Annotated in this window: 49 protein-coding genes and 1 riboswitch (2 of these 50 running past the window's edge); of the genes, 29 read left to right on the top strand and 20 right to left on the bottom strand. The window is 39.1% G+C overall.

Features of this window, described 5'->3' with window-relative positions:
* Both SKA34_RS10595 and SKA34_RS10590 read left to right on the top strand, forming a co-directional pair.
* Positions 1–179 carry the 3' portion of a DUF3137 domain-containing protein gene (locus SKA34_RS10595; protein WP_006645520.1) on the top strand. Its footprint begins 778 nt before the window's first position, so 179 of the gene's 957 nt are visible here — the last part of the coding sequence; its start codon lies off the left edge, out of view; the stop codon is at positions 177–179.
* A gap of 34 nt (positions 180–213) precedes the next feature.
* Positions 214–555 (top strand): hypothetical protein, encoded by a 342-nt coding sequence (locus tag SKA34_RS10590; protein ID WP_006645519.1) that lies wholly within the window; start codon positions 214–216, stop codon positions 553–555.
* A gap of 137 nt (positions 556–692) precedes the next feature.
* On the opposite strand, the gene SKA34_RS10585 is transcribed toward SKA34_RS10590, so the two are convergent.
* Positions 693–1,037, bottom strand: coding sequence for a hypothetical protein (locus tag SKA34_RS10585; protein WP_232284268.1), 345 nt, complete (start codon positions 1,035–1,037; stop codon positions 693–695).
* A 50-nt stretch (positions 1,038–1,087) separates the two neighbouring features.
* Between SKA34_RS10585 and SKA34_RS10580 the strand changes: the two genes are divergently transcribed.
* A complete protein-coding gene (locus tag SKA34_RS10580; RefSeq protein ID WP_006645517.1) occupies positions 1,088–2,473 on the top strand; it encodes a PLP-dependent aminotransferase family protein in 1,386 nt (461 codons plus the stop codon).
* Here SKA34_RS10580 and SKA34_RS10575 read toward each other — a convergent pair.
* Both SKA34_RS10575 and SKA34_RS10570 read right to left on the bottom strand, forming a co-directional pair.
* Entirely contained in the window at positions 2,459–2,887 is a 429-nt protein-coding gene (locus SKA34_RS10575; RefSeq protein WP_006645516.1) for a GNAT family N-acetyltransferase, read from the bottom strand. The genes SKA34_RS10580 and SKA34_RS10575 overlap by 15 nt on opposite strands.
* Positions 2,888–3,149: 262 nt before the next feature.
* Positions 3,150–4,220 carry an FAD:protein FMN transferase gene (locus tag SKA34_RS10570; protein ID WP_006645515.1) on the bottom strand — a complete coding sequence of 357 codons (1,071 nt, stop codon included), beginning with the start codon at positions 4,218–4,220 and terminating at the stop codon, positions 3,150–3,152.
* Positions 4,221–4,395: 175 nt separating this feature from the next.
* Here SKA34_RS10570 and SKA34_RS10565 point away from each other — a divergent pair, with 175 nt between their 5' ends.
* Complete coding sequence (locus SKA34_RS10565; protein WP_006645514.1) at positions 4,396–6,141, top strand: DEAD/DEAH box helicase; 1,746 nt, start codon at positions 4,396–4,398, stop codon at positions 6,139–6,141.
* A gap of 103 nt (positions 6,142–6,244) precedes the next feature.
* Here the strand turns inward: SKA34_RS10565 and SKA34_RS10560 are convergent, their stop codons facing one another.
* Together SKA34_RS10560 and SKA34_RS10555 are read right to left on the bottom strand one after the other, a co-directional pair.
* Positions 6,245–7,174: a DMT family transporter gene (locus SKA34_RS10560; protein WP_006645513.1), complete on the bottom strand. Its 930-nt coding sequence runs from the start codon at positions 7,172–7,174 to the stop codon at positions 6,245–6,247.
* A 97-nt stretch (positions 7,175–7,271) separates the two neighbouring features.
* Positions 7,272–7,994, bottom strand: coding sequence for an AraC family transcriptional regulator (locus tag SKA34_RS10555; protein WP_006645512.1), 723 nt, complete (start codon positions 7,992–7,994; stop codon positions 7,272–7,274).
* A 664-nt stretch (positions 7,995–8,658) separates the two neighbouring features.
* Here SKA34_RS10555 and SKA34_RS10550 point away from each other — a divergent pair.
* From SKA34_RS10550 to SKA34_RS22595, 7 genes are all read left to right on the top strand, one after another.
* A complete protein-coding gene (locus SKA34_RS10550) occupies positions 8,659–9,177 on the top strand; it encodes an Hcp family type VI secretion system effector (protein ID WP_006645511.1) in 519 nt (172 codons plus the stop codon).
* A 113-nt stretch (positions 9,178–9,290) separates the two neighbouring features.
* Entirely contained in the window at positions 9,291–11,318 is a 2,028-nt protein-coding gene (locus SKA34_RS10545) for a type VI secretion system Vgr family protein (protein WP_006645510.1), read from the top strand.
* Complete coding sequence (locus SKA34_RS10540) at positions 11,315–11,761, top strand: DUF4123 domain-containing protein (protein ID WP_006645508.1); 447 nt, start codon at positions 11,315–11,317, stop codon at positions 11,759–11,761. The genes SKA34_RS10545 and SKA34_RS10540 overlap by 4 nt, the downstream gene beginning before the upstream one ends.
* A 24-nt stretch (positions 11,762–11,785) precedes the next feature.
* Entirely contained in the window at positions 11,786–12,166 is a 381-nt protein-coding gene (locus SKA34_RS10535) for a hypothetical protein (RefSeq protein ID WP_006645507.1), read from the top strand.
* Positions 12,156–15,275, top strand: coding sequence for a toxin VasX (locus SKA34_RS10530; protein WP_006645506.1), 3,120 nt, complete (start codon positions 12,156–12,158; stop codon positions 15,273–15,275). Before SKA34_RS10535 ends, SKA34_RS10530 begins: the two co-directional genes overlap by 11 nt.
* A gap of 6 nt (positions 15,276–15,281) precedes the next feature.
* Positions 15,282–15,977: a hypothetical protein gene (locus tag SKA34_RS10525; RefSeq protein WP_006645505.1), complete on the top strand. Its 696-nt coding sequence runs from the start codon at positions 15,282–15,284 to the stop codon at positions 15,975–15,977.
* A 382-nt stretch (positions 15,978–16,359) separates the two neighbouring features.
* The gene (locus tag SKA34_RS22595; RefSeq protein WP_232284267.1) at positions 16,360–16,860 is read left to right on the top strand and encodes a hypothetical protein; all 501 of its coding nucleotides are present in this window, start codon (positions 16,360–16,362) and stop codon (positions 16,858–16,860) included.
* 479 nt (positions 16,861–17,339) lie between these two features.
* Here the strand turns inward: SKA34_RS22595 and SKA34_RS10515 are convergent, their stop codons facing one another.
* From SKA34_RS10515 to SKA34_RS10485, 6 genes are all read right to left on the bottom strand, one after another.
* Entirely contained in the window at positions 17,340–17,912 is a 573-nt protein-coding gene (locus tag SKA34_RS10515; RefSeq protein WP_006645503.1) for a protocatechuate 3,4-dioxygenase, read from the bottom strand.
* Positions 17,913–18,134: 222 nt separating this feature from the next.
* Positions 18,135–18,608: an ASCH domain-containing protein gene (locus SKA34_RS10510; RefSeq protein ID WP_039860246.1), complete on the bottom strand. Its 474-nt coding sequence runs from the start codon at positions 18,606–18,608 to the stop codon at positions 18,135–18,137.
* A 297-nt stretch (positions 18,609–18,905) separates the two neighbouring features.
* Positions 18,906–19,481: a class I SAM-dependent methyltransferase gene (locus tag SKA34_RS10505; RefSeq protein WP_006645501.1), complete on the bottom strand. Its 576-nt coding sequence runs from the start codon at positions 19,479–19,481 to the stop codon at positions 18,906–18,908.
* A gap of 105 nt (positions 19,482–19,586) precedes the next feature.
* Positions 19,587–20,222 carry a LysE family translocator gene (locus SKA34_RS10500; RefSeq protein WP_006645500.1) on the bottom strand — a complete coding sequence of 212 codons (636 nt, stop codon included), beginning with the start codon at positions 20,220–20,222 and terminating at the stop codon, positions 19,587–19,589.
* A 309-nt stretch (positions 20,223–20,531) separates the two neighbouring features.
* A complete protein-coding gene (locus SKA34_RS10495; RefSeq protein WP_157044482.1) occupies positions 20,532–21,950 on the bottom strand; it encodes a disulfide bond formation protein B in 1,419 nt (472 codons plus the stop codon).
* Between the two features lie 1,171 nt (positions 21,951–23,121).
* Entirely contained in the window at positions 23,122–25,161 is a 2,040-nt protein-coding gene (locus SKA34_RS10485; RefSeq protein ID WP_006645496.1) for a TonB-dependent hemoglobin/transferrin/lactoferrin family receptor, read from the bottom strand.
* Between the two features lie 378 nt (positions 25,162–25,539).
* On the opposite strand from SKA34_RS10485, the gene rplY reads away from it, so the two are divergent.
* Positions 25,540–25,818 (top strand): 50S ribosomal protein L25, encoded by a 279-nt coding sequence (gene rplY / locus SKA34_RS10480; RefSeq protein ID WP_006645495.1) that lies wholly within the window; start codon positions 25,540–25,542, stop codon positions 25,816–25,818.
* Positions 25,819–25,897: 79 nt separating this feature from the next.
* Here the strand turns inward: rplY and SKA34_RS23070 are convergent, their stop codons facing one another.
* Entirely contained in the window at positions 25,898–26,107 is a 210-nt protein-coding gene (locus SKA34_RS23070; protein ID WP_083784387.1) for a DUF1289 domain-containing protein, read from the bottom strand.
* Positions 26,108–26,419: 312 nt separating this feature from the next.
* Between SKA34_RS23070 and SKA34_RS10475 the strand changes: the two genes are divergently transcribed.
* On the top strand, positions 26,420–26,740 hold the full coding sequence (locus SKA34_RS10475) for a hypothetical protein (RefSeq protein ID WP_006645494.1): 321 nt from the start codon (positions 26,420–26,422) through the stop codon (positions 26,738–26,740).
* Positions 26,741–26,814: 74 nt separating this feature from the next.
* Here the strand turns inward: SKA34_RS10475 and SKA34_RS10470 are convergent, their stop codons facing one another.
* The 3 genes from SKA34_RS10470 to SKA34_RS10460 all read right to left on the bottom strand — a co-directional run bounded on the left by SKA34_RS10470 (position 26,815) and on the right by SKA34_RS10460 (position 30,616).
* Entirely contained in the window at positions 26,815–27,336 is a 522-nt protein-coding gene (locus tag SKA34_RS10470) for a YqhA family protein (RefSeq protein ID WP_006645493.1), read from the bottom strand.
* Between the two features lie 100 nt (positions 27,337–27,436).
* On the bottom strand, positions 27,437–29,821 hold the full coding sequence (locus SKA34_RS10465) for a DNA polymerase II (protein WP_006645492.1): 2,385 nt from the start codon (positions 29,819–29,821) through the stop codon (positions 27,437–27,439).
* A 24-nt stretch (positions 29,822–29,845) separates the two neighbouring features.
* Positions 29,846–30,616 (bottom strand): hypothetical protein, encoded by a 771-nt coding sequence (locus SKA34_RS10460; protein WP_006645491.1) that lies wholly within the window; start codon positions 30,614–30,616, stop codon positions 29,846–29,848.
* 240 nt (positions 30,617–30,856) lie between these two features.
* Here SKA34_RS10460 and SKA34_RS10455 point away from each other — a divergent pair, with 240 nt between their 5' ends.
* Positions 30,857–31,183 carry an HI1450 family dsDNA-mimic protein gene (locus tag SKA34_RS10455; protein ID WP_005368211.1) on the top strand — a complete coding sequence of 109 codons (327 nt, stop codon included), beginning with the start codon at positions 30,857–30,859 and terminating at the stop codon, positions 31,181–31,183.
* A 95-nt stretch (positions 31,184–31,278) separates the two neighbouring features.
* Here SKA34_RS10455 and emrD read toward each other — a convergent pair whose 3' ends face one another.
* From emrD to SKA34_RS10440, 3 genes are all read right to left on the bottom strand, one after another.
* Positions 31,279–32,463, bottom strand: coding sequence for a multidrug efflux MFS transporter EmrD (gene emrD, locus SKA34_RS10450; protein ID WP_006645490.1), 1,185 nt, complete (start codon positions 32,461–32,463; stop codon positions 31,279–31,281).
* A 360-nt stretch (positions 32,464–32,823) separates the two neighbouring features.
* Complete coding sequence (gene ribA, locus SKA34_RS10445; RefSeq protein ID WP_039860243.1) at positions 32,824–33,423, bottom strand: GTP cyclohydrolase II; 600 nt, start codon at positions 33,421–33,423, stop codon at positions 32,824–32,826.
* Positions 33,424–33,695: 272 nt separating this feature from the next.
* Positions 33,696–34,973 carry an alpha/beta fold hydrolase gene (locus tag SKA34_RS10440; protein WP_006645488.1) on the bottom strand — a complete coding sequence of 426 codons (1,278 nt, stop codon included), beginning with the start codon at positions 34,971–34,973 and terminating at the stop codon, positions 33,696–33,698.
* Between the two features lie 263 nt (positions 34,974–35,236).
* On the opposite strand from SKA34_RS10440, the gene SKA34_RS10435 reads away from it, so the two are divergent.
* From SKA34_RS10435 to SKA34_RS10415, 5 genes are all read left to right on the top strand, one after another.
* Positions 35,237–36,634, top strand: a complete 1,398-nt coding sequence (locus tag SKA34_RS10435; protein WP_232284266.1) for an EAL domain-containing protein — start codon at positions 35,237–35,239, stop codon at positions 36,632–36,634.
* A gap of 168 nt (positions 36,635–36,802) precedes the next feature.
* A riboswitch (Fluoride riboswitch) is annotated at positions 36,803–36,870 on the top strand.
* Positions 36,871–37,083: 213 nt separating this feature from the next.
* A complete protein-coding gene (locus SKA34_RS10430; protein ID WP_006645486.1) occupies positions 37,084–37,776 on the top strand; it encodes an iron-sulfur cluster assembly scaffold protein in 693 nt (230 codons plus the stop codon).
* Positions 37,777–37,841: 65 nt separating this feature from the next.
* A complete protein-coding gene (locus tag SKA34_RS10425; RefSeq protein WP_006645485.1) occupies positions 37,842–38,846 on the top strand; it encodes a GGGtGRT protein in 1,005 nt (334 codons plus the stop codon).
* Positions 38,847–39,098: 252 nt separating this feature from the next.
* Positions 39,099–40,004, top strand: a complete 906-nt coding sequence (locus tag SKA34_RS10420; protein WP_006645484.1) for a manganese-dependent inorganic pyrophosphatase — start codon at positions 39,099–39,101, stop codon at positions 40,002–40,004.
* 196 nt (positions 40,005–40,200) lie between these two features.
* Entirely contained in the window at positions 40,201–40,434 is a 234-nt protein-coding gene (locus tag SKA34_RS10415; protein ID WP_006645483.1) for a hypothetical protein, read from the top strand.
* 88 nt (positions 40,435–40,522) lie between these two features.
* Here SKA34_RS10415 and SKA34_RS10410 read toward each other — a convergent pair whose 3' ends face one another.
* A complete protein-coding gene (locus SKA34_RS10410) occupies positions 40,523–41,773 on the bottom strand; it encodes a patatin family protein (protein ID WP_006645482.1) in 1,251 nt (416 codons plus the stop codon).
* A gap of 1,112 nt (positions 41,774–42,885) precedes the next feature.
* Between SKA34_RS10410 and SKA34_RS10405 the strand changes: the two genes are divergently transcribed.
* A complete protein-coding gene (locus tag SKA34_RS10405; RefSeq protein WP_006645481.1) occupies positions 42,886–43,857 on the top strand; it encodes a DUF2860 domain-containing protein in 972 nt (323 codons plus the stop codon).
* Between the two features lie 150 nt (positions 43,858–44,007).
* On the top strand, positions 44,008–45,675 hold the full coding sequence (gene panP / locus SKA34_RS10400; RefSeq protein WP_006645480.1) for a pyridoxal-dependent aspartate 1-decarboxylase PanP: 1,668 nt from the start codon (positions 44,008–44,010) through the stop codon (positions 45,673–45,675).
* Positions 45,676–46,247: 572 nt separating this feature from the next.
* Here panP and torR read toward each other — a convergent pair.
* Positions 46,248–46,961 (bottom strand): two-component system response regulator TorR, encoded by a 714-nt coding sequence (gene torR / locus SKA34_RS10395; RefSeq protein ID WP_005368225.1) that lies wholly within the window; start codon positions 46,959–46,961, stop codon positions 46,248–46,250.
* A 201-nt stretch (positions 46,962–47,162) separates the two neighbouring features.
* Here torR and torC point away from each other — a divergent pair, with 201 nt between their 5' ends.
* From torC to SKA34_RS10355, 8 genes are all read left to right on the top strand, one after another.
* Positions 47,163–48,329, top strand: coding sequence for a pentaheme c-type cytochrome TorC (gene torC / locus SKA34_RS10390; RefSeq protein WP_006645479.1), 1,167 nt, complete (start codon positions 47,163–47,165; stop codon positions 48,327–48,329).
* Positions 48,330–48,421: 92 nt separating this feature from the next.
* Positions 48,422–50,950, top strand: coding sequence for a trimethylamine-N-oxide reductase TorA (gene torA, locus SKA34_RS10385; protein ID WP_006645478.1), 2,529 nt, complete (start codon positions 48,422–48,424; stop codon positions 50,948–50,950).
* Between the two features lie 131 nt (positions 50,951–51,081).
* Positions 51,082–51,729, top strand: a complete 648-nt coding sequence (gene torD / locus SKA34_RS10380; protein ID WP_006645477.1) for a molecular chaperone TorD — start codon at positions 51,082–51,084, stop codon at positions 51,727–51,729.
* A 441-nt stretch (positions 51,730–52,170) separates the two neighbouring features.
* Positions 52,171–53,307 carry a hydrogenase small subunit gene (locus SKA34_RS10375; protein WP_006645476.1) on the top strand — a complete coding sequence of 379 codons (1,137 nt, stop codon included), beginning with the start codon at positions 52,171–52,173 and terminating at the stop codon, positions 53,305–53,307.
* A gap of 3 nt (positions 53,308–53,310) precedes the next feature.
* Positions 53,311–55,014 carry a nickel-dependent hydrogenase large subunit gene (locus SKA34_RS10370; protein ID WP_006645475.1) on the top strand — a complete coding sequence of 568 codons (1,704 nt, stop codon included), beginning with the start codon at positions 53,311–53,313 and terminating at the stop codon, positions 55,012–55,014.
* 11 nt (positions 55,015–55,025) lie between these two features.
* A complete protein-coding gene (gene cybH, locus SKA34_RS10365) occupies positions 55,026–55,769 on the top strand; it encodes a Ni/Fe-hydrogenase, b-type cytochrome subunit (protein WP_006645474.1) in 744 nt (247 codons plus the stop codon).
* A gap of 5 nt (positions 55,770–55,774) precedes the next feature.
* Complete coding sequence (locus SKA34_RS10360; protein ID WP_006645473.1) at positions 55,775–56,320, top strand: HyaD/HybD family hydrogenase maturation endopeptidase; 546 nt, start codon at positions 55,775–55,777, stop codon at positions 56,318–56,320.
* Positions 56,317–57,671, top strand: partial view of a hypothetical protein gene (locus tag SKA34_RS10355; RefSeq protein ID WP_006645472.1) — the 5' portion only. The gene runs 388 nt beyond the window's last position; the window shows 1,355 of its 1,743 coding nt (coding positions 1–1,355); the start codon lies at positions 56,317–56,319; its stop codon lies off the right edge, out of view. The genes SKA34_RS10360 and SKA34_RS10355 overlap by 4 nt, the downstream gene beginning before the upstream one ends.

Genomic DNA, 57,671 nt, shown 5'->3' with positions numbered 1-57,671 from the left:
CATTAATTGATAATAATATTTATATCGCGATAAGTAGTCATAAAAACTACTTTGAGCCCGCATTATTTACATCCTCGGATTCACTGGAATCTGTTCAAGCGATTGCCCGGGACTTAAAGTTTGTCATCGATATTGTCAGCGATTTAGATCTCAACACTCGCATCTGGACGAAGCGCTAATCCATACATTTAAAACTGTAATGGCACACTATTTATGAATAACCTTATTACTTATATTCTTGCTTTTAACGATGATGCCCCTGAGATTATCGATCGACAAAAACATCAGCAAACAGTGAAAGAAAACGAAACGAACATTCATTACACCGAAGAACGTGTGACATTCAGCAATGGCACTGTGATGTTAAAAACCACTGAGTTTGATGAAACGCTAGATGAACTGGACGATAGTGTATGCCCTGAATGTTGGATCAATTACGAAATTATTACCCAGCCAAACAAAGGTTTAATTACACCAAAGAAGAAAATATTTACTAGCCAATGCCAAGAGTCTTTTTGGCTCAAACTTCAAAAAATACGTACTAATCTACACTGACAGAGTTAATACTCTATATTTGAAGCATGAAAACAATCCCCTCATGCTTCTACTGCTGGAAGTGAGTCTTTTATTTAATCATCAGCTTATTACTTCTACTATTAGCTAACTGACCACGCTCCTCTTCCATCTAACTGTTAACTATGATCGCAGCCATTAGGTGGTAACACATTAATCCATAAAGTTTCACCTGATAACGTTACTTTTTTGCTATGACAAAGCGCTATCGCGTAGCGTTTACTTAATACTGAATGCTTATCAACTGTTTCTGTCGATAAAGTGATATGTAAATATTCGCCTGTTGGCCAACTTGTTTTCTGAAATACAGATAGTATCGTCTTGATATTCATCTGGGGAAAAACTAATAATTCCGGCTCATTCAATTTTTGGGACAACTGATAAGTTTTATCACCATTACTAAGTTGATAATTGATCGTATAATTATCAAACGCTTGAGCCATCGCCGCGTTACTCAACAACACAACCAATACAGATACAGTTTTAAAGATAAAAACCAATACAGATGTGATTTATGGCTAAGTATCAGCAACTTGTTAAGTCGATAATAGAAGACATTAGAGATAATACGCTTGTCGCTAATACAAAATTACCCTCATTGCGACAATTGGCAAAACAACATGAAGTCAGCATTTCAACTGCAGTAAATTGCTATCATGAGCTTGAATCTCAAGGCTGGATAATTGCTAAACCAAAGCAAGGCTTTTTTGTTCGTTCAATGGATCTGGGAGTCGCTCAACCTGAATTTAAACAGTTTGATAGTTATCAAACCTCTCCACGTCGAAATAAGACGCCTTACAGGGCAAATAATGGTGTGCTTGGGGTCACCTGTATGCCCATTGATAATGGGACCATTTCTGAATTAGATCGCTGTTTTATTCGTACTCTGAAACGCTATAGCTTAAAAACAAATCGTTATCCTGATCCTATTGGGGAACAAAGATTAAGAAAAGCAGTTTCAAGTCACTTCTGTAAAAAAGGCTTCCCCGTTGATCATAACCATCTTGTGATCACCCAAGGGGCTATGTCGGCAATCAATACAGCATTAAAGATCATTGCGAAACCTGGTGATACCGTTGCGATTAGCTCACCTTGTTTTAGTGGCTATATGGATCTTCTGGTTAATTTACAGCTGAAGGTTATTGAAATTCCATCAAATAAAGACGGGATAGATTTAAAGCAACTGGAACATCATTTACAACAGGGGAATATACAAATAGGGCTGTTTTCAACTACTTTTATGAATCCTCAAGGAATCACGTTAAGTGTTGAACAAAAACAAAAACTAGCAACACTATCAGCTCAATATCAAACACCAATCATTGAAGATGATGTCTATATTGAACTATCACATGATAGAACAATGCCATTACCTGCGAAATATTATGACAAAGATGGCTATATTATTTGGTGTGGTTCCATTTCTAAATCACTGTCTGCCAGTTACCGCTTAGGGTGGTGCTTGTCTGGACGCTATTTCTCTGAATTTAGTAATTATTATTCAGCAAGCTCGCGTGGCGTCTCCCAGCAGATCCAAAATGCCATTACCGAGTACTTTAATACTGGGCTGTATGATAAATACATCAGACGTCAATGTACTAACCTATCAAACAACATGTATCAATATCGCCACTATCTTAATCACCATCTACCTAAGCTCATCAAAATGAGCAATCCCAATGGCGGTATGACACTATGGATAGAAATAAAGAATCATAATGCAGAAATGTTTTCTCAACTCGTCAACACCAACCAACTAGATATAAGAGAAGGCTCTCTTTTTAGTTCTTTGCCAATATATGATAACTACATCAGGGTTAATATTGGCTATCCAATAGAGCAGGCAAAAGAGCAACTAGCGCTACTCGTAAAGTTAATAAAAGCTTCACAACGCGCTTAACTTACACGCCATTTTGACACACTCCACATCTGACTTATAAAACGTATCGCCAGATGTGGTAAGCCCTAAACGCTGGTAAAAACCAATGGCACTCGTTCGTGCATCACACCAGAAATATTCCACATTAGTCGTTTTTAGATAAGTAAAGAGCTCTTGGATCATCACAGTACCAATACCTTTACCTTGATATTCAGTGAGGGTGGCAAACTTACGTAGTCGGGCAACGTTTCCTTCGATATAAACCGAAGACACACAGACGAGCTCATTATTAATAAACGCCCCAAAGTGCGTTGCTGTCTCATCCCCTTCCACTTTACAAAAAAACTCAGGTTTAGACGGCCATAAAACACGATGCCGAACTGTTATTGCCTGCTGCCAGGTGATTGGTTTTATTTCCATTAATATTAAATCCATATAAAAAGAACCTACAACCTACTAAGCCATAACTTCGATTAATCCTTAGCATTAATAACCTACCTTTTAAACGTAAACGTTCCTATATGACGTTTAGTTTGGTAACGCACATCGTTATAATTACTGAGAAAGATTTCAATACTATGTATAAATTTTAGTGAGCTTGTTAAAAGGCGAAGCCCTATCTAGATAATTACTCTAAATAAGGCTTCTTCTTAAATCAGAAATTTTAAAATCGTGTTGAAATTTCTAAACTAACACTTTATTTCTTCTGGCTTAATGTGATGTTTGTATCTTGGATCAACGCATTACTTTTTGAGTTCTTAAATGCATCATCAACATCTTGAATATAGTAAACCGGTAATGATTCTTCATTTGCTACCGCTTTCCCTTCATCAGGACCTAAACACAGCATGGTTGTTGCCCACGCATCACCTTGAATAGGATCATTACCAAACACGGATGCTGAAACAAGATCATGGGTGATCGGTGCACCTGTTCTTGCATCAAGAATATGTGAGTAATCTTTTTTGCCATCCTTAAAGTTATGGTGATAAGTACCTGAAGTGTTTAGTGATACGCCATTCTCATCATTAATCGTTACGATTTGATAAGGATGAATACCGTCTTTTAGCGCTACAGGTTGTTCAATTGCCACACGCCACTTCTCACCCATTGGCTTATGACCTTTGATCTTCATATCGCCACCGAACTCAACCAAGTAGTTCTCAACACCATCCGACTCTAAAATTTGGCTTAAACGGCTAATCGCATAACCTTCACCCATTGAAGATAAATCAATTTGCAACTGGGGAATGGTTTTTCTGATACGTAAGTGTTCAGGATCTATTTCAATTTTATCAATACCAATATCAGCACGCACCTTTGCAATCTCGACGGCTGTTGGCACATTTAATTTATCACTTTGGAAACCCCAAAGTTTATATAAAGGCTGAATAGTTGGATCATAACAACCATGACTTTCTTCATTGATCGCCTTTGCTATAGACAACAAATAAATAAAATCTTTCGAGGCGGGTTGCCATTCCGTTGAGGTACTCTTATTGAACTTAGAAATATAAGAATCACCGCGATACGTTGAATATTCTTTATCAATCGCGTCTAATGCTTTATCAAACTGGGCTTGTACCTTCGTCGATGAAACATCATCTTTAGACCAATAACTTACATGGTAGCTAGTGCCTTCTGCATAGCCTGCGATTTTTTCTAATTTTGGAGGCTCACTACAGCCCGACAACATCATAGTTGCAGACAGTGTAAATAAAACAGCGCAGCTTGGCTTTAGGAAAACATTCGACGTTTTCGCAAACATACAAAAACCTTATTGATATATAAATATATGTAAAGTTTACCAACAGTTACCAAATACTACTAGACAAAGGCAAAACACCGCATCTAACGTGACCCCTAACAATGAATGAAGGCTTTGCCAAATCACTGGTTAAATGTACACTAGTTACGTTTTCAGTTACGCCAGAATATTTTCTATGTATACCCTTCGCCCTTATCAGCAAGACAGTGTTAACGCGACTATCCACTATTTTCGTAAACACAACACCCCAGCAGTATTAGCCCTACCGACAGGCGCAGGTAAAAGCCTTGTTGTCGCAGAGCTTGCCCGAATTGCTCGTGGGCGTGTTCTCGTGTTAACCCACGTTAAAGAGTTGGTAGAGCAAAACCATGCAAAATATGAAAGTTATGGTTTAAAAGCCTCTATTTTTTCTGCTGGATTAGGGCGAAAAGAAACCGACCAACAAGTGGTGTTTGCTTCTGTGCAATCAATGGCAAACAGCTTAGATAAATTCAAAGAACAATTTTCATTATTGGTCATTGATGAATGTCACCGTGTACCTGATGACGAAAACAGTGCTTATCGCAAAGTCATCAAACACGTTCAAGATGTTAATCCAAACATTAAAATCCTTGGCTTAACCGCGACACCTTATCGCTTAGGCATGGGTTGGATCTACAAATACCATACCCGAGGTCAGGTTCGTACCGAGCAAGATCGTTTCTTCCGCGACTGTATTTTTGAATTACCGATCCGCTATTTATTAGACGAAGGTTTCTTAACTGAGCCTAAAATCATGGATATGGCAGTGATTGGTTATGATTTCTCATCTATTACTCCTTCATCGACAGGCCATTACAAAGAAGCCGATTTAGATAGCGTGATTGGAAAATCAGAGCGTGCAACACCAATGATCATTGAACAAGTGATTGATTACGCAAAAGATCGTAAAGGTGTGATGATTTTCGCCTCAACAGTCAATCACGCCCAAGAAATCATGGGCTATTTATCAGGTGAAAATGCCGCGTTGGTTATTGGTGATACCCCTCTTGATGAACGCGATCGCATCATCAATGATTTTAAAGCGCAAAAGATTAAATACTTAGTTAACGTTTCGGTATTAACGACTGGCTTTGATGCGCCGCATGTTGATTTAATTGCTATTCTTCGCCCAACTGAATCTATCAGCTTATATCAACAAATTGTTGGTCGAGGATTACGTTTAGCTGATGGTAAAAAAGACTGTTTAGTTCTTGAATATGCTGGTAACTGTTACGATTTATACCAACCTGAAGTGGGTGATCCAAAACCCAACTCAGACAGTGAAGTCGTGATGGTACCTTGCCCTGCTTGTGGTTTTAAAAACAGTTTCTGGGGCAAACTCGATCCCGCAGGCTTCTTAGTTGAGCACTATGGACGTCGTTGCCAAGGCTATTTTGAAGATGATGAAACAGGCGAACGTGAAGAATGTGGTTATCGTTTCCGCGCCAAATACTGCGAAGAATGTGGCGCTGATAACGATATCGCCACAAGACGCTGCCACCTTTGTGATGCTGTTATGGTTGATCCTGATAAAAAACTGCGTGAGGCGTTAAAACTTAAAGACGCCATGATCATGAAGTGTACTGACATGCGCTTAGAGCCAGGCAAAAATAAATTCGAGAAGCCTCAGTTAAAAGTGATTTATGTCGGTGATGAAGGTAATGAAATTAACGAAGTGTGGACGCTTTCTAATAAAACCCAGAAGCAAGAATTTCTGAAGCGTTTTATCAATCCTCATTTAGTGGATCATCACCGCCCATTTACCGATACCGCACCAACAAAAGTGGCAAATAACGAGCACCGTTTACGTCCACCTGAAATTGTAATCGCCCGTAAAAATGGTCGATTTTGGGCTATTCGAGACAAGTTGTTCGATTTAGATCAATATCAAAAAGACTAAAGTCGTTAAGTTAATTTTAGTTTGTAACGGCATTGCCTATAGGTAATGCCAATTTCACAAAAACAGAAACGTGGCTGGGTTTATCCCTGCAAATTTGGCTCATTTAACTTTTTTGACCAGAAGCCTTACTATCTAAGGCTTGAAGGATCAAACATATACCAATTGAAACAACTCCAATCCAACCTGAGATAGACACCTTCTCACCAACAATGACAACAGCCAATACTGCTGCAACCACTGGCTCGAATAGAGTAAGTAGACAAGCATTACTAACATCAACATACCTTAACCCATAACCGTAGATAAGATAGCCTAAACACATTGGAATGATCGCCATATAGATCAACACAGAAGTATTATTGAAGTTGTTGAAAAGGTTCTCACCTGTGAACAATAAACTCGGCAACAACAATAGAGCGCCGCCCCCAAAAATGCTACCTAACGCCGCTTGCGATTTAATACCACTATCAATCATTCGCTTAGCTATCCATGAATAAATGGCATAACTTAAACCAGCAACTAAACCTAATACGATGCCAAATAAATAGGATATATTATTAAATTCTACTGCCCCGTCCGACTTAGCCGCTACCAACATTATGATCCCCCCCAAACCAAAAACGAAACTGACATACCATTGAATTGAAAACCTTTTAACCTTGCTAAAAAGACACTCAAGAAAAACGGTAAAAAAAGGAGCACTCGCAATCGATATCACTGTCCCAACAGTAACTCCCGACAACTTCATTGAGGTATAAAAAGCTAACGGATATACCGATAAAGCAAGACAACTTACCGCTAACAATAACTTGAGCGCCATGATCTGTTTGAAATGATGCATGATACTTCGCCAAGACAAAGCAGCTTGAATAACACCACTTGCGCCTGTTGCAAAGGCACCAATCGCTAATGGACTAAGTTGATCTGCAAAGCTGGCAGCAGTACCTGTTGTGCCCCACAATAAAGAGGCAAATAATATGGCTAACACTCCAAATTTGTATTGGCTTGTTGTTTGAATCGCTAAAGAAGACATGATTTTTTCTCTACAATGATATTGAATAGAGAAAAGAATACGGAGATTGACGAAGAGATACCTTGCAGAAAAGACGTAAAAAACGTCTATATAGACGCTATTGTCGAGCTAACTCACGCGGAGACAAACCAAAGTGAATTGAAAAACGGCGACTAAACGCAGATGAATCGGTATAACCGACTCGCTCTGCTATCAATTGAACGGGTAAATCAGTGTGCGTAAGTAACGCCTTCGCTTTCTCCATTCGTTGAACTTTAATGTACTGTAATGTGCTGACACCAACATTCTGTTTAAATAGTTTTTTAAACTGAGTCGGACTTAAACAGGCAATCTTAGCTAATTCATTAATCGACAAATTTTCACCTATGTTTTCGATAATATGGCTTTGTACGTCTCGAACTCTGGGATCAACAGGTTTAGCATGGGTCTGCTGTTCTAAAAGTATTGAGAAGACATTCATCATCGAGCTTTCTAATCCATTATCAACTTGGTGTTGTAACTGTTTTTCAACGAAATGGAGATAGCTTAACAGTGGTGGTGTGACTGAAAATACAACCAAGCCCCCGCTAATAAAATGCTCTGGTAAAATATCCAAATCTGCCACAATAAAACGCGCCATTTCATCAGCTTTAAAGCTATGCTGAATACCTGCAGGAATCACAACGCATTCACCCACTGTCACCTTACCGGCAAAGTTTGGCATCTCAATCGCGATATTACCGTGAATAGGCAATACCAATTGATGGTAACTCTCATGCGAGTGCGTCTCTAGTTGCTTAGTATAAGCACGAATACTAAGGCTGTTTTTCGTATCAGACATAAATAAACACACGTAATTTCATACAGGTATGCCGAGTATAACCAGTCAAAGACACAACGCAAAGCGGTGAGACTGTTCGCTTTAACCGTCAATCACGACCAAAAATCGTAGCCTATCTTGCTGCCACAATAATGATGCAAACATTGAAAGAGCCATGATCATGAAAGTTCTTCGAGATAGAAAATGAACGGATATTTTGAAAGATCTAGAAGTTAGTCATTAGTGAGTTAACTTAACTACTAACTCATTTGTGGACATAAATGAGTTAGATTCTTTGCTCTATTTGGGGCGATTCGTATTAGAAAATATATGGAAAATCTATTTTAACTCTTGGTTTATCGTAAAAACCTTCGTCACAGATTTCCAATAAGTCATACTCGAACAGTAGGTTTTACACATCACACTGCCAAACTCATATCAGTAACGACCATCCCCTCTCTAACTTCATATTTCGAGCATTTTATATTAAGCCACTGAGCAAGAAATGGCCCAGACCGAGCAACATATTGCCCAAGCGGGCAATATATTGCTCAATATTTAAAAGCATAAAAAAGAAAAGCTCATATTTTTCATGCAGCTAAAAGTTGGCACACTTCATGCTTTAACAGCACGTCGTCACAGCACAGGCTGTGTAATTTAATCCATCATAAAATAGGATACTAAGATGCCAACTCCTTGTTATATCTCAATCCAAGGCCAAACTCAGGGTAACATCACAGCGGGTGCATTCACGGCTGATTCTGTCGGTAACATCTATGTTGAAGGTCACGAAGACCAAATGCTTGTTCAAGAATTCAAGCACGTTGTTACTGTTCCTACAGACCCACAATCAGGTCAGCCTTCAGGTCAACGTGTTCACAAACCATTTAAATTTACCGTGGCACTGAACAAAGCTGTTCCTCTGATGTACAACTCATTGGCATCAGGTGAAATGCTACCGTCTGTAGAGCTGAAGTGGTACCGCACATCGGTTGAAGGTAAGCAAGAGCACTACTTCACTACAACGCTGACCGATGCAACGATTGTTGATATCAACACCCACATGCCACACTGCCAAGACTCATCAAAAGAAGACTTCACTCAGCTTATCGAAGTATCAATGTCTTACCGTGCAATTAACTGGGATCACACGGTATCGGGCACATCAGGTGCAGATGACTGGCGTGCACCGCTAGAAGCGTAATCGCCCCCCACTATGTCTCAGCCTACACACACTGTGTAGGCAGCTTTTCGTTTATGCCTTTGCTAAATACGCCGAAAGGCCGACGTTAGCAAAGGTTTAATCACGAGGTCAGTATGGCAACAAAAACGGGTTTGCAATTTACTTTTGAAGTCGATGGGCTAGATACTGATGCCTTTGCCGTCACGCAATTTTCAGGCACTGACAGTCTGTCTTTGCCTTTCGCCTTTACCATCGACTTAGCCAGTCGTCACCCTGCCTATACGCCGCAAGAGACCGTTGATAACACGGCCACACTCACGGTCTGGCGAGACGGTGAGCAGCAACAACAATGGCATGGCATTATTCGACGTTTTACCCAGGGTGACACAGGCCATCACCACACCTTGTATCAGGTAGAATTTGTACCGCCAGCAGCCCGCCTCGCGTTGCGCCATAATAGCCGAATTTTTCAAACACAAACGGTGCCTGAAATTATCTCGGTGATATTACAAGAATTAGGGATTACCGATGTTGATTTCGTCTTAACGCGAGATTACGTACAGCGTGAATATTGCGTCCAGTACCGTGAAACAGATTTAGCCTTTATCGACCGCATTGCCGCAGAAGAAGGCCTGTTTTATAGCTTTGTCCATGATAATAAAAAGAATACCCTGCGCTTTTCTGATGACACCCAAAGTGCCGCTCGACTGACGGAACCACTGCCCTATAACAGCCGCAGTGGTGGTCAAAGTGGCGTGCCTTTTGTGCGCACCTTTGCTCGCCATACGCAAATTCGCCCATCGTCTGCGCAACTCAAAGATTACAGTTTTAAAAAGCCGGCTTATAGCTTCTTACAAACTGCCAATCCGAAAGAAGCCGATTACCAGCAAGCCAATTACGAACATTACGATTACCCAGGGCGTTACAAAGACGATGCCAGTGGTAAGCCGTTTACTTCTTTTCGACTCGAAGCATTACGTCGTGATGCCAATACGGCCTATGGTGAAAGTAACACCCACGGTTTAATTGCAGGGGTGAACTTTGCCTTGCAAGAGCACGATGATGAGCAATGTAATGACGAATGGCTCGTGGTGGCGGTTAACCATATGGGTACGCAACCGCAAGCATTAGAAGAAGCGGGCGGACAAGGTGTAACCACCTATAACAATGATTTTATTGTGATACCCGGTCATCGTCCATGGCGAGCACCCTACACGGCTAAACCTCGTGTAGACGGCCCACAAATTGCGATGGTGGTGGGCCCTGAAGGCGAAGAGATTTACTGTGATGAATACGGTCGGGTAAAAGTCCAGTTCCCATGGGACAGATACAGTAACAGTGATGATAATGCGAGTTGCTGGATACGTGTCTCCCAAGGTTGGGCTGGTAGCCAATATGGCATGCTCGCACTACCGCGTATTGGTCATGAAGTGATTGTTGATTTTCTGGAGGGTGATCCAGACCAACCTATTATCACAGGCCGTACTTACCATGCGACCAACAAGCCCCCTTACCCGTTACCGGCGAATAAAACCCGCACGGTATTGCGCACGGAAACTCACCAAGGTGATGGCTATAACGAGCTGCGCTTTGAAGACCAAGCAGGCAAAGAAGAAATCTATGTTCACGCGCAAAAAGACGTGAACATGTTGGTGAAAAATGATCGCAAAGACGACATCAAACACGATTTACACCTAGATGTAGACAATGAACGCTTCACCCACATCAAAACCCACGACCACCTAACCGTAGACGGTGAAAGCCGTACTCATGTAAAAGCCGATCAAACTGTCGCGGTTGATGGCAGCTTACACATGAAACAAGGCCAAGCATTACTTGTGGATGCAGGAAATGAAGTGCATTTAAAAGGTGGTTCAAAAGTGGTGATAGAGGCAGGTGCAGAGCTTACCTTAAAAGCCGGCGGCAGCTTCATCAAAATCGACGCATCAGGCGTATCGCTCTCAGGGGCAGCAGTCAATATAAATGCGGGGGGAAGTGCTGGCAGTGGTACGAGCTATGGCGGTATTGCCCCAATGTTGCCTGGTGCCGTAGAGCCAGCTCAAGCATTAGATGCAACAACTGCGATTAATTGGCCCCAGCAGCTTGAGGCCATGAAAGGTAAAGTGCCAGTTTGTGAGGTATGTATGGAGAATGCTCAATGAGTTTTACCACTAAGCTCCCTTTGCCGATCCCTGATTTTAATGTCAGCGATGAACAGCACTGTTTTCTTATTCTTGATGGCAGCCAAATTGATAAACTCGAGCTGTTATTGCTTCAACAAGATTTTCAACCACAAGTTATTTGTCCAACGCGCTTTTTACCATTAAGGGAGGTTTCAGCGTTTATTGTAACGCTGACACCCGAGGCCATTGCTTGGTTTATAAGATATAACCATGCCAATGTTGGGTATATCGTTCAAAGTGATACCAATATCGAACAGCTTGCTAATAAACTGTCGGACTGCTTTGAAGTGCTTTCGGTCTATGGCTCTAAGGTCTTTTTTAAAGTAGGCCAGCCAGAGGCGATGAATGTGATGTTAAGTGACCAAGCATGTCATCTTTGGGCGTGTTTATCGAAGGTTTGGCTACCTACACGAGAGGGATGAGTTTTACTGAATAACGATGAAACTGTGAAAACACAATCACGACCAGAAACCTATAAATTGTCTGAACGACAATGGCAGCAATTGGGTGATATCACTCGCCGCAATACCGTAGAGAAAGTCAATCAACATTTAAATACTTATTTTCCCGCGGTCCTTCACCAGCACAATGCTCCTTTTTTATGGATAAAGGAATGGGTACACAATGCCCATAACATGCAATTTGAAACTGATAGTGATGTCCTGCATTTTTTCAATATTCTCGCACTCCTCGGGGAAGAGGTATTCAACACAGAACGGTTTCCACATATCAAGCATTTATTAGAAACCCCATCAGCACAAACGCCGTCAATGCGCGTAGCTATTGCTGATGAACTCGCTCATAAGGAGGTCTCCCATGCCAACTGATGCTTACAATGCTGCCCAAACAGGGGGAACAACCAACCCGAGTTCTCCGGCAGGAACCTGTCCGTTTCAACTAAAAGAAGTGGGTATTATTCCGGTTCGATACGCACTAGATGGTGCGATTGACAATGAACCATTATACCCATTACCTGATGGTGCAAATTGGAAACCACCTTTCAAGCTTAATCAGCAATATAACTTGCGCCAATTGCGTGATGGTTGGTTATACGTGTTTAGTAAAAAACTCGGTAAGCTGCACACCTACAAAGTTGAAGGTGACATATTCACAGCGCATCATGAAGGTGGGACTTGTGCAGCATGTTTAACCTATGATAGCGACGATACGCTTTGGCTCAGCTTTGCACCTAATGCATGGACCGAGCGACTTATCACACTGTTTAGTGGCATCGATGAGGGTAAAACGCATCGTAATCAGTGGATGCGAAAATTAGATATCAAGGCGTTTAAGCAGCACATGGTGGCGCCTCACTGTGGTTTAGCGAAAGATCTAGAAGCGTCTATGGCTGATATTGGCGCTGTGAGTCAAGATATCATCAATAGCTTTACCGTAACCTCTACCCCACTAGAGGCAGAGACGTCATCACCAAACAGTGAATTTATCAAAGTAAAACAAGCCGGCTCAGCACCGACACATCAAGCCGCACTTCCGCAAGCAAATATCGAAAATGGTTTATTCATTGCTCTAGACGATCCGCTGGCAGATATCACTGATATTGCATTGAAATTAGGCACATTACATGCGCAGAAAGAGTTGGTGTTTGGTGATGATGAAGACAAGCACAAGCTGTTGATGTCAGATCTCGTTCGTTCTATTGCACATGTTCCGTATGACCCAAAAAATGCGCCATCTGCTTTACAGAAAAAACTGAAAGATAACCCTCAAGAAACGTTAAAATTTGAAGCGACGTTAAATGAATACTTAGTCATAGAATCCGGTTTAAATCAGTACAAGTATGATCATAATGCTTTTGAAGGCGTGAAAACATTAGAGCCCAGAAAACAAGAGCTGTTAGCTGAATTGAAAAATCAATTTTCTTATCAACCTACAGCTAAAGATACGGCTAATTATGAACAACGTAACAAAAATATTAGTGAGATCAACTGGGAGGGAATGTCTACTTTTTTAAATGGCAAGTATAGTGAGCTTGATGAACTAAAAGGCGACGTTGCTCCAATAAAAGAAGATCTCGACAACGCCATAATCTCATTGGGCGTTAATGCATTACGTGTTGGTGTTGATATTGAAAACGAGCAAGGACAAAGCTTCTTCAATCAACTTTTTTTACAATTATTTACTTTAATGACAGCAGTATCAAGCGACTGGAAAGCTCCAAAAAATCAGTCATTGATGGCACTTGCGCCTTATTATTACAGCCCTGAATTTCAATCTGTGATATTCCAAAAAATATCGAATGATGCGGTTTCATTTTCAAATGCTAGTGATGATACTAATATGGTCTCTCGTCTTGGTGAAATCTACGGATGGCTTGATGACGGACGAATTCCTGATACCGATGATACGATAAAGGCTGCAATTAATAACGTTCTAAGTGCAGCTAAAAAAGCATTTTCAAAGGCAGGTAACTCAGCTTGGGAAGGGCTTCTTGATGGTTTATTTCCTTTTCAGACACATGGAGAAAATAACCTCGCTTCAGGGCTCAGGTTTATTGTTGCACGCAGTCTGATCAGCGATGATAGCAAGATTACGTTTTCTAAAGATTATGTCAAAAACCTTGAAGCATTCAATAGTAAATTGACCCCTTTTCTGCAAACAGCTCAACGGCAATCTAGTCATCTTCATGCCCAAAATACGACGGCAATGCGTGATGCTCTGGGGGCGACGAAACAAAAAATCGCAGATCTTATTGCCAGTGAAATGCCATTACTGATTAAGCTCGATAAAGAAGCCATGACGGCTGTAAGAACCAAACTAACAGGCTATTTTTCAGGGCTGCGAGAGCGCACGATTTCGATGGTTGGAAAAGCGAATAAGTCATTAGAAAGCATTAACGGTGCCGATACTGTTATCGGTGGGTTTGCCGCGATCTGTAACTTATGGAACTTAATGGTTGTCTCGCAACAAGTTACTACAAAGCTTAAACAAGCCGGTACCCCACAAGAGCAAGTGGATGTCTATATCGAACTTGCTTCGACGGTTTCATGGACACTTTCTGCGTTTGCCGGAGTGGGACGTGATGCGCAGGTGATTGCTAATGAATTTGTAAACAAATCAGTTCAATCTGCTTTGAGACAAGCTAGCAATATTGAACAAGTGGCGATAAAACGCTTTGCAGCAGCTGCGAAAGTGACCGCGATATTTGGGTTCTTTGCGGCGAGTACGGAAGGTTATTTAACTTTTAAGCAAGCTTATAATTCGGATGATTGGTTTGAGGCAACACTATTAACAGGTAAAGGTTTTGCCCTTGGGGCTCAAGGTATAGTATCAGGCTTTCAATTATTTAACTTGGCGAGCCAGACTGTTATTCTCGGAGAAATTATTGCAGCCTGGATGGTCAGTACCCTATTTTATGCAGGTATTGCCTATCTCATCTTCTCGGGTCTGTATAACTATTTTCATCGCGATGAAATGCAAAAATGGTTACGAGGTTCAAGTTGGGGGAAATCACCAATAAAACAAACAGCTAAACAGGAGTTAATGGGATTAGAAGACATTATTTGGAAGCCCAATATTGAACTGACTACAAAGAGCGTCGATATTTATTTACCGTCTTATCTCTTCGATGATGAGAAGCAACATTACGATTTAAAAGTAGTGGTAAATAAAAAGAAGAGTACTTCTTATGCTGACATTGCAACAGAAATGAAAAAACCATCGAAGCTGAAAGTTGACGTCACTCAACGTAAACGCAAGAAAACGTCAAACGGTGTCTCTTATATTACAGTTCCTGTGACCTATGACGAAGGTGATACTGTTGTTATTGCGATAAACTATGACAGGGCATGGACGGAAAGTTGCCAAAGTTATGTGGGGAAACTGACCTCAACAGGCACATTTGATTTAAAGAAAACTCAAGACGTTATACGTCATCATAATGGCGTGGCTGGTCTAAAGCTCCCTACCGCAGGATAAAGAAAAATGGATAAAGAACAAAAAATTGAACGATTATATGCCACCTCTCCCGTCTATGAGTGGGAGCTCATCGTGAATCCAGATAGTAGTCGAACAAAAGTAGCATTTGTTTTTTTTCTTATACCAATGCTTATTAGTCTGACCGTTTTGTTTTCTACTTGGAATAGTCATGGACTTTTGATTGCAGGGGCGTTTGCATTGACTGCTTTATGGGTTGCACCTTGGATCCGCTACCTAATAAAGGCAGACAAACGTTACTATTACGCCATCAATCAGTACGGAATTTATTCAACAAAAGAAGATATTATTCCTGAAATTGCTTACACCATTGTAAGACGCTCAGCATGGGTTGGCTGCGCTATCTGTATCTTTGCGGCAATATTCATTGGGCCGATGGCATTTGTAGGGGCTGGCGGTGCGGCATTAATGTCATTTAGTATGACAAACTTTCGTCCTAAACCGCACAAAAGCCAATGTTTGTTTGATGGCTACGCTAAATTAGACAACATTGACGGAAATATATACGAATTATGCACAGCGAATTACCATTATGGATTTGATTTAATTATTCCAAAAAGTAAATTAGCGCCATTTATTAAGGTCATAAAACAATATAACGATACTTTTGAAGAAGAATTTGTTGATTTATATAAAGATTCTAAATTTCAATCTCGTCCAGTTATCCTTGAAATTGTTCGATAACGAATCTTTTTTCAACTAAACCGCTCTCTATGGGCGGTTTTTTTATAGCGTCAGTAGATTGACGAACATAAACTCTGGCTTTTATTGCTATGACCAAGTTTGAATTTCAAGCCGATTATTGCCCAGCTGGTTATAGGTGTATTCTCAGCGAGGTTAAGTACGCCTACACCGAGATGATATGAATGGAAACACTCGATAAAGAACAACAAATTGAACGATTATATGCCACCGCTCCCGTCTATGAGTGGGAGCTCATCGTGAATCCAAATAGTACTCGCACAAAGTTAACATATGTTTTTTTCTTGTACCAATGCTTATTGGTCTGATTATTTTATATACTCATCCGGATAGCGTAGGACTTTTATTTGCAGGAGCGTGTGCATTGACTGCTTTATGGGCTGCTCCTTGGTGGCGTTATTTACTTAACGCAGACAAACGTTACTATTACGCCATCAATCAGTATGGCATTTATTTAACAAGAGAAGATATAATTCCCGAAATTGCTTACACCATTGTAAGACGCTCGGCATGGGTAGGCTGCGCTATTTGTATCTTTGCGGCAATATTCATTGGGCCGATCGCATTTGTGGGGGCTGGCGGTGCGGCATTAATGTCATTTGGTATGACAAACTTTCGTCCTAAGCCATATAAACATCAATGTTTGTTCGATGGGTACGCGCAACTCGAGTATTATGAAAGCTGTAAATCTTTTATTAATACAAAAGAGAGCTTTTTTCTTTCACTAATTCCGAAACAAAAGCTTAAAGAAATAGAAAGTGTGCTCGCTAAGTTTAATGATACTTTTGAAACAGAGTATATCGATGACTTAAAAGATGCTCCTCGATTTCAAGCTCACCGAGTTATCCTAGAGGTTGTTCGATAACGAATCTTTTTTTCAACTAAACCGCTCTTTATGGGCGGTTTTTTTATAGCGTTATTAGAATGACGAACATCAACTCTGGCTTTTATTGCTATGACCAAGTTTGAATTGCAAGCCAATTATTGCCCAGCTGCTTATAGGTGTATTCTCAACGAGACTTAGTAACTTAAAGAATACTAGACAGCAAAATATCGACGAATAACATGATTCTAATTACACGTTAAAGAAGTGGCTTAGGGAAATAATAGACTCGGGCCTGCGTCGAGGCTGCAATATGGCATCTACACAAAGAGCGATTGTAAGCTCGGGAATAGCAATAAGCGCATGGGCATTCTAGCGTTACAGACGATCTTAATATCTAAGACAATATGTCGTAGCAGCCTTCCGTGGATATCGTTCTAGTCACGGAAGCAGAATCTAATCCAATACTGGAAAAAGAACGCATGGCACAGTTAGTTGAGCTAATGCCTTAATCAGATTCGCTAGCCAATAACAAAGGTAAATTCACCAGTTAAACGCCCGTCGATTCGGATGGTTTCAAACTGTAGATGATCACGGGCTTTTCCACCCCACCATTCATTACCAGTATTACCTTTTAAGTACAGCTGGGTGGTAAGTAGCTCTTGATTATCACGCCACAACTTAACATGAATGTGTGGCGGACGAGAAGCGTAAGGTACAGGATACAATGTCTGAAATAAGTAGCGCCCATCCGATTGAGTTTCAACCGCGCCAAACCCTGCAAAGTGAGCATCAAACATATCGTTATTTGGCTGGTTTGGGTGAGTGTAAATTCCTTGCCCATCACACTGCCAGATTTCTACTTTGATGCCTGAAACAGAGTTGCCCGTTGTATCCAGTACTTTCCCTTGTAATATAATGGGCTCTCCAATTAATCCTTCAGTATGAAGTACTAAATTTGATCGAAGAGGAATACGAACGACCGGATAAAATGGTCCCTCTGCTTGTTCAGGTGTTAACTGTATTGGCGTTTTGGCTTTTAAACTTGTCGTAAAAATCAAACTCCAAAGCGCTAAAAAGTGTCGTCGTTCCATGGTTTCACCAATCGCAAATTTTAATTAAGTTTGGTTAACATTGAACGATTTGCCAAGACGAATGCCCGTGGATAATAAAGTTTTATCAACATCTGAAGCATTTGGACATAAAATCTTGTTACGATGTGAGGCTAGCAATACCAAAGCCTCAGCAAACCACCTTAAACACTAAAACCAGCACACATTAAAATGCCCGCATGGTGAATCACTCTAAACAACTTGTTATTTTTTCGCTGAGTACACAGTTTTAAAATGCTCTAAGACAAGCACCATATCTTCTGATGGACTGATATTGAGTTCGTCGCACTCTTTTGAAAAGAAATTCCAGTGAGCTTTTCTCCACCAGCCTAGTGTTTTGTCACCTTCACCTTCTAATGCTGCAAACTCAGCTGTTACTTCATTGTATTTACACTTTGATACAGAGGTTACTTCTATAATGCAAACGGGTTCACCAGACCAATTAGTGACAACCTGAAGATGTCCCACTTCAGGCATAAGTTCACCTTGTTCGCTGTACCAAATATATAAACTGCATGAGGCTCGTTTTTCACCGCGTAATATGAGATCAGCGCATAGGTTTGCATTGTATTCGTCGGCACAAAAATAGTCTGAACTAAATGAGGTGTACTGTGATGCCCTTTCACAAGACAGAGAACTAAGATATTGATCGAGGTATAATTTACTTCTTTCATCCATGATGTTTACTCAAAATGTGATTAAAAATATAACGCCAACACATTACCCATCTCACCTTACAAGGTAAACGCCCAACGACGATTGATGCTTATAGTCGTGCTTTACGTCGCATTACACATCAACAAGATAAATTATCAGACACTTTAATAACCGAAGATCTTAAGCATCATTTCGTGTTATTGGTTAAAAATCATTAGTGAAGTGTAAATTAATCAGAATAGATTACATTTTTAAAATTAATACTGAGGTATTGAGTATAATTATCGGTGTCGTCGGCGCGACATATTTACTTAGCTGTTATATGACTTTTCGCGCGATGATATGGATTGCCATACTTTTTTGACCTGACATAGTCGAGTTGTCGACCAGTGTAGAATTCTCAATATTGAAGTCTGTTAGTAACGCTTCAAACTCTGCTTTTGAACTATGCCACATAGATACACCTGTACCTGAGACAAAATATAAGCTTTGGTATGAACAAAACTCAGCTAGATAAATAATACCCTGAGGTTTGAGCACTCGGTGTAGTTCGCTAAGTATATTGTCACGATAGCTTTGTTCTGGAATACAAGTTAGTACGGCACACAAAACTATCGAATCGAATTCGCCATCAGAGAAAGGCAAAACCTCAGCCGATAGATATCTTAAATCAAGCTCTGGACATTCGCTCAAACCTCGGCTCACCATTTCTTTCGATGAATCGATGCCAACGACTTCACGATAGCCAAGCTCTAATATCTGTTTTGTGATTCGTCCATATCCACACCCAAAGTCCAAAATTTTAGATTCAAGAGGTACAGATGCGACAAAATCATCAGTTGATATTTTTAAATTAAAATTGACTCGATCTGCCACAGAATCCCATTCACTCATGATTTCCTCCCCTGTCATATAACACATTGCTAACGTGAAAACTTAGTGTGCCAGACTTTGCAGCGTAGCGAAAAATGCACGCGTGCCCCCCACTTGCAGGCTTTGTTAGGGCTTGAAACTCTCAGCAACAAACTTACTGCCCATTGACCCCATTAAGACACCTGAACCTTTGTTGATGTAGGACTTAAATCGTAAATAACTTGCTTGAGCCTTTGGGCTTGATAGCAAAATAGAAACTAGGAAGTACCAAGAAAAATTTAAGACAAACACGCCCACAACTAATATTGATGTTGTATAAACAGGAGCTTTCATGGGTAACATAGCTGCAAACACACTGCTAAATACAATTGCAGTCTTTGGATTACTTAACTGTGTCGTCAATCCAAGAACTACCGCCTTAAAATGAGCAGGTTTGTTAGTTAGCTCTGCGTCATCGGAAACAACGTTGCTTTTGCTCGCGCGCCACATTTTAACCCCCAGATAACATAGATACAGACCACCAAGAACTTTGAAAGCTACGTAAAATTCTGGCACAGCATCAAAAAGTGCGATAAGACCCATTGAAGCAATAAATGCAAATGTACTTGCTCCCAAACCTAGACCTATTGAAATACACATGGCTTCTGCTCTAGATTTTGACATAGCTGTTTGCGCAACCAAGATAAATGAAGGGCCTGGTGTCATTGCTCCAAAGAGTAACAGCGTAGCGATTGGCAATAGAAATAAGTATTGCTCCAACATTTATAATCATCCTTGTACTAACTTGCGTGATTGAGCCCTAACTGGGTATTAATAAGCATTCTTACTTCAATGCAAAAATATACCAATATAATACCTTTATCATTATCGATACAATCTATATATTATGAGCCTGATAGCATTTTTGACCTTTTATATGATTTTTTACAATATGGAAAGTAAGAAGTATTTCTTAATATGAATAGGATTAAAGCGATAAAATCACTATATTTTATTATAACTGGTTATACATACAGACGAAAAAAAGGCTAAGTAATAACTTAACCTTTTATTCACCCTGTGTTTGACTGCTTAAATAGGTAGTAAATATGTTTTCACTATCTTTTTACCAGAGTCTTCATCTGTAATTAAGACTTTATTAAAAATAATTGTCATCCCTTGCGGGTTATTAGCATCATCAATATCATAAACATTTATAGGTTTGTTTGATTTTTTATCTAAAACTATTAGTTGCTTACCTGAGTTGTTCAATAAAATTATTGCCTTATCTGTAACTGTCATACCTGTTATAACAGGAGCATCTTTAGTCTTTATTGGTATGATCTGCTCAGCGTTTAACACCATATCTTTACGGCTAAATCTTGATAAAACAATATATTTATTTACCTTATTAGGCAAAGACAAGGTTAGATATTCATTATCTAATAAGGATAACGCACTGCTGCCTATATAACTTTTATTAGCCCGAACTGTCTTTAAGTTACCTCTACCTACTTCTTTCATACGATATAAATCATCAACGGATAGTTTTACATAACTTTTATAAGCAGACGTTACAATAATCTCTCCATTTTTATCAAAAAAAACGCCAGCAATATTACTTACATCTTTATCAAATTTTGGATCAACGTTATAACTGCTTAATATTTTTGATATCGTATTATCCAGTAAATAAATCCAGTTTTTATTGGTAGCAATAACAACTACACTTCTTTTCTCATCATAACTTATCGCTGTAACTCTACCGATAACATCGGCTGGAAGATCAGTATTTTCTATCTTCAGTAGTTCGTTAGCATGTTCAAGCTTAGTGTTTACATTAGCCGTTAATGTATTAAATTCAGGTTGTTCGATGTAATTATTGGCTCTAAATGAAAAATGACTCCACGTAGGCCAATGTTTTGTTTTCCAAACCGTTTTACTTAAATCATAACTAAAACTTTGCGGGCTACCTTGTCCAATATATGGAGGTGGACCAACTTGAGTGAATGCCTGAATTACGTTTAAAAAGATAACTATAATAAAGCTATATCCTGAGAATTTATGGAAATTCCCCCATTGGATCTGTGTTGTATTTTTTAATGTATCTTCATTTGAAAAACCTAGTAATAAAGACATAATTAGTAAGTTAGCTATAAATAAGAGCACTCCCCATGTATAAGCATGAGCACCCAATATTAACCCACCAAACCCCTGTCCAATATCTTGTCCAAGATGCACAGAGCTATGTAATATACTTAACCATAACCCGTAAATACATATAAAATAATAGGTACTAATATATTTCAATCTCAAACCATATCGAGACATATATAAAGCACAAAGAGAAAGAAGTATTATTGTAATTCTTTCCTGCCAACATAATATACAAGGATTATCACCCAAAATATAACCGAGTATCACAGTTGCAATGCCAATTGGGATCACAGTTAATCCTAAAGATAAAGCAGATAAAAACAGGGATATTTGAGAACTATTTAAACGTTTCAATTAGTAATTCCCCATAGGTAATATCATATTCCAACAAACAACAAGAGATAATAAAACACTAAAAATGACAGAAAAAAACAAAGAAATATCACTCAATTTTTTTCTTTTTGGATAAAAGATAACTAATAATGAAGATATTAAAATTATAAATAATAATAAAAATTCCAAGCTCGCACCTTACTTATTTAATTAATAGGTATCATCTATATATGATGATTCAGACACTATTTCTATCGGCTAATTTTTTTACCGATTTCTTTATATATTCGGAAACCAATGTGATGTTATGTAGGCTTTTGATATGCATTTAATTACACATTAAATCTCACCAATAAATCAGCTTTATTATGAGCACTCTTAATATGAATCTAGCTACTTTCTAAGTGATACTTGACGCTAAGAGTTTTTTCTTTGCGTCGATACATCTGTCTATTTACAGAGTTCTTGTTGGTGTGCAACATGAGCGACAATCGCAATATTACGAATACTTTGAGCATCTAACATTTTTTATCCTCATATTGATGTGACGAATTGATCATACAGGCTGTACAAAAATATCAATAACAACATTCAGACAATAAACATCACTAATGAGACAATGGTATAGCAACTAACAATAAATTTATTCTATAGAACGCTCAAATTATTGAAGAATCACCACAATTCACATTTCTACATTGCAAGGTTTTGATAAAAGTTTAGCTTTATGAACAACGGGATTTCCATACCCGCCTGATGCGAATGCATATCTTACTTGCTCAACACTGAGCGATATTGTCGGTCGCTATAGAAAGTTTAACCATCAAAACATAAAGCTCTTTGCTTTTGTTTCGATCGATAACTTAAAGATGTATGAATACAATGCTGATTCTGCGTCTTGTCACACCAAAGCGTGTTTGATCATTCAGAAATGGGCTGAGCAAGGTGGCTATATTGTCTAAAGTAGCCAATAAATATATTCAGGTTTGTACTTTTACTGTCAATGGGAACTATGGCGGTGTATGTTTGCGTTCAGATGATTCACTTGTAATCAAAAAAGACAGCGATATCGAGACTTTTTTCGTATTAGAAGATAGTGCATTCTTGAAAATAATGAGCCTATTTCTATATGATAAAAACGCACAGTTTACTTACGTGAAACTGTGCGTTTTTTTATATAAGTATTAAACGGTTAAAACTTATATTCCGCAGAAATTTTGTATGAACGACCTGGCTCGTAAACTTGTGTCCACGGTGTACGGTAGTTCTCATCAAACGCATTTGCGACAGTGAAATCAACCGTTAAACCTTCCATGTTTGAGGTTGGCTCCCATGAGGCATAGAAATCAACAAGTTCATAAGACTTATAAGGACCTTCGTTATTATCTTTTGGACGTCGATCTTGAGTGCTCGCAAAGATAGCTCGTGTACCTACCTTGGTATCAATTTCCCAAATACCGTAGTCAACTTGCGCTACCCATTTATCGGCAGGGATATTACTTAACCACTCACCTGTTTTTTCATCTTTGCCACGTGTTTGACCGTACGATAACAATGTATTTAATCTGTCATAACGATACTGGGCAACAACTTCAAAACCTTTTAACTTAGCATTATCAATGTTATTTGAAGTACTTGTACCACCACAACCATCACCAGAGCCATGGTTTGCCATCATACACGCCATCATTTCACTACGGCTTGGTACTGTTACATCTAAATTGATAAAGTCTTTAACTTTGTTTTGGAAAACGCTAGCTGTGATCAGTAACTCATCATCACCAATAAGGTGATCGAAATTAAAAGTACCTTTTAACTCGATATTATGTGCCTGCTCTGGCTTTAAATTCGGGTTAGGCACAAACACATTGGTAATAGGTCCCATTGCAAAGTGAGTACCGTCCATAAATAGTTCAGACGTACTTGCCGCTCTAAATGCTTCGTCATATCTTAATGACCATGCCATCCAGTCTGTCGCTTGCCAGTTAGCACCCACAGATGGAGACCAAGCATCTTGCTTATTATTTTCGAATCCTTCAGCTTTTGACTCAAACGTGTCGTAACGTAAGCCGGCATCTAGTTCCAGTGACTCTAATAAAGAGTAATTAACATGAGCAAAGCTACCTATGGTTGTTGCTTTAGCGCCATCAGGAGGTGTTGGACGCCCCGAGGTTGTTACTGGACGTTTAGTATCTAACTTATCTTCATAACCATCTGCACCAATAAATACTTGGAAACGGTCTAAATCCGATTTATTCGTAACAGAGAAACCTTTTGTGGTAATAGAACTGATATCTTTTTCAGAACTCCCATTACCCAACTCTTTAATATCTGTATCGTTACGATAAATTCTAAAGGCACTATCAATTAAGTTACTTTCAGGGTTATAAGCATACTTTAATGTAATATTTTGATCCGTGGACGTACGATCAATTAGTTTATCTTCTGTAATTAATGGCTCATCCGAACCGACAACAGGTGGATGCCCGTCATAATCAGAAATGCGGTAATCTAAACCAATGCTTTGGCTATCGGTAAACTGCCAATTAAATTTAGCTAACCCCGTCTTATTAATCGCTTCAGTACCATAGAGCTTATAACCATTGCCTTGCTCCATCACACCACTATCTTGGTAACTACCAGCTAGTAACCAATCAACATTATCTTGTTTGTTAGCAATCGCGCCAACAGTGGTAACAACATTCCCGTTACTCTGATAGCCAGTCTTAACTTTGCCACCAAAGCCTGTATCTTCTACCAAATCATCTGCAGTGATTGTATTTTGAATAACTACACCACCAATTGCACCTGAGCCATATAAAGAACTCACAGGGCCCTTTACTACCTCAATGTCACTGATCAAAGTTGGGTCTAAGAAAAAGGATGGTCGGTGATCAAACTGGGCATTTTGGCGGTTACCATCAATAATTTGTAAGACTTTATTCCCTTCTAAGCCACGAATATTAATAGATTGATTACTCGCAACATTACCACCAGCAACAGATACATTTGGTATGAATTTTACCGCTTCAGCGACTGAATTAACCTGCATTTCATCAAGTTCTTCGCTGCTAACTTTTGCAACCGTCCTTGTTTTATCTTGGTTAGTTTCATCAACCCTAGAAGCAGAAACAACAACCTCATCAAATTGAGACACATCGTTGCTGGCATAAACAGATGGAGAAAGAGCCGCTACTAAAGAGCTGGCGATCAGAGTTAATTGCTTGTTCATATATCCCTACTTCACAATTTTTTATTTGTAACAAAATCCGCAAAACATTATTACAAATAAAAACGATAATTACTATCATTTAGATTAAGAAATAAGATTTATTTACTTTACATTATTAGAGAGAATATTTATTGCTCTATAAGCTATTTAACACTGAGCACTGAAAATTAAAAAAGAGGTAAAGGTATAGTTAACGTGTGTTTTTAGTACAAAAAGAAAGCAATTAACCCATCTATTTATTCGTTATTTAATAAGTATGATTTTTCACTTTAATATGCTTGATAAACAGCAATATGATTGTTAGTATGCGCGCTCGTTTTACGACACTAAGTAAGGTCGCATTACTTAGTGAATCATTTATATCGAAGAGTATTGATTATGAAATTCAACGCAGTAGTACGTACTGACCTAGGTAAAGGTGCGAGCCGCCGCCTACGTCTTGCAGAGCAATTCCCAGGTATCATTTACGGTGGTGAAGCAGCACCAGTTGCTATCGCTCTTAAGCACAGCGATGTTATCAACCAAATGGACAAGCCTGAGTTCTACGAAGGTTTCGTACTAGTAATCGACGGTCAAGAAGTTAAAGTTAAGCCTCAAGACATTCAACGTCACCCGTTCAAGCCTAAAGTTGAACACATGGACTTCAAACGCATCTAATTGCGGGTTCATAAACACTTTTCTAAAGCACTCCTCGGAGTGCTTTTTTTATATCTAAATAGCTGCGTCGATATATTTACTAAAACAGCGACTGTTGCGGATCATCCTCTTGCTCAATATTCTTGTCTAACTCTTGCTGCAATTTAGCCCGATGACGCCTTAATACTTGTTGTTTACGTCGACGACATATATCAAGTACCAAATGTTTTTCATCATCGGTCATTTTAAGCCAATACAAACGCTCTTCCCTACTACGGAAGCATCCTTTGCAATACCCTTTATTATTCACTTAACATATGCGCTTACAGGGACTTGGAATATCAAAAAAGTCTTTCTGTTCCATGCCTACTAAATTTCGTCATCATACCTTTAATGAGAATAATAGATCTTTGTCAATCGCGCTGTTATTAAGTGAAAAACACTGACAAAATTTTGCTAATTCGTTAATTCTGTACTGATTTTATGAAAAAATAGTCAGTTATGTTAGTTGCTTTCATCACCTCAACTCTGATAAGGTTATTTGAGTTGTCATGGCTGATAACTAATTTTTACATTATATATCTAGTCATGTCCCTGAATAGATATACTAAAGGAGGGAACCATGGATTTTTTTGTACCATCGGCTAAAAACTTTGAACAAGCGGAATCTGTTTATTCCTCTATTGCTACACACGTCTCAGCCCCTATTCCGAGCGATAGTAGTAAACGTGTAAGTAAGTTAGTTTGGTTACATGAAGGAACGGTATGTATTGGTGAGGTAGGTAAACTTCCACCAGAAATATTCCGTGCACCTGAAGAGATTTTAGCTATTTTTGAATGTGGTGATGTATATAAAATCTGCACCCAAAACCGTGGTGTGATCAATTTTGATCCTATTCTTGCTAATACTAAAGATGTATCTAAAGTTGAATTCTTTAAATAGTCTTTATTTATTAGCAATAAAAAGCGCGCTTATATAGCGCGTTTTTTTATGTCATTTCTCAAATACTAGTTGTTTTATTCAACGCGATCATCAGATTCTTCAGCTAAGTTTAAAAACTTTAAGCCTAAACTAAGTAATAAAATTGAAACAGGTAAAATAAGTATCTTCCAATCAAGATTATCGAAATTGACCAATACGGCTTCTAAGAACTTAACAAAAAGAATAATTACAATCACTTCTGCTAATACATTCTTTAAATGCCCAATATTAGGTGTTTTGATCCAACCTAATACATTTGTTTTATCAGCGTCTGGTGACTTCTTATTTGATATAAATAGTGTGAATACGCCATGCGCAAAGATAAACAAGACAAAAGCGATTAAGAATGTATCGAGTGACTTGATTAAATAATACGTCGCTATGTCTGCAGTATCTAAATGCGCTAGGCTGTTGTGCGGTATTTCATTTAAAAATACCACAGCAAACGCAGTATACGTTTTCATTGCACCAACAATGAAAAGTAGCAATGAACCAAGTGTAGAGCAAATGATGGCTAGCCAGCCTACATGTCGAAAAGCATTAAATGTTTTTTTCATAATGAGATAAATCTAAATTTTTTCACATTATAAAGAATAAACCATAAACATCTAGCAACTCTTAATGTGAATATGGAATATAAACAAACCAAAAGTATAGTTAAAACAAACCTAACTGTGGCGCTGTTATATCATCGAAATATTTACCAATGAACGGCAATATACCATCGGCAACCGGCTTTAATTGCTTATCAATATAATGGTTATAGTCGATAGGACTTTGACGATACTCACTTGGCTCTGCTCCCGATACCGTAAAGATATATTCAATCGTCCCTTTATTTTGATATTGACGAGGGCGACCTAATTTTAGGTTCATTTCATCAGCTAAACGGGCTGCACGCACTTGAGGTGGTATATTTTTCTGATAATCAGCTAAATTTCGTCTTAATCGCTTACGGTAAATAAGTAGATCATCAAACTCCCCTGCTAACGTTCGCTGAGTATAATCACGGACATAATCATCAACATCCTGATCATGAAAAACCATTTGATACAATGACTGCTGAAAATGCTGAGCTAATGGTGTCCAGTCAGTTCGAACCGTCTCTAATCCTTTAAATACGATCTCTTCTTTATCTCCTCGCCACACTAGACCTGCATAGCGCTTTTTGCTGCCTGTTTCTTGTCCCCGAATAGTGGGCATTAAAAACTTGTGGTAATGGGTTTCATATTCAATCTCAAGGGCCGATGTTAAGCCATATTCATCACATAGATGTGCTGTCCACCACTGATTAATATAAGCCACTAAGTCATTACCAATAGCATTTGCATCATCTTGTGAATGGGCTTTTTTGAGTGATACAAAAGTTGAGTCGGTATCACCATAAATTACTTCATAACCTTTAGCTTCAATTAACTCTCGAGTTAATTTCATGATTTCATGACCACGCATGGTTATCGAAGAAGCTAAACGGTGATCAAAGAAACGACAACCTGACGATCCTAATACACCATAAAATGAGTTCATGATAATTTTAATTGCTTGGGAAAACGCTTTTTCGCCATCACGTTTGGCTTGATCACGTGCAGCCCATAACTCTTCAATCATCTTCGGTAAGAAATGCTTGGTACGATGAAAACGTCCGCCACGAAATCCATTAATAGCTTGGTGATCGGCTTTACCTTCATCTTGGTTTAACCCTTCTACTAGCCCCATAGGATCAATCCGAAAAGATCGGATAATCGAAGGATATAGTGATTTAAAATCAAGAACTAATACAGAATCATACAACCCAGGTTTTGAGTCCATTACATAGCCGCCGGGACTTGCTATCCAGTTATCACTAACAAGGTTTGGTGCGATATACCCTGCTCTGTGTAATTGCGGCATATAAAGGTTAGTAAAGGCGGCTACGGACCCCCCTACTCGATCCAATTCAACACCCGTTAAACGGCAACGTTCGATAGCAAAATCGAGTAAATGAGTATGCTCAAAAATGCGAGTCACTAACGCACAATCTTGTAAGTTATATTTTGCAAGAGAGAGTTTATCATGGCGAAACATATCATTAATTTCCGCCATCCGATCGTGTACGTTATGAATCGCTTTACCTTCACCCAATAATTCTTGTGAAACCGACTCTAGCGACCACGAACGGAAGTTATAGGTCGCTGTTTTTAGCGTATCAATACCATCCATGACGACTCGTCCAGGAACAGTAATAAAACCTTGATTAGGGTTTTGCGAAGATGGTCGATAATGCGGCGTTTGTCGTCCACGACCAATACGTAAATTAACTTTATTCCATTCAGCACGATGCAGTAATAAACGAAAATCAAAGTCGATAACGTTCCAGCCAATGATCACATCAGGATCAAAAGCCATGAACCATGACTCTAACGACTGCAATAATGCTTTTTCATTTTCTACCCACTCGATGAACAATTTATTAGAATCGCTATAACCGTCAGGTGCTTGCCCTACCATGATCACTCGGCTATCAGCATCGCTGTGTAAACCAATAGAATACAGTACGCCTTTCTCAGAGCACTCAATATCTAACGACACGACACTCAGTGTTGGCACATAATCAACAGGTTTTACTTTAGTTTTTGTGACTTCAATATGACCAGCACGCTGGCGTTGATCACCCGTAAAAACTAAGCCACCACGTACAAAACGTTCCATTAAGTAGCGATCAGCTAAACGAATATCTGATTCAAAAACATCAATAAGCTCAGCAGAAAGTGCTTTTACCGCAGAGAAACCATCACGAATAGTTTGGCAATAACAGGCAGAAACAACATGATGCTGAAACGTTTTCAGTGGCAGATCTTTCCACTCTGTCGTGATACTTGCATTCGTTAATACCTGTTGGGCTTGCGCTTTTTGCTCCGTACGAACAAAGAAAACAGGCTTGTCGCCTATAATGGACAAACGATATGGACCATTTTCTGTTTTAACCCAGAAAATGATTTCTGTTTGTCCATTAATGTCACGACTTTGGCGAGTTAAAACAAAACCCGTTGTTAACGACTGCAAATAAAACCTCTGCTGTTGATATGATCACCCGATCTTTTTTTCTATTTTTTCAAACTCTGCCACAATCCAATTGCCAACATGTTCAACTAAAAACAAAGCGGCACGTTTGGGCACTTGCGGACCATTAATAAGAATTTGAATACGTTCAATATCGACCGTTTTGTCAGGATAAAAATGAAGGAAGAAGTCAGCACATTGCTGTTCACTATAAGCAAAACTCGATGTCCGATGCGCCACCAGCATAAAGCAGCTCCGTAACATCTTCTTACCCACCTTTCGGCACAATGCGTTATATTCAGTGACGCTTTTCGTTGCCATGATTTTACTACGACAATCCGCAAATACCGTTTTTATATCACTATTAAACGCTTTTGCTATCTCCCAACTCGGTTCAAACAAGCCAAATTGTGTTGCCAAGTTATCACCATAAAGGCATACACTACAGTGCTTAAACCAGAAACCCCATTTAAAAATCGATGAGAGTGTCATCGCCTCATCTCTCGTAACCACCGCAATATCAACCTGAGTGATAACGTTATAACGATAGGCTATTTGTTTACAAAGTAAGTCTAATACGCGATTTTCTGATGCCGATAAGGGGCTATTAACAACCAGTGTTATATTAAGATCCGAACGTTCTGTTATCGCACAACGAGCGGCAACACTGCCATTTAAGTATATGCTGTGTATCTGCTCTGATAGCTCAGCCTGTAATTGTTTTACCAAAGCTAATAACGCTGGCATATAAGGAGCTTGAAATGGGGTTAATTCATCAAGAACAGGTAGTGTTTTCATTACAAATACAACTCATCGACAACGTTAATCAGTAAAAGCAGCAATAACAAATCGTCATAAGAATGTAGATTTTTATGCTTTATTCTCTCTATATACTACCAAATTCGACCTATCGATAGTAAAAACTCACATTCACTGTTTTTCTGCTTAAATTTTCATTCAAACCATTATAGGCATCGCTTCTTACTGCGGTTTTAGTATAATCACCACTCTTACCAACAAAGAGACAGATCTTAATCTATGGAAACTCAAAACCTGATTTCTTACGATGACGTTATCGATGCGGCATACGATATTTTCTTAGAAATGGCACAAGATAATTTAGAGCCAGCAGACGTATTACTATTCACTGCACAATTTGAAGATCGTGGTGCGGCTGAAATCGTTGAAACACGTGATGACTGGGCAGAGCATGCTGGTTTTGATGTGGATAAAGAGCTTTTCGCTGAAGTTATCATTGGTCTTGTTAACGAAGAAAATGATGAGCTAGATGACGTGTTTGCTCGCATGCTAATCAGCCGTGATCCTGAAAACAAAGGCTGCCATATTCTATGGAAACGCGATTAATTATCGTATTCCTTATATAAAAAAGGCGATATCACATATTTATTTATTGATGTGATATCGCCTTTTTTACTGTTATACCGAGTAATAGAGCTTAATTAACTCGCAAGTATTGTAATGTCATGTTTCTCACTACGTCGGATCCAGATCAAACTCAATACGACAATAATTGCCATGACTGAAAGTACAGCACCTAAGTTAAACTGACTTTGCGCACTCATTGCTGATGCTGCTAATGTAGCTATACCAGCGCCTAAATTCTGAAGCCCACCAAGTACAGCCCCTGCTGTACCTGCATGTTGCGGAAACGGCTGAATAGCTAATGTGGTAGCGGCAGGAAATAAAACGCCAGCACCTATAAAATAAATAAACGCACCACCAATTAAACTGGTAACCGTCACCAGCCCTTCCATGCCTGGAATAATAATCGTAATAGCACCTGCAAGTAATGCAAACATACCCAAGAATAAAACGCGGTTTGTACCCAATTGCTTCATCAGTTTATTTGAGCCCCAAGAACCCAACAAATAACCGGGTAAAGGCAGAATGAATAGCCAACTTACGGTACTTGGATCAAGTTTTAATACACTACCCAGTAATACCCCTGCTGATGCTTCAAACGTAGCGACACCGGCAAAAGTGGCAATTAAACACACCACATAACCTTGAAAACGGCGATTAGATAATACGTAACGATAACTTACCCATACTCGTTCCGCTCGGCGACTTTCAACAGGTAATGTCTCGCCAAAAGAACGCATCAGAGCTAGCGTTACAAGTGCACCAAAAACGAGTAGGAAAATATAAATAGATTCCCAGCCAAGATACTCTGATAAATAGCCACCTAGTAGTGGTGCAATCAATGGAGAGAAGATCACCCCCATACTGACTAAACTATTTACTTTGTGTAAATCATCACCGTCATAACAATCTCGTGTAACTGTTCGGCTCATTGCACCACTTGTACCAGTACCCATACCTTGTATAAAACTAGCAAGTAGGAGTACATCAAAACTAGGTGCCACTAATGCAATAGCTGCACCGATCAAGAAGATGATCATACCGCTGATCATTACAGGACGTCGTCCAATACGGTCAGATAGCGGGCCATAAACAAACTGTGACAAACCATAAGGGATCAAATACGCGGCCATCACAGCCTGCAAAGAAGCGGCTTTAACGCCAAAGAACGTCGCCATTTCTGGGATCGCTGGCACGTACATTGTTTGGGTCATTTGCCCAACAGCAATAAATATAATAAGCAAGAATAGGAACTTGCCCATATTCGAAGACGATTGCTTAACCACAACCCTTACCCTCAGACAGAATAATATTTCATAAATAACCCGATTAAATAAAAACGAGCCCAGAAAACAGAATAAAACTCTAACCTAACAATAAATAATGAATAGAAAACTCAATATGTATTCTTATATTAGAACCTATGACTAAATTTGAGACGAGATGTTAATCCTGATACTGGATTAAGACAAGAAGATATTGCTTGTTTTAGCACGAATTAAATTTTAATTTGGATTATATTTTCTAATGCTTAAGTTTGGGAAATAATGTTCAGAAAAATTGTACAGATACAAAAAAGCCCTGTAAGCAATACAGGGCTTCTTTTAAACAAATAATATTGCTTAATTTTCGAAATTAAAACGATGATGACCATGACTTGCTTTGGTCTTTAGATAACTTTCATTACCATCTTTTATGTGTGCTTTAGTACCAACAACTTCAACAATGTTAATACCATTTTCACTTAATTCGCGAATTTTTTTTGGATTATTAGTAACAAGTCGAATTTCTGTTAAACCTAGTGCTTTTAGCATGTATGCCGCTTCACTGAAATCGCGTAAATCGTCACCAAAACCTAGATGATTGTTCGCTTCATATGTGTTCATACCTTCGCTTTGAAGCTTATAAGCATCAATTTTATTGTACAAACCAATACCACGACCCTCTTGGCGAAGATAAAGAATGATACCACCTAACTCACCCATCTTTTCAATAGTTTCATCTAACTGCTCACCACAGTCACATCGAGATGAGTGGAAAACATCACCAGTTAAACATTCAGAATGCATACGCACCAAGGGCGCTGTCGTTTTTTCTGCATCTTTAAAAATAACGGCAACATGTTCTTTACCAGATTCAAGCCCATTGAACGAAAGCAAATCTGCAGGAATATTGCTTTTTAAACCAACTTTAAAAGGCACTCTCGCCCTAACATTTACCATATTCTTCCTAAGCATTTGCTAATACTCAATCATAAGGAATGCTGTTGCTTATGATGACTATCGACTTAATTTCAACCTGTAAATAATAGCGAAAATTACCACATGACAACAGTACCGCGCTTTAAACAAAGATAATACGTGATTAATCGTTTAAAAAGATCACTAGCAGGTTGAATTTATCGTACTGTACAGCAGGTACTCACGTGTACTACCTCAATGTGTTATATTATAACACATTTAATACCCAAGCAATTTGCTCGACTATTTATAGTTTATAGTCTATCCGCTAGCGTCATTAGTTTAGATAAAATAACATCGCCAGCAACACCTAACCCATTATGTTCATATTCATTAGTCACCCACACTTTAGCGTGATTTAACCCTACCAGGGTTTGACAACTTAAATCATAATCAACATACATATCATCAACATAGACAGCAGCAACTACGGGAACGGTATTCTTCGCTAATTGTTTAGCATCATATAAGCTAGACCAATCATCTTTCACTGCAAGTAAATCGGCTGCGACTTTTAGTGGTTGTAAACAATGCAGTTGATCGAACATCCACGGATAGACCATCTCTCCTGTAAAGAAGAAATCATCACCCTTTGCATAATTAAATTGCGGATATTCTCTACGTACACGTTGTGCTGACCAATTCGATGCATCATGTTGGCAATAGATAGATTCATGCAAAATAGCGTAGATAGGATTTGTCTGATAGCTTTGCTCTAATAACATTTGGTTTAAAAAGCTGTAACTCAATTCAGGTTTACCACTGACTTCAATAAATGCTTCATCAAGAATATAGTACATGGCTAAGTCACCACCACCTCGACCTAAATTAATCCCCCACAGTTGGAATTGTTCAACAGTAAAACGTTGGCCATTAGGTAACCTAACATCATTATCCAATAAGAAATTAGCGATATCGACACATTGCTGTTGTGCACTCGGGAAGCGAGAGAAAAAACCATTATTTTCACCAATTACACGTTTATAAGTAGCACGATAAACGTTATCAGCATGCCCTGTAATCGGCGGAATCCCTCCGGTTAAATAAGCACGTGTTAATGACTGAGGATAATAAGATAAATAATGCAATGCGCAAAAACCACCAAAGCTTTGCCCCAAAATTGCCCATCGTTGAATATTTAAAGCTTCACGAACAAATTCAGCATCTTTAACAATATTATTAGCACGAAAGTAGCTTAAATATTCTGTTTGCTGCACTGACGTTTTATCAGACAATGTTTGATGAGAAATCGGAGAACTTTTCCCTGTGCCTCGTTGATCAAGCAGTAATACGCGATATTTTGTTAGTGCTTGTTTAAGCCAACCAGAGTTCCCTGTCGGGCGTGGTGATGGAAACCCTGGTCCTCCTTGTAAATAAACTAACCATGGCAAATCATCATGTTCGTGGTCTTGCTTCACCACTTCTCTAGCATAAACAATAATTTTTTCTTGATGAGGATTTCTATAATTCAGCGGAACAGTAAAACAATGTGATTTAAATAGTAAACCATCACTTTTATATATCTTTTGCATTTACTGCAACTCCATTATTAGGTTAATTTATAATACAACATTTAACACAAGGTTATATAAGCGTTAAAATATATAACTATAAGTGCCAGTTTTCTAGTCGTTTATTTAATAAATGTATTTATGTTTGGAATAAATAGCTAAACAATAATAGAATATACCTAGTTTCAATCGATGCTAATTTCAATATCATGAATAACAATTTATTACTTCGTTGTAAGCAACCTTTCATAATCCTCATTATAGGTTTAGGCTCTATCTTTTTAATGCAATATTTTATAAAAGTTAGTTTATTCCAATATGGACTTTATCACCGTGTTAATTTGAAAAATTTAGTCAATGAACCAGATTCCATGGTATTTGACTCAGGCATAAACGCGTTAGTGCCTTCATTTTACCTTTCTGATAATGAGGGTGTTGCTCTATCTACAGGTATAGAAAAGTTAATACCAAAGCTAACTTTTACATGTTCAATACATGACATTAAAGAAATGCGATTAGCAAATGATTTGTCGAGTAACATTCATTATATTGGATTGATTACCCCTTATAGTCGTTGTTCCAATTACGGGATAAATTCACCAATAAATGATAACTACAATAAAGAAAATGCAATCACGCTTGAAGACTATGTGGTTACTCCATATTTAGGCAGTCGTTTGAAAATAATTCGTAATTTGCCTAATGATACCCATCTAATCACAATTACCGATCCATTAAATCGTCAGCTATATTTTAATAATACAAAAGATAATAATGTTGTTATTTATCTTGAAATTTATGTAACACAAAAAGGGTTAACGGATATTGTTCATTCAGAACTTTTGATCGTTAATGTTTTTTTATGCATTCTACTTGTTATTACATGTTTATTTTTAGGGCTTCGTCCTCAGCAACGAACAATTAAAATGGCTATTGATCGGGGTATAAAGCGCAAAGAGTTTATCCCTTTTTACCAGCCTATTATTAATTCAATGACAGGCTCGATTGTAGGTTGCGAAAGCTTACTCAGATGGTGTAAAGCAAATGGTGAAATTATTTCTCCTGCTATATTTATTGATATTGCCGAGCAGAATAAACAAATTTACGAGATCACTGATCTTCTGATATCACAAGTTACCAACGATATTACAAAACTAAATAATATTAGTGATGATTTTTATATCAGTATAAACGTTATCCCTCGCCAACTTCAAAATCAAACATTTGCAACAAAACTACTGAATACTCTATCAGCAAATAAAGTATCTCATCGTCGTATTTCGATAGAAGTAACAGAGCGTACCCCTTTTACGGATTTAGCATCGGCAAAAGCCGTAATGCAGCGCCTTGTTGATAACCATATAGGCATAAAATTAGATGACGCAGGAACAGGTTTTGGTGGATTTAGCTATTTTCAAGAACTACCGATTAGGACATTAAAAATAGATAAAATGTTTATAGACACCATCGGTACTTGTGATGTTAAAGCAAACATTTTAAATGCCATCATTAGTTTTGGTAAAAAAGCAAAATTAACAATGATTGCTGAAGGTGTAGAAACAGAAGAACAAGTTAATTATCTAAAAAGCCAAGGAATATTTCTAATTCAAGGTTTCTTTTACGCAAAACCAATGCCCTTTTCTGATTTAGAAAAATATATTGAAAACAATATAATAAGATAAAGGATAGATACCATCGAGAATAAATGATATTTATTCTCACTCTATTTTTCATATTTGAAATCTTTTTTCTGTTTTTTAAATCACACAGTATTAAAATAAAAGAGTATATTGATACTATAAGCGAAGGAGATATTTATATCTCTATATCGTTTGCCATAAATAATAAATATTATGGCGGGAGATGATGTTCCTCCTTAAACCGCCTTTCAATCAAGGATAATGACGTCTAACAACATTCGACTTAAAATAGTCGAGGACCGTGTATTTGTTTAAATTTATAATTTTAATTAATTATATTAATTTTGCATTCGTCGCGTTGTTAGTTCATTTTTGTCCTCTTCTATTTTCTGCTCGATAAAGAATTATCAATTCAACACGGCTGAGCGTTATACAACTCTTCCCTACTCTGAGTTTATAATTAGTAACGCGGTGTCTAGTGAGGCAGAGCAATGCAATACTCAAGTGAAGTACAAAATATGTGTCCTATCTCTCGTGGTCCACATCACGAGTCCGCACCCATTCCTGTTGAAGGTCGCTGGGTACAACCTAAAGATGTTATTGCAATTTCTGGTGTTAGCCACGGTTGTGGTACTTGTGCACCACAACAAGGTGCTGCAAAACTAACTTTAAACGTGAAAAACGGCATCATCGAAGAAGCATTAATCGAAACTATCGGTTGTTCTGGTATGACTCACTCTGCAGCAATGGCTTCAGAAATCATCACTGGCAAAACTATCCTTGAAGCACTAAACACAGACCTTGTTTGTGATGCTATCAACGTTGCAATGCGTGAGATCTTCCTTCAATACGTTTACGGTCGTACACAAACAGCTTTTTCTTTAGACGGCCTACCAATTGGTGCTGGTCTTGAAGATCTTGGTAAAGGTTTACGTAGTCAAGTAGGTACGCATTACGGTACTCGTGAAAAAGGCCCTCGTTACATGGAGATAGCTGAAGGTTACGTTACTAAAATTGCACTTGATGACAACAACGAAATCATCGGCTACCGTTTTGTTAACATCGGTAAGATGATGGAATCAATCGGTAAAGGTGTTCCAGCAGATCAAGCAATGGAACAAGCAACAGGTCAATATGGTCGTTTTGACGAAGCGGTTCGCACAATAGATCCTCGTCACGAATAAGCAGCCAAGCTGTTATCCATATATTTAATTACACCTAATTTGCTAAATTTATTGAGGATTTTATCATGGCTGCTTTATTTGAAAGCTTTGATCGTCGTATTAACCAAATCACACCCGTTCTAGAACAATATAGTTTTGCTTCTCTTGAAGAAGCGCGTCAATACATCGAAGATAAAGGTGTTAAGGCTTACGATATCGTAAAAGAAACCCAACCTATTGCGTTTGAAAACGCATCATGGGCATACGTTTTAGGCGCTGCAATCGCGCTTAAAGAGGGTGCAAAAACTGCGGCTGAAGCGGCTGAATTTTTAGGTCAAGGTCTACAAGCATTCTGTATCCCAGGTTCTGTTGCTGACCAACGTAAAGTAGGTTTAGGTCATGGTCGCCTAGGTGCTCGTCTTCTAAGTAATGACACTCAGTGTTTTGCATTCCTAGCCGGTCACGAATCATATGCAGCGGCTGAAGGTGCAATCAAAATCGCACTAAACGCAAACAAGGTTCGTACTAACCCACTTCGCGTTATTCTTAACGGTTTGGGTAAAGATGCGGCTTACCTTATTGCTCGTATTAACGGCTTTAACTATGTACAAACCCAGTTCAACTACACTACTGGTGAACTTGAAATCGTTAATGAGCGTCGTTTCTCTCAAACACAACGTGGCGAAATTAACTGTTACGGTGCTGATGATGTGCGTGAAGGTGTTGCGATTATGCACCGCGAAAATGTTGATATCTCTATTACTGGTAACTCGACTAACCCTAATCGCTTCCAACACCCTGTTGCTGGTACGTACAAAAAAGAACGTCTAGAAGCTGGCCAAGATTACTTCTCAGTTGCGTCAGGCGGTGGTACTGGTCGTACTCTGCACCCAGATAACGTAGCGGCAGGTCCTGCATCTTACGGTCTGACTGACACTATGGGCCGTATGCACTCTGACGCTCAGTTTGCTGGTTCTTCATCTGTGCCTGCTCACGTAGAAATGATGGGCTTAATCGGTATGGGTAACAATCCAATGGTTGGTGCAACAGTTGCTGTTGCAGTTGCAATTGAGCAAGCGCAAGACGCGTAAGCAGAAATTGAAAATCTTTATCTTCAAATAACGACAAAAGGCATGGTTTAATTAATCATGCCTTTATTTTTTCGGCTAATTGTTAATTTTGTTGAATATAACAAAAAAATCTCTAAAATCCTCGCTACTCAATAAACTTGATAACACTTATACCTATAAAAATGCAGGCTTATAGGTATAATCGGCTGTAATTAAGTTAAATCGTATTACGTCATACAGTGATGAACTGGATGACTTAGTTAAGGAAACATCATGATCCAAGTAGTAGGCCACAAAAACCCTGATAGTGATAGCATTTGTTCTGCACTAGTTTGTACAGCTCTTCTCAAGGCTCGCGGTCTTGAAGCAACTGCAATTCGTCAAGGCGAACTAAACCGTGAAACTCAGCACATCCTAGAAGTTGCTGGCGTTACCGCACCTGAACTACGTACAAGCGTTGCTGGCGAGAAAGTATGGTTAGTTGACTACTCAGATCTAGCTCAAGCACCTGACGACCTTGCAGAAGCTGAAGTTGTTGGTATTGTTGACCATCACCGCCTAGGTGATGTAATGACAATCAACCCACTAGAAGCTTGGATCTGGCCTGTAGGTTGTACTTGTACTGTACTATTCAACATTTTTAAAATTGAAGGTCACGAAATTACTCGTGAACTAGCGCTTCTTATGATGTCTGCAATCCTATCTGACACTGTTGGCTTCGCATCGCCAACATGTACTCAAAAAGATGAAGACGCAGTTACTGAGCTTGCTCAAATCGCTGACGTTCAAGATCTAGACGCATTCATAAAAGCACTACTAATCGCTAAGACTGACATCGAAGGTCTATCTGCATCTGAGCTAGTTGAAAAAGATCTTAAAGGCTACCCTTTCAACAACCGTGACGTTGTTGTTGGCCAAATCGAGCTTGCTACACTTGAGCAAGTAGAAGACATGATCGAAGCATTAGAAGCTGATCTACAGCGTCGTTGTGACGAAGAGAAACTAGCAATGGCTGCACTAATGCTAACTGACATCACAACAAGCACAACTCGCCTGCTTTACAAAGGTGAATGGAACGACACTCTAGATACGCACGCAAAAGACGGCGCTCTAATGATGGAAAATACGCTAAGCCGTAAGAAACAAGGCTGGCCTTGGCTACAAACTGTACTAGCTTAATCCTTAAGTTTTTGTATTAGCCCTAAATATTACGCGATAAGAGCTCTCTTATCGCGTTTTTTATTCAAACACATTTATAGTTACCTATATAAACTATCGTAATTACCTGTGAGTTTGTCTTAATCCAACGCTGCTCCCTTCTTTCTCTCAGTGCTTTTTAAACAATTAATAGTTTACACGACTGATATTAGAGCAAATGGTCAAAGGTGACTCCACTATTCCAAATATTACAAAGCCAACTGAATTACCGTATTCACCATATACAGACACAGAACCTTTGATTCAACAACTCGATTTATCAACAAATGGTGGCCATAAAACATGGCAAGAGTATGCCGTTGGTACACATACCTCTTTGTTAGATGCAACCTCATCTAAAGAGACAACAATAACAATGCAGCACGATATGGCCAATTTCTTAAATAACTAATATCGTCAACTAATAAAGCCTTGGTTTCTTTCCAATCACAATAACTGGGGAAGATATCAAGGCTTTGTTCTACTCACATTATTGCGACTTACTCATCTCGCATGTACTGCATTAAACTGCTTTTTTCATTTAAAATATTTGAAAAACAATCTAGAAACTTACGTCCTATTATCTTTCCTTCTCGATAATCCATTTCTAAATCATCTTTGCTACTCAATAGTGCTCGGCTATTCAATGACTTTTCAGGCGCTATTTGGATAACTTGCAGCCCCTCCGGCGGGTTAACTAAAAAATCATTCACATCTTGGTAAGTTTTATAATATTGAGCCAACATTTCAATTACGTCGATATTATTACTCTGCCCTGCTAATTTTAATAAGCGTTCAATATTAATATGTGATAGCCAACTATTATTACCAAAAACAGACTGTTTCAATGTATCTTCACTTTGACTATCTAAATATGAAAGCTCTTTCTGTATATCTTCTTTATCTTTAATAGGAATAGTGTCGTTACGATATTGTTCACGCCACTGTTCAAAACGGTGACTTAATTCATTATGAACCGTTTTAATTCTATCGACAGATTCATTAAGGCTAAGCTTATTAATATAATAGGGTAAGTAGGTTTCAACACTTTCACGCCAATCGTCAAAGATCCCCTTATCGGTATGATTGTCATGATCTAGAGGTTCAGTTCTAATAACAATAACCAGATCAGCCCCTTGTCGCCATGCTTCTTTTGCCGGTATCGCAGCGCTCACACCACCATCGACCCATTCCAACTCATTCATATTAACAGGTAAATTGTATAAAACAGGAATAGCACAACTTGCACGCAAAACTTCATACCAATCATCTTGGTACATCGGCATATAGATATCTTTAAGTGTGTCTTTACGTGTTGCACAGGCGAATGCCTGTCTATGTTGAAGAGTTCTTTTGGCAGTATGAAAGTCGAGGGCTAATTCACCAGAGGGAGAAACAACTTGCAACGCCCAATCAAGATTCATTGGCTGTTGTTTACTTAAGTACTTATATAAGCTAAAAAATTTATCTGTTGTCGTGTAGTTATGAATAAATTTATAACCAAAACGTGGTTGACGACTAATAAATGAAGATAAATTAAGAGCACCTGCAGAAGTGCCTATATACAAAGCGAACGGATCAAACTCGTTCTCTAAGAAACTGTCTAATACACCAGCCGAAAAAATACCTCGCTGTCCACCGCCCTGAACAACTAATGCTATTTTCTTATTATGTGCAACAAAAAGCTGTGATGAAAAATGCGATATCGATTCTTCATCAAAGGCCCCTAGACTAAACGGCAGATAATTCATTTCTCCCCCAAAGGTTAGAAAACACTCTGACGTAATATACGTATTTTATGTAAGAGTTGAAATAGCCTATAAAAACAAGTTAAAGAGATTTTAACTCTTTTAACTAGTCATTGTATTATGCCGATAAAGCTATAGCTGCGTAACTAAAGATTGTCGTTAACGTTAGTGTTACTGTAACTACAGCAAGTTTAAAATTACCATCCATACTTCACCCTTAAAATCCCTAACACTTCCACATGGAAAATTTTATTAACTTAAGTATAGTTATGTTACAACTTTGTTATCAATTAATTTGGGCGGAATTAAGATATTTATCACGCGAATATCAATATTGTATATGTTGCATTAAATTTGCTACTACTATGACGGATTATCGTTTGAGACATAATAGAAGTAGGCGCATTATTTTGTTGTGTTAGAATGCCATTGAAATCGTTACACTTTGCTTTCTACAAGTATTAACAAGAACATCAAATAAAACTTGCGACAACATTGCTTATTATGGTTTTAACGTCTGCTTTTGCATAAGCTCAACAATGTCAAAGTAATAAATATCATTTTGAATTAAATCGTGAAGCTTTCAATTGGTGTTTAGCGAATGGGCCAATCTATTTCAATTTAGATAGCTCGGTTGATTCGAGGTTCGAACTCTCCTAGGCCGATATTAAAACACTTACTACGCAATCAACCACACTAGGTATAACGACGAAAAATACATTTAATGATCGTCAATCCTCATCAATTGAAAAAATTATTAATTACGCAGCGCATATTGAGTTATTAATTCCCCCTGCCAATACAAACAATCTTTAGATACCTCTAATGTCAAAAAGCAGAAATTAGCTACAATAGCATGTAAATACCCCTTAAAATATTGTTACTATTTTCTTGTTTTCCTCAAATAATAAAAGCAATTATCAACATTGCGTGGTTGGATTTTATTCTAATTTACATTGAGTTTATAAATCTATTATCAAAAAGAAACAAAATTTCATATTTTCATTCAATAACACTCATTGCTGATATAAAATTAACCTATATTTAAACTTTATTTTTATTCCTTAGGTTAACTACTATTAAATTAAGGAGTAATTGAACAAAGGATGCTTAAAATGAAACCGCTTTATTTAGGTTTAATCGCTACAGCAACAAGTTTTAACGTTGTGGCTGCGCCATCAGATTGGACGCCTGGCTTTGGTGGCGATATCTCACTAATGGCCGCATATACTAATACGAATTCTCAATTTAGTGATGATAATGAAACAACATCTAATCTAAATTCCCATGGTGAAGATCAAAGTTCAACAATGGTTGCACCATTGGGCACTATTTCATATACGCTTGATAATTCTAAGCAACAACTCTTTTTTGGTACAGATCGTTCTGATGTTGCTTTAGGTCGTTTTCACGCTGAACTTGGTTACCGCCAAAAAATGGATAACGGCAGCACTTTCTCTATTAGTTATATTCCAGGTTTACTCAACATAAAAACATGGCAGGACCCTTTCTTAACTAACGAAGCTCGCGAAAAAACCGACAGCCACATAAAAGCAATACGCGTAAAGTTAGATAACATTGCAGGTTCCATGTTCTCTATTGATAGTGCCTATGGTAAATACGATATTGATAATGAGAAAAGTGGTGCAAGCTTAAAAGTTAACACTCAATTACTTGATCGTAATTCAGATGTATTCTTCATTGAAGGCAGCCATCTTTTACCATTAAGCCAAACACAAATGCTTCGCACTGCATTAAATTACAGTAAAATTGATGCTTCAGGCAAAGCTATGTCTAGTGATATCTTTGGTGGTTCTGCTAGTTTTATTCAACTTTTCGAACGATCAAGCTTAGCCCTAACACTAAGTTATAAGAAAGCACTTTTTGATGCAGAAAACCCAATATTTAGTAAAACTCAAGAAGACGATCAATTCGGTGCTTTCCTTGCTTATGAATACAAACAACCATTCGGCTGGAAAGATTGGGGCGTAGTATCTTTAATTGGCTATAACACTAACCAATCAAACATTGATTTCTATGATGCTGACACAATGCTTGTTAGCTTAGGTATGAACTACCGCTTTTAATTGATATCAGGATAATAAGCATTTATTTCCTTTGCTAAGCAGTTTGTGGCTTTGTCATAATACAGAGCCATAAATTTTACGAGACATAACACTACTTTTCTATTAGATTAACAGCACTTTACCCAAGTTAAAGAAACGTTACTGAGTATTATGGCTGTTAATAATCGCACTGCCGATGCATCACAAGAATCTCTGCATCGAATTTTTACAGTACCGGAAGCCCCAGATTCAACACTGGGTATCATAGAAAAAGAGCTATCAGAAAACTTAAATGAATTTCTGCGTACTCACATTGCTGCAACAGAAAAACCACTGCTCGAAATAGAGAAAGATTTTTCCGATCCAGCAATTCCTGAGATACCGAGCTTTGTCTCTGATCACACGCAATTTCTATTAAATAAGCTGGTTTCACAATCAGTCCACACCTCAGCGCCAAGCTTTATTGGTCACATGACTTCTGCCCTGCCTTACTTCATGATGCCACTCTCTAAAATCATGATCGCGCTGAATCAAAATCTCGTAAAAATCGAAACATCTAAAGCTTTTACTCCACTTGAGCGTCAAGTTTTAGGCATGCTTCATAAGCTCATCTTCAATGAAAATGAAAGCTTCTATCAGCAATGGATGCATAGTGCCGACCATTCCTTAGGTGCTTTTTGTTCTGGTGGCACAATTGCCAATATCACAGCCTTATGGGTAGCAAGAAATACGGTCTTAAAACCTGACGGGGATTTTAAAGGCATTGCCCAAGAAGGATTATTTCGTGCTATGAAGCACTACGGCTATGATGATTTAGCGATCTTAGTTTCGGAACGTGGTCACTACTCTTTAAAAAAATCAGCAGATGTATTAGGTATTGGTCGTGATAGCCTTATTTCAATCAAAACTGATGATAATAACCGTATCAACATCGACCACTTACAATCGACATTAGCTGATCTTAAACAGCGTAACATTAAACCCTTCGCCATTATTGGTATTGCCGGCACAACAGAAACAGGCAATGTTGATCCTTTAGATCAATTAGCGGATATTGCCACAGAGCACGATTGTCATTTCCATGTCGATGCAGCTTGGGGCGGCGCGACATTAATGTCAAATAAATACCGTCACTTATTAAAAGGGATTGAACGCGCCGACTCTATTACAATTGACGCTCACAAACAGTTATATATTCCTATGGGTGCTGGCATGGTGATCTTTAAAAACCCAGAGCTCATGACAGCAATTGAACATCATGCCGAATATATTTTGCGAAAAGGATCGAAAGATTTAGGTAGTCACACCTTAGAGGGTTCACGTAGCGGTATGGCTATGTTGCTGTACGCTAGCATGAATATTATTAGTCGTCCTGGTTATGAATTGTTGATTAACAATAGTATTGAAAATGCTCGTTATTTTGCAAATTTAATTAAACAACAAATAGATTTTGAGTTAGTCACTGAACCTGAACTTTGCTTACTGACCTACCGTTATGTTCCTGAAGCGACGCAGCAAGCATTATTAATCGCTACAGATGAAGAACGAGAGACATTACAGGAACTACTGAATGACTTAACCAAGTTCATTCAGAAACGTCAGCGTGAATCCGGTAAATCATTTGTATCTCGAACCCGCATTACACCGGAGAGATGGCAACATAAGATCACAACTGTATTCCGTGTCGTGTTAGCAAACCCACTCACGACAGAAACTATCTTACACGACGTGTTAAGCGAGCAACGTCAATTAGCCAAAGAAAGCACGATAAGTTTGCCAAAAATAGAAAACTTAACCACAGAAATAATAAGAAAAATGACCCAAGATCGATATAAATAGAATGTTTATCTGTATTCTTTTTTTGATTATTTAGCGTTAACGCCCAGTTTAACTGGGCTTTTTGTATTTTATAACCATTAACAACCAAAAAATTCTATGTCTATCTTATTAATAATCTGCAAATCAACTATTAACAGCACATTATTGTAGTATGAATAGCTTCAATAATCGGTCAAATATCTACTTCTATCTCTCGCATAGTGTTTCCTATTTCTAAGATAAATATTCATTACTTGATTTTGAGAGTCGTTCAATAAATTGCCTTTTTCATATTCTGTCATTATTTTTTTGTATTGTTAACGATATGATCTTGTTGTTGTTCTTTGTTTAGATTAACAATGTTAATGGAACGTTTAAAAACAAGATAATGCTTGAGAATGTTTATCAATTGACATTTTTGACTAAAAATTAAGCAAAAAAATATCTATTCATTGATTGATTTATATCAATAAATTAGCGTATTTTGTTCTAAAAAAAAGGCCATATCACTGAATGATATGGCCTTTTTATTTCAAAATGTTTCGCTTCAATATGCGATTTTTGATATCAATTATATGTATTATTGAAGAAAATTAATCCCCTGCAAACATATATCCTTCACCGTGAACGGTAACAAAAATCTGTGGGTTCTTTGGATCTAGCTCCATTTTAGAACGCATACGACGAATTAAAACATCGATAGTTCTATCGTTTGGCGCTTCGACTCTATGGCTTAACATATTTAAAATACGTTCACGACTCAACACTACATTTGGGTGTGAAGAGAAGGCTACTAATAGCTCATATTCCGCTTTAGTTAGCTTCACCGGAAGACCATTATGAGTCAGCGCTCGTTTGTTAATATCGAACTGCCATTCGCCAAAGCGAATGATGTTATCTTCTTGCATTTCGACCATAGTTTCGTCACGTGCTTTTTCCACTAAAGTCATGCGCCATAACAGGTTTTTCACTCGAACAAGGAGTTCGCGAAGCTCAAAAGGTTTAGTAACATAGTCATCTGCACCCATTTCTAAACCCACAATACGATCGATACTATCAGTACGTCCTGTGACCAAAATAATACCCACTTCAGAGCGGCTACGAAGCTCACGTGTAAGCATCAAACCGTCTTCGCCAGGAAGGTTAATATCAAGCATGACAAGGTCGATTTTTTCGGTCGCCATGATCTCTCGCATCTGTGCGCCACTATCCGCTTGGCTAACCTTATATCCTTCATTCTCGAAATACCCTACCAACTTAGTACGGGTAACAATTTCATCTTCCACAACAAGTACGTGATGAGTCATGTTTGTCTCTTTTAGTTTTTTAGGTGTTCTTACGAAACGTTAGCACAAACCGTTGTTATTCACAATTTGTCATAAACATGCGTTTGCTATTCATTCGTAGCATTAACCTTATTCACATCGTGGACATAAGATTACCCCATAAAATTTATAACGTCACCGTAGCTTACGGCGGGCATTCATTTTTAAATGGAATCATTCAACATGAAAAAACTTTGGCAGATGTTGACAAAGCCAAGTAGCAAGTATTCGATTCTTGCTCTTGTGTTTGTTGGTATTGTGATCACCCTTGTTGGTATCTTTGCTGTACATAAAGGCTTTGAACACGCATCAACCAATGAATTCTGTATCGGTTGTCATACCATGCAGCAAAACTTCGACGAGTATAAAGAATCTGTACATTTTAAAAACGCTTCTGGTGTTCGTGCTGACTGTGTGGACTGTCACCAACCTAAAGATTTAGTTGGTATGGTTCAAACTAAGTTGATGGCATCAAAAGACGTATATAACCAGTTTGTTACTAAAAAGATTGATACGCCTGAAAAGTTTGAAGAACACCGTTTAGAATTAGCTCAGATGGTATGGGATCGAATGAAAAAGCAAAATTCGAGCACCTGTAAGAGCTGTCACAATTACTCTGCAATGGATCACGCTAAACAATCACCTGAAGCTGCTGCTGCAATGACAGATGCTGCTGCAAAAGACATGAACTGTATCGAGTGTCACAAAGGTATTGCACACGAATTACCTAACATGGCTGGCGGTTTCCAGAAAGACTTCCAAAGCCTACAAACTGAAGCAACTGCACAAGGTGCAACAGCTGACAAGCTTTACTCTCTAGGTGAAAAAGATCTATTTGCGACTGACAATGCTAACGCTAAATCAGAAGGTAAATTACTTCCAGCGTCTGAAGTAACGGTACTTGAACGTAAAGGCGACATGCTAAAAGTTGAAGTAAATGGCTGGCTAGAGAAAGCGGGTAAAGGCCGAGTTATGACAGAGTACATGGGTAAGCGCGTATTTAAAGCGACTATCCGTGGTGACATCAAAGCTAACGAGAAGATTGTTAAAGAAGAAACAGATCCAGCAACTGATATTGTATGGCAAAACGTAACCGTACAAGCTTGGATCACTAAAGCTGACATGATCGATAGCATCCAGCCTATCTGGAACTACGCAGAAGAAATGTACGGCTCTACTTGTAACGCCTGTCACGCGGCGCCAGCACCTAGCCATTTTACTGCAAATGGCTGGATAGCAAGTCTGAAAGCCATGAGCGCTTACTACCGTCTGTCTAAGACAGAAGAACGTACGCTACTGAAATACCTTCAGAACCACGGTAGCGATACTGGCGGTGCAGGCGCGCACTAATCCTGCTGCCTAATAACAAATAAATGATAGGCGGGTGATATCACTATCCCCGCCCCATCGATAAAAATTAAAGTTTAAGGATTCTCCAACATATGGCGACTCAAACTAATAAAACTGGCATCTCACGCCGCCGCTTTTTATCTGGCCTTGCAATGGCAAGTGCAGCATCGGTTGTCGGTACAAGCCTTCTTGCTCCTCGCAAAGCTATGGCAGCAGAAGAAGCAAAAGCTGCGTTCTCTGGCGAAGTATTATCTGGCTCTCACTGGGGTGCATTCCGCGCTAAAGTTGTTGACGGTGTTTGGACTGAAACAACGCCATTTGAAAAAGACAAAAAACCAACTGATATGATCCAAGCAGTACGTGAAGTGGTTTACAACCCTGCACGTGTTAAATACCCAATGGTACGTATTGATTGGCTAAAGCAAGGCTATAAGTCAGATACAACACAACGTGGTAATAACCGTTTTGTACGTGTGCCATGGTCTCAAGCGTTAGACTTCTTCTACCATGAGATGGAGCGTGTTCAGAACAACTTCGGTCCAAGCGCACTGTACTCTGGTCACACGGGCTGGCAATCCGTTGGTAAGCTGCATAACGCAGGTACCATGATGAAGCGTGGTGTTGGCCTTCACGGTACTACACTAGGTAAGATGGGTGACTACTCAACAGGTGCTGCTCAGGTAATTCTTCCTTACGTTGCTGGCGCAATGGAAGTTTACGAGCAACAAACATCATGGCCGCTCGTGCTTAAGCACACTGACACTATCGTTATTTGGGCATCTGACCCAATTAAAAACCTGCAAGTGGGTTGGTTAGTACCAGACCACAGCCCATACCAGTACTATGATCAACTTGCAGAGAAAGTGAAGAACAAAGAAATCAAAGTGATCTACGTCGATCCTGTGGTTTCTAGCACCCAAAAAGTGGTTGGTGGTGAGCAGGTCCGTGTTAACCCACAGACTGATGTTCCATTAATGCTTGCTATTGCACATACGCTATACACTGAAAACTTATATAACAAAGACTTCATTGCTGATTACACAACAGGTCTTGATAAGTTCATGCCTTACGTTCTTGGTAAGACTGATGGTGTTGTTAAAAACCCTGAATGGGCTGAAAAGATCTGTGGTATTAAAGCTGATGATATCCGTGCTCTTGCGCGCACAATGGCAAGCGGCCGCACGCAAATCATCGGTGGCTGGTGTCTACAACGTATGCAACACGGCGAACAGTACGCGTGGATGTTAGTTGTACTTGCAGCAATGCTAGGTCAAATCGGTCTACCTGGTGGCGGTTTCGGTTTCGGCTGGCACTACAATGATGCAGGTTCAATCACCTCGAATGGTCCACTAATGTCAGGCTTTAGTGGTGTTACAGGTGTTGATCCAATTCATAACGGTTCATACGACGGTTACTCTACTTTCATTCCAGTTGCCCGCTTTGTTGATTGTATCGACAACCCAGGCAAGACTATTAGCTACAATGGTCAGAAGATTAAGTACCCTGTTATGAAGATGGCGATCTTCAGTGGTAACAACCCATTTGGTCACCACCAAGATCGTAATAAGATGATAAAAGCTTGGACTAAGTTAGAAACGGTTGTATCGATTGAGCACCAGTGGACAGCAACTTGTCGTTTTGCAGATATCGTATTACCTGCAACAACAACATACGAGCGTAACGATATCGAACAGTACGGTAACCACTCTAACGCAGGTATTATTGCCCTGCGTAAGATTGTTGAGCCTATGTACGAATCTAAAGATGACTTTGAGATTTTCCGTGAGCTATGTTCTCGCTACAATCGCGAAGAAGCATTCACTGGCGGTAAGACGCAAATGGAAATCATTGAAGAGATCTACAACGGTGCGCGTCTGCAAGGTCGTGGGCTAGGTGTTCGTATGCCTAACTTTAAGAAGTTCTGGGAAGGTAAAGGTTTCATCGACTTCCCTGCGGGTAAAGAGTGGGTTCGCCACGAATCATTCCGTAAAGAACCTGATCTTGAGCCACTAGGTACGTCTTCAGGTATGATCGAAATCTACTGTAAGACTATCGCAGATATGGGTTATAAAGACTGTCAAGGTCACCCAATGTGGTTTGAAAAGACTGAACGTAGTCACGGTGGTCCTCGCTCTGATCGCTTCCCAATCAACATGCAGAGTACGCACCCGAAAGATCGTCTACACTCACAGCTATGTTCATCAACTGATTTCCGCGCAACTTACGCTGTTGCGGATCGCGAGCCTATCTTCATCAATACTGAAGATGCTGCTGCGCGTGGTATCAAATCTGGCGATATCGTACGTATCTACAACGATCGTGGTCAGGTATTAGCAGGCGCTGTTGTAACTGATGATTACCTTCCTGGTGTATGTCGTCTACAAGAAGGCGCATGGTACAGCCCATTAGAAGGCGGTAAAGTAGGTACTATCTGTACTTACGGTGATCCAAACGTATTAACAGAAGACATCGGTACTTCTAGCCTAGCGCAAGCAACATCAGCTGCTGCTGCCCTAGTTCAGATCGAGAAGTACACAGGTGTTGTACCAGCAGTAACAGGCTTTAACGGTCCTACCTACGAAGAAGGTATCGACCCACTGTTCCCAGCTATGGATAAGTAATTTTACTTAACTAGTTGATTAAAATAAGGCGATGAATGAAAATTCATCGCCTTTATTTCACCTTTTTAAAATAGATTCCAATATAATGCCTCAGGTTATATTTGAATGTGTTTTATCTGTCTGGAGTGACAATGCAAGAATTTATTGCTTTCAACGAACAACGTGCAGAGATCTACTGGTGGATGTCATCACTTTTCGCTCGCGAACTCACTGATGCAGATCTGCATGAATACCACGGTGGTGAAATGTACACATTCCTTTCAGGCCTAGGCATGACCGAGGAATTGAAAGCACCGGTTGAAGCTTTTCGCGAAGTAATTAATAAATCAAACACACGTCCTGATGAGCAACTTGAATTGGCGGCAGATTTCTGTGGTTTATTCTTAAGTACACCAAAAACAGGCGCCCTACCTTACGCATCTATGTATGTAGGTACATCTGGTTTACTTAACGATAAGCCAGCACAAGATATGAATGTGCTAATGAATGATTACGCGATTGCACAGCGAAAGGAATTCAATGAGCCAGCCGATCACCTTGCTGTTGAATTAGATTTCATGGGTAATCTTATCATCATGGCTAACCAACAAGAGACCGAAGAAAAGCGTGAAGAGCTAATGCAAGCACAGCTTTCTTTCGTCAAAACTATGCTGCTTAACTGGTTGCCACTGTTTGTGAAAGAGTGTCAAAACCGTGACCAATTTGGCTTCTATGCTGCAGCGGCTAATTTATTATTGGCATTCTGTAAACTTGATGCCGCCTTCCTTACTGGTGAATAATTAAGCAATCTATTAATAATTAAACCTCAGTCTCGACTGAGGTTTTTTATATCTGTCTTAAAAATACGCTAAAAAAACTAAATATTTCTAATTTTCTATTTTTCTTCTCTCGCTTAAATATTATTTATTTTTTATCCGAAAATTATGTTGCATATCCAAGCATATTATTCGCATTTGAAATCAATGTAACTTATTGCATTAATATTTTTACTCTATAAATTTCAATACGTTAAAGTCTTCATTACCACGATTGAATAATACAAAGCATTCTCATTAACAATATCAATGAGTTATTTATGCATCCCTTCATTTTTGATTTTTTATATTGTCATACAAAAATAAAAAATCTGATATAGATCAATCACCTCTCATCATTACAAGCCTAAAATCTGCACGCTATTCCCTTAACGTATAAGTATTCATAATAAACAAGGTTGATAGATGAACTCGCATGCAGCCCTTTTCGAACTAGGCAAGAAGCGTCTTGCAGAGTTACGAGCAATGAAACCTCTTCGTGAGGAATCATTCAAAGATAAATTAGAACAAAATGGCATTACCCGTCGTGACTTCATGATTTGGAGTGCCACTATTACATCCCTACTGGCTTTACCTTTACCGTTTAGCACCATGGTTGCAGAAGCTGCAGAGCTTTCCGATCGCGTGCCTCTTATCTGGTTAAGCCTTGCAGAATGTACTGGCTGTTCTGAATCACTAACACGTACAACCACTCCAGATATTAGTACCCTTTTATTTGAACATGTTTCTCTTGAATACCAAGAAGTATTAATGGCAGCGGCTGGTCAACAAGCTGAAGAAAACCTTGAAAACGCAATGAAAGCGTACAAAGGCAAATACCTATTAGCAGCAGAAGGCGCGGTTCCTACTGCTAATAACGGTATTTATCTTACGCTTGGCAGCAAAGCTGAAACCGGTATGTCACTGATTAAACGTGTGGCTAACGATGCTGCAGCCGTTATTTGTGTGGGTACTTGTTCTTCTTTCGGTGGTGTACAGGCAGCTCGTCCTAACCCAACGGGTGCGAAAAGCGTAGGTGCTGTGATTGATCGCCCAGTAATAAACGTTGCAGGTTGCCCACCAAACCCAGCCAACATCACGGGTACATTGATGTACTACATTATGTTTGGTCGTCTTCCTGCTCTTGATATGTTTAACCGTCCTAAGTGGGCGTATGGCGCACGTGTACATGATAACTGTGAGCGTCGTGGTCACTTTGATGCGGGTGAATTTGTAACTGAATTTGGTGATGACAACGCTAAGAAAGGTTACTGCTTATTTAAGATGGGTTGTAAAGGTCCATACACTTACAACAACTGTCCTACAGAGCGCTTTAACGCGCACACAAGCTGGCCTGTTCTTGCAGGTCATGGCTGCATTGGATGTTCTGAACCAGATTTTTGGGATGAAATGGCGTATTTCGAAAAACCATTAAGCCGTCAGCCTTTACATGGTTTAGATGCCACTGCCGATACCATTGGCGCAGTGACATTAGGCGTTACTGCTGTAGGTATTGGTGCTCACGCAGTGAGTAGTATTTTTGCAAAGAAAGTCGAGGAATAATTCATGAGCAAGCGTGTCGTAATCGATCCCATTACTCGTATCGAAGGCCACTTACGCATCGAAGTTGAACTTGATGCTAACAATGTTATTGAAAAAGCTTATGCCTCTTCTACCCTGTTCCGTGGTTTAGAGATCATCATGAAAGGCCGTACACCTTATGATGTAGGCCTATTAATGCAGCGTATTTGTGGTGTATGTACATCATCACACTACCTATGTGGCACATTAGCGGTTGAAAATGCCATTAATGCTCAAGTGCCTATTAACGCGAAATACATTCGTAGCTTGATTTTAACGTCACTTGAAATGCACGACCATATTGTGCACTTCTACCTACTTCACGGCCTTGACTGGGTGGATGTGGTTTCTGCATTAAGTGCCGATCCTGCAAAAGCGGCAAAAGAAGCAATGAAATGGTCTAAAACGCCAATGGCGGCTGGTGAAGGTGAACTACACGCAGTACAAGAAAAAGTACAAGGCTTAGTTAACACAGGTAAGTTAGGTCCATTTGCTAACGCATACTGGGGCAATAAAACTTATGCATTCACGCCAGAGCAAAACCTAATTGGTCTATCTCACTACCTTAAAGCATTAGAAGTTCAACGTGTTGGCGCTGAAATGATGGCAGTTTGGGGTGGCAAAAACCCGCACCCACAATCTATTGTTGTTGGTGGTGTAACTTGTGTTCGTGACATGTTAGATCCTGCCCGCCTGCAAGAGTTTAAACAAAAGTTTGTTCATATCGCTGAATTTATTGAACGTGCCTACCAAGCGGACATTTTAATGTCGGCAGCTGCATTTGGTAGAGAGCCGAGTGTCTTAGGCGGCTGTAACATAAGCACTTTCATGTGTAGTGAATCTATTCAGCTAAATGAAGAAGAACAGCTATTTACTGGCGGCGTTATTCGTAACAAAGATCTTACTAAAGCAGAAAATGTTGACCTTAGCCTCATTGCTGAAGATGTGACCCACTCATGGTTCAACGCTGATAAACCACAGCACCCATTTGATGGTACAACGATTCCTGAGCACACTCCCTTTATTGAACGTGACACCTTAGAAGGTAAACGTCCAACTATTAACGAAGCCGGTAAATATTCTTGGGTTAAATCGCCACGCTATAACGGTGAGCCTGTTGAAGTAGGTCCACTAGCCACTATTGCAGTAAACTACGCAAAAGGTAATCCATACGTTGTCCCTGTTGTTAACGAGTTCTTAAAAACAACAGGATTACCTGCTGGTGCGCTATTTACAACATTAGGTCGTACAGCTGCACGTATGCTTCATACCTTAATCATTGCACGTCATGGTTTAACCACCTTTGAATCTATGGTCGCAAACCTAAATTCAGATCAAACTACGTACATTGAGCCAACCATTGATCCTAAAAAAGAATACAAAGGTGTAGGTGTGATTGAAGCGCCTCGTGGTTTATTAAGTCACTGGCTACGTATTAAAGACGGTTTAGTTGAAAACTATCAAGCAGTTGTTCCTACTACATGGAATGCAAGCCCAATAGATGGCAACGGCAAAATTGCACCTTATGAAGCTTCTTTAGTCGGCTTAAAATTAGAAGATCCAATTAAGCCTCTTGAAGTTCTTCGTGTGATCCACTCATTTGACCCATGCATGGCGTGTTCAGTACACGTGATGGATTACAAAGGCCAATCTTTGAGTGAATTCCGTATTCCGGCACAAGCAGTGTAAGGAAGGAATTTATGTCAACAGATACAGTGTTGTACAAACGATCCTATGTTTTCTCTTTTATTATACGTCTATGTCACTGGCTCCGAGCTTTTGCCATATTTGGTTTGGTGATCACTGGCTTTTATATTGCTTGGCCATTTTTGGTTGCGCCAGATAGCACCAACGTATTGGAGCAAGGCTGGATACGTTTTGCCCATGAAGTACTGGGATTTGTCCTTATCGCTATCACGTTAGTTCGTGCTTATTTGTTCTTCTTTAGCCGCAGTAATGTCGAAAGACGTTCAATAAAAGATGCAGTAAGTCCAAATAGCTGGGTAAAACAAATTAAAGCCTACTTTTGGGTTGGACAACCACCCCATCACGGAGCTTACGGCCCGTTACAGTTAGTGGTTTATGCGGGTATTTCTATCGCCGCTATTTTCATGTGTATAACAGGTTTAACCTTGTATGCCAACGTGTATCACCTTGGTATGGGAGGCCTATTCTGGCAGCCTGCTGAGTGGGTAACCTATGCGATGGGCGGATTAGCTAACGTCCGTGAATGGCATCACATTGTAACTTGGGCATTCATCGTGTTTGTCTTAATTCACGTTTACATGGTGATTTGGACAGGTATTCGATTCCGCAATGGCTCCGCTGACGCCATTATGTCGGGTTTTGATTACCACCCTGTGCACGTTAAAGATAAGAACAAGGGTAATCACCCAGTTCAACATCATACTCACCACAAAAATACTGACCATAAAGGCCACTAGCACTAATGAAGATATTGCTACTTGGTATTGGCAATGTCTTGTACGCCGACGAAGGAGTCGGCGTACATTTCGTCAATTACCTCACCGAAAACTACCGCTTTTCACACCCAGAACATCAGATTGATCTCGTGGATGGTGGTACCCTTGCGCATAGTTTGATCCCAACCTTAACCCAATATGATCACCTTATTGTGATTGATACTGTTAATGCTGCTGGTGTAGATGCTGGCGAAGTGTACTTTTTCGATTTTGATAAAGCGCCACCTGAGATCGACTGGCAAGGCAGTGCCCATGAAGTAGAAATGCTTCAAACATTGATCATGATGGAATTGGTCGGCGATCGCCCTAAAACATTCGTATTAGGTGTTACCCCTACTGTACTCGAACCGATGCATTTAGGACTAACACCTAAAATTTATGCTGCTATTCCTACCATGGAATCAGCCATTCTGAAGCATTTAACGGATCTGGGTATTAGCTGCGAACGCGTAAACAATATTGAGATTAATAGCTTGATCCCAACCGCTTATAAACGAGGAGTAGATGCATGAAATTAGTTCAATTTTCTTTTAAATGCTCACGCCAAGTGCCGTTTTATGCGCAATTATGTAATGACTATTTAGCCAATGAACCTTATGAAATGACCATTGGTTTTGTTAAAAATCGTTATCTAATTGAAGCGGTTGGTGAACAAGCACAACTTGAAGCATTAGCAGAAAAAATTGCCAATGATTTCCTGCTTTCCATTTGGTTAGTTGAATCTAAAGTGGAAGAAATCATCCATCGTGAAGGCAGTGTTGTTCCTCTGATTAATACTCAACATCACTTACCTTTTTGCCAACATTGCGAGCCATTATTAGGCGATAACCAATCGCCACGATTTGGTGAGCTAGCATTACCTTGTGCATGTTGTCATGGTGAGCAGCGTTTACATCAAGCAGTTAGCATCAGCCAATTAAAAGTTTGGGCTAATGATATTCTTACCACTGGCAATGTGTTATTTACCTTAACCACAGAGCAAGGTAAGCATCAGGAATTCCAACTCAGTACAACACCGGTTTTAACCTCATCGCAAGAACGCCCACAAATTCTGATCTGTAATCCTAATAATGTACCTTTGCATTTCTTTACTCCATCAGAGCACGTACTCGCGTTATCAAGCCTTGAGAAACCGCGCGTTACGGTACAACCCAGAACACAACATCGACAGTTACAAGCCCCCTTGTATGATTTATGTTTTAGCTATAATCGCGTACTAACAGTATTTACTGAAATTTTACGTCAACAAGGCGTTGATTTCGTATTTATTAATACCAACCATTGGCAACCTTTAATTACATGGATAGAAAAAGGTTGGAGCCAAGTCGATAGCGATCCTGAACTTGATCTTCCTTTGTCTATCAAAGCACTTGAACCCTTACACGATCAAGCTTGCATTAATGGCTTAAATGCCTATTGGCATAAACGTCGAATTCATTTCGATTATAAGCCAAATCATCCAAACGATGTCCCCTCTCATGCGCTGCCTATTTGTGCATTACATGGCGGTAATATTGAATCAGGAAATGGACGAAATACCGCTGTTATTTATTTTGGTCGATACGCTGCAGGTGAAATTGTTTGCCAAGATAAATTTACCCGTACAGATAGCTTTTTAGTTTTACCTAGCTTGCCACAAACAGGTCATGAAATTATTCGCCTAATGGCAGCAGGAGAACAAGCAGCGATTCTTGCCAAATTTAAAGAGTCGCTACCTTATAACTATCAAGCCCTAAGCCAAATTAACCTTACTGATAGTCATAATCAGCTATCAGGTTTATTTGCTGTTGCGGCCACCATTCTTGGCTTATCAACATCTAGTACTAATAGTATTCAATACTTAAACGATGCACTGATCGCTAA

The sequence above is a fragment of the Photobacterium sp. SKA34 genome (assembly GCF_000153325.1).
Taxonomy (GTDB): Bacteria; Pseudomonadota; Gammaproteobacteria; order Enterobacterales; family Vibrionaceae; genus Photobacterium.
This window is presented reverse-complemented; position numbering and strand designations above follow the sequence as displayed.

Excerpts from the sequence above, each read along its gene's own strand:
- SKA34_RS10560 (WP_006645513.1), bottom strand. The coding sequence starts at position 7,174 with ATGTCTTCTTTAGCGATTCAAACAACAAGCCAATACAAATTTGGAGTG.
- SKA34_RS10580 (WP_006645517.1), top strand. The coding sequence starts at position 1,088 with ATGGCTAAGTATCAGCAACTTGTTAAGTCGATAATAGAAGACATTAGA.
- SKA34_RS10420 (WP_006645484.1), top strand. The coding sequence starts at position 39,099 with ATGATCCAAGTAGTAGGCCACAAAAACCCTGATAGTGATAGCATTTGT.
- panP (WP_006645480.1), top strand. The coding sequence starts at position 44,008 with ATGGCTGTTAATAATCGCACTGCCGATGCATCACAAGAATCTCTGCAT.
- SKA34_RS10440 (WP_006645488.1), bottom strand. The coding sequence starts at position 34,973 with ATGCAAAAGATATATAAAAGTGATGGTTTACTATTTAAATCACATTGT.
- SKA34_RS10540 (WP_006645508.1), top strand. The coding sequence starts at position 11,315 with ATGAGTTTTACCACTAAGCTCCCTTTGCCGATCCCTGATTTTAATGTC.
- SKA34_RS10475 (WP_006645494.1), top strand. The coding sequence starts at position 26,420 with ATGGATTTTTTTGTACCATCGGCTAAAAACTTTGAACAAGCGGAATCT.
- torA (WP_006645478.1), top strand. The coding sequence starts at position 48,422 with ATGGCGACTCAAACTAATAAAACTGGCATCTCACGCCGCCGCTTTTTA.
- SKA34_RS10430 (WP_006645486.1), top strand. The coding sequence starts at position 37,084 with ATGCAATACTCAAGTGAAGTACAAAATATGTGTCCTATCTCTCGTGGT.
- SKA34_RS10415 (WP_006645483.1), top strand. The coding sequence starts at position 40,201 with ATGGTCAAAGGTGACTCCACTATTCCAAATATTACAAAGCCAACTGAA.
- SKA34_RS10525 (WP_006645505.1), top strand. The coding sequence starts at position 15,282 with ATGGATAAAGAACAAAAAATTGAACGATTATATGCCACCTCTCCCGTC.
- SKA34_RS10590 (WP_006645519.1), top strand. The coding sequence starts at position 214 with ATGAATAACCTTATTACTTATATTCTTGCTTTTAACGATGATGCCCCT.
- torR (WP_005368225.1), bottom strand. The coding sequence starts at position 46,961 with ATGACTCATCACGTACTTGTTGTGGAAGATGAAATTGTTACCCGTACT.
- emrD (WP_006645490.1), bottom strand. The coding sequence starts at position 32,463 with ATGGGCAAGTTCCTATTCTTGCTTATTATATTTATTGCTGTTGGGCAA.
- torC (WP_006645479.1), top strand. The coding sequence starts at position 47,163 with ATGAAAAAACTTTGGCAGATGTTGACAAAGCCAAGTAGCAAGTATTCG.
- SKA34_RS10460 (WP_006645491.1), bottom strand. The coding sequence starts at position 30,616 with ATGAAAACACTACCTGTTCTTGATGAATTAACCCCATTTCAAGCTCCT.
- SKA34_RS10550 (WP_006645511.1), top strand. The coding sequence starts at position 8,659 with ATGCCAACTCCTTGTTATATCTCAATCCAAGGCCAAACTCAGGGTAAC.
- ribA (WP_039860243.1), bottom strand. The coding sequence starts at position 33,423 with ATGGTAAATGTTAGGGCGAGAGTGCCTTTTAAAGTTGGTTTAAAAAGC.
- torD (WP_006645477.1), top strand. The coding sequence starts at position 51,082 with ATGCAAGAATTTATTGCTTTCAACGAACAACGTGCAGAGATCTACTGG.
- SKA34_RS10570 (WP_006645515.1), bottom strand. The coding sequence starts at position 4,220 with ATGTTTGCGAAAACGTCGAATGTTTTCCTAAAGCCAAGCTGCGCTGTT.
- SKA34_RS10565 (WP_006645514.1), top strand. The coding sequence starts at position 4,396 with ATGTATACCCTTCGCCCTTATCAGCAAGACAGTGTTAACGCGACTATC.
- SKA34_RS10360 (WP_006645473.1), top strand. The coding sequence starts at position 55,775 with ATGAAGATATTGCTACTTGGTATTGGCAATGTCTTGTACGCCGACGAA.
- rplY (WP_006645495.1), top strand. The coding sequence starts at position 25,540 with ATGAAATTCAACGCAGTAGTACGTACTGACCTAGGTAAAGGTGCGAGC.
- SKA34_RS10510 (WP_039860246.1), bottom strand. The coding sequence starts at position 18,608 with ATGGATGAAAGAAGTAAATTATACCTCGATCAATATCTTAGTTCTCTG.
- SKA34_RS10405 (WP_006645481.1), top strand. The coding sequence starts at position 42,886 with ATGAAACCGCTTTATTTAGGTTTAATCGCTACAGCAACAAGTTTTAAC.
- SKA34_RS10485 (WP_006645496.1), bottom strand. The coding sequence starts at position 25,161 with ATGAACAAGCAATTAACTCTGATCGCCAGCTCTTTAGTAGCGGCTCTT.
- SKA34_RS10425 (WP_006645485.1), top strand. The coding sequence starts at position 37,842 with ATGGCTGCTTTATTTGAAAGCTTTGATCGTCGTATTAACCAAATCACA.
- SKA34_RS10575 (WP_006645516.1), bottom strand. The coding sequence starts at position 2,887 with ATGGATTTAATATTAATGGAAATAAAACCAATCACCTGGCAGCAGGCA.
- SKA34_RS10370 (WP_006645475.1), top strand. The coding sequence starts at position 53,311 with ATGAGCAAGCGTGTCGTAATCGATCCCATTACTCGTATCGAAGGCCAC.
- SKA34_RS10515 (WP_006645503.1), bottom strand. The coding sequence starts at position 17,912 with ATGGAACGACGACACTTTTTAGCGCTTTGGAGTTTGATTTTTACGACA.
- SKA34_RS10555 (WP_006645512.1), bottom strand. The coding sequence starts at position 7,994 with ATGTCTGATACGAAAAACAGCCTTAGTATTCGTGCTTATACTAAGCAA.
- cybH (WP_006645474.1), top strand. The coding sequence starts at position 55,026 with ATGTCAACAGATACAGTGTTGTACAAACGATCCTATGTTTTCTCTTTT.
- SKA34_RS10505 (WP_006645501.1), bottom strand. The coding sequence starts at position 19,481 with ATGAGTGAATGGGATTCTGTGGCAGATCGAGTCAATTTTAATTTAAAA.
- SKA34_RS10500 (WP_006645500.1), bottom strand. The coding sequence starts at position 20,222 with ATGTTGGAGCAATACTTATTTCTATTGCCAATCGCTACGCTGTTACTC.
- SKA34_RS10410 (WP_006645482.1), bottom strand. The coding sequence starts at position 41,773 with ATGAATTATCTGCCGTTTAGTCTAGGGGCCTTTGATGAAGAATCGATA.
- SKA34_RS10435 (WP_232284266.1), top strand. The coding sequence starts at position 35,237 with ATGCAATATTTTATAAAAGTTAGTTTATTCCAATATGGACTTTATCAC.
- SKA34_RS10375 (WP_006645476.1), top strand. The coding sequence starts at position 52,171 with ATGAACTCGCATGCAGCCCTTTTCGAACTAGGCAAGAAGCGTCTTGCA.
- SKA34_RS10470 (WP_006645493.1), bottom strand. The coding sequence starts at position 27,336 with ATGAAAAAAACATTTAATGCTTTTCGACATGTAGGCTGGCTAGCCATC.
- SKA34_RS10530 (WP_006645506.1), top strand. The coding sequence starts at position 12,156 with ATGCCAACTGATGCTTACAATGCTGCCCAAACAGGGGGAACAACCAAC.
- SKA34_RS10455 (WP_005368211.1), top strand. The coding sequence starts at position 30,857 with ATGGAAACTCAAAACCTGATTTCTTACGATGACGTTATCGATGCGGCA.
- SKA34_RS10545 (WP_006645510.1), top strand. The coding sequence starts at position 9,291 with ATGGCAACAAAAACGGGTTTGCAATTTACTTTTGAAGTCGATGGGCTA.